Annotated in this window: 36 protein-coding genes (2 of these 36 cut by a window edge); 15 read left to right on the top strand and 21 right to left on the bottom strand. The window is 71.5% G+C overall.

The features are described 5' to 3' along the window. Positions 1-10,064, bottom strand: the 5' portion of a protein-coding gene (locus TSH58p_RS25270; RefSeq protein ID WP_162600088.1) for an Ig-like domain-containing protein. 28 nt of this gene lie to the left of the window's left edge; the window shows 10,064 of its 10,092 coding nt (coding positions 1-10,064); its start codon is at positions 10,062-10,064; its stop codon lies off the left edge, out of view. A gap of 505 nt (positions 10,065-10,569) precedes the next feature. Between TSH58p_RS25270 and TSH58p_RS25265 the strand changes: the two genes are divergently transcribed. After that, a complete protein-coding gene (locus TSH58p_RS25265; protein ID WP_109072388.1) occupies positions 10,570-11,883 on the top strand; it encodes a tetratricopeptide repeat protein in 1,314 nt (437 codons plus the stop codon). Between the two features lie 12 nt (positions 11,884-11,895). Here TSH58p_RS25265 and TSH58p_RS25260 read toward each other — a convergent pair whose 3' ends face one another. Genes TSH58p_RS25260 through TSH58p_RS25250 form a run of 3 tightly spaced genes read right to left on the bottom strand, consistent with a single transcriptional unit; the run spans position 11,896 to position 17,155 of the window. After that, entirely contained in the window at positions 11,896-13,806 is a 1,911-nt protein-coding gene (locus TSH58p_RS25260) for a glycosyltransferase family 41 protein (protein ID WP_109072387.1), read from the bottom strand. Continuing rightward, positions 13,806-15,608, bottom strand: a complete 1,803-nt coding sequence (locus tag TSH58p_RS25255; RefSeq protein ID WP_109072386.1) for a tetratricopeptide repeat protein — start codon at positions 15,606-15,608, stop codon at positions 13,806-13,808. Before TSH58p_RS25255 ends, TSH58p_RS25260 begins: the two co-directional genes overlap by 1 nt. Next, positions 15,605-17,155, bottom strand: a complete 1,551-nt coding sequence (locus tag TSH58p_RS25250; protein ID WP_109072385.1) for a tetratricopeptide repeat protein — start codon at positions 17,153-17,155, stop codon at positions 15,605-15,607. Before TSH58p_RS25250 ends, TSH58p_RS25255 begins: the two co-directional genes overlap by 4 nt. Positions 17,156-17,291: 136 nt before the next feature. On the opposite strand from TSH58p_RS25250, the gene TSH58p_RS25245 reads away from it, so the two are divergent. Continuing rightward, positions 17,292-19,220, top strand: a complete 1,929-nt coding sequence (locus tag TSH58p_RS25245) for a tetratricopeptide repeat protein (protein WP_109072384.1) — start codon at positions 17,292-17,294, stop codon at positions 19,218-19,220. Here the strand turns inward: TSH58p_RS25245 and TSH58p_RS25240 are convergent. After that, positions 19,189-23,049, bottom strand: a complete 3,861-nt coding sequence (locus TSH58p_RS25240) for a tetratricopeptide repeat protein (protein WP_109469533.1) — start codon at positions 23,047-23,049, stop codon at positions 19,189-19,191. The genes TSH58p_RS25245 and TSH58p_RS25240 overlap by 32 nt on opposite strands. Before the next feature lie 159 nt (positions 23,050-23,208). Here TSH58p_RS25240 and TSH58p_RS25235 point away from each other — a divergent pair, with 159 nt between their 5' ends. The 3 genes from TSH58p_RS25235 to TSH58p_RS25225 are packed head-to-tail and all read left to right on the top strand — an operon-like array spanning position 23,209 to position 29,069. Further along, a complete protein-coding gene (locus TSH58p_RS25235; protein ID WP_247874343.1) occupies positions 23,209-24,405 on the top strand; it encodes a glycosyltransferase family 4 protein in 1,197 nt (398 codons plus the stop codon). Next, complete coding sequence (locus tag TSH58p_RS25230; RefSeq protein ID WP_109469531.1) at positions 24,402-27,218, top strand: glycosyltransferase; 2,817 nt, start codon at positions 24,402-24,404, stop codon at positions 27,216-27,218. Before TSH58p_RS25235 ends, TSH58p_RS25230 begins: the two co-directional genes overlap by 4 nt. A gap of 24 nt (positions 27,219-27,242) precedes the next feature. After that, positions 27,243-29,069, top strand: coding sequence for a tetratricopeptide repeat protein (locus tag TSH58p_RS25225; protein WP_109469530.1), 1,827 nt, complete (start codon positions 27,243-27,245; stop codon positions 29,067-29,069). Between the two features lie 30 nt (positions 29,070-29,099). On the opposite strand, the gene TSH58p_RS25220 is transcribed toward TSH58p_RS25225, so the two are convergent. From TSH58p_RS25220 to TSH58p_RS25190, 7 genes are all read right to left on the bottom strand, one after another. Then, the gene (locus tag TSH58p_RS25220) at positions 29,100-31,016 is read right to left on the bottom strand and encodes a tetratricopeptide repeat protein (RefSeq protein WP_109072762.1); all 1,917 of its coding nucleotides are present in this window, start codon (positions 31,014-31,016) and stop codon (positions 29,100-29,102) included. A gap of 143 nt (positions 31,017-31,159) precedes the next feature. Further along, the gene (locus TSH58p_RS25215) at positions 31,160-32,236 is read right to left on the bottom strand and encodes a PA0069 family radical SAM protein (protein ID WP_109072763.1); all 1,077 of its coding nucleotides are present in this window, start codon (positions 32,234-32,236) and stop codon (positions 31,160-31,162) included. 110 nt (positions 32,237-32,346) lie between these two features. Then, positions 32,347-34,038: a tetratricopeptide repeat protein gene (locus TSH58p_RS25210; RefSeq protein WP_247874314.1), complete on the bottom strand. Its 1,692-nt coding sequence runs from the start codon at positions 34,036-34,038 to the stop codon at positions 32,347-32,349. 188 nt (positions 34,039-34,226) lie between these two features. Then, complete coding sequence (locus TSH58p_RS25205; protein WP_109072764.1) at positions 34,227-35,240, bottom strand: phosphotransferase; 1,014 nt, start codon at positions 35,238-35,240, stop codon at positions 34,227-34,229. Next, positions 35,237-35,773: a molybdenum cofactor biosynthesis protein B gene (gene moaB / locus TSH58p_RS25200; protein WP_014197702.1), complete on the bottom strand. Its 537-nt coding sequence runs from the start codon at positions 35,771-35,773 to the stop codon at positions 35,237-35,239. Before moaB ends, TSH58p_RS25205 begins: the two co-directional genes overlap by 4 nt. 13 nt (positions 35,774-35,786) lie before the next feature. Next, the gene (locus TSH58p_RS25195) at positions 35,787-37,757 is read right to left on the bottom strand and encodes a lytic transglycosylase domain-containing protein (protein ID WP_109072765.1); all 1,971 of its coding nucleotides are present in this window, start codon (positions 37,755-37,757) and stop codon (positions 35,787-35,789) included. A 507-nt stretch (positions 37,758-38,264) separates the two neighbouring features. Then, positions 38,265-39,125 carry a uracil-DNA glycosylase family protein gene (locus tag TSH58p_RS25190; protein WP_109072766.1) on the bottom strand — a complete coding sequence of 287 codons (861 nt, stop codon included), beginning with the start codon at positions 39,123-39,125 and terminating at the stop codon, positions 38,265-38,267. Positions 39,126-39,270: 145 nt separating this feature from the next. Here TSH58p_RS25190 and TSH58p_RS25185 point away from each other — a divergent pair, with 145 nt between their 5' ends. Then, the gene (locus TSH58p_RS25185; RefSeq protein WP_109469615.1) at positions 39,271-40,920 is read left to right on the top strand and encodes an electron transfer flavoprotein-ubiquinone oxidoreductase; all 1,650 of its coding nucleotides are present in this window, start codon (positions 39,271-39,273) and stop codon (positions 40,918-40,920) included. 20 nt (positions 40,921-40,940) lie between these two features. On the opposite strand, the gene TSH58p_RS25180 is transcribed toward TSH58p_RS25185, so the two are convergent. Then, positions 40,941-43,172, bottom strand: a complete 2,232-nt coding sequence (locus TSH58p_RS25180; RefSeq protein WP_109071631.1) for a helicase-related protein — start codon at positions 43,170-43,172, stop codon at positions 40,941-40,943. Between the two features lie 113 nt (positions 43,173-43,285). Here TSH58p_RS25180 and TSH58p_RS34280 point away from each other — a divergent pair, with 113 nt between their 5' ends. Continuing rightward, positions 43,286-43,735, top strand: coding sequence for a hypothetical protein (locus TSH58p_RS34280; RefSeq protein WP_247874208.1), 450 nt, complete (start codon positions 43,286-43,288; stop codon positions 43,733-43,735). A 13-nt stretch (positions 43,736-43,748) separates the two neighbouring features. Here the strand turns inward: TSH58p_RS34280 and TSH58p_RS34500 are convergent, their stop codons facing one another. After that, a complete protein-coding gene (locus TSH58p_RS34500) occupies positions 43,749-43,877 on the bottom strand; it encodes a hypothetical protein (RefSeq protein WP_014197696.1) in 129 nt (42 codons plus the stop codon). 148 nt (positions 43,878-44,025) lie between these two features. Between TSH58p_RS34500 and TSH58p_RS25170 the strand changes: the two genes are divergently transcribed. After that, positions 44,026-44,526 carry a hypothetical protein gene (locus TSH58p_RS25170; RefSeq protein ID WP_109071632.1) on the top strand — a complete coding sequence of 167 codons (501 nt, stop codon included), beginning with the start codon at positions 44,026-44,028 and terminating at the stop codon, positions 44,524-44,526. Positions 44,527-44,545: 19 nt separating this feature from the next. Here TSH58p_RS25170 and TSH58p_RS25165 read toward each other — a convergent pair whose 3' ends face one another. From TSH58p_RS25165 to TSH58p_RS25150, 4 genes are all read right to left on the bottom strand, one after another. Beyond that, a complete protein-coding gene (locus tag TSH58p_RS25165) occupies positions 44,546-45,310 on the bottom strand; it encodes a Crp/Fnr family transcriptional regulator (protein ID WP_109071633.1) in 765 nt (254 codons plus the stop codon). Positions 45,311-45,547: 237 nt separating this feature from the next. After that, on the bottom strand, positions 45,548-45,859 hold the full coding sequence (locus TSH58p_RS25160; protein WP_247874209.1) for a Gas vesicle protein V: 312 nt from the start codon (positions 45,857-45,859) through the stop codon (positions 45,548-45,550). A gap of 144 nt (positions 45,860-46,003) precedes the next feature. Beyond that, positions 46,004-46,489, bottom strand: coding sequence for a hypothetical protein (locus tag TSH58p_RS33680; protein ID WP_199230205.1), 486 nt, complete (start codon positions 46,487-46,489; stop codon positions 46,004-46,006). Positions 46,490-46,588: 99 nt separating this feature from the next. Then, positions 46,589-46,798 carry a hypothetical protein gene (locus TSH58p_RS25150; RefSeq protein ID WP_109071635.1) on the bottom strand — a complete coding sequence of 70 codons (210 nt, stop codon included), beginning with the start codon at positions 46,796-46,798 and terminating at the stop codon, positions 46,589-46,591. A gap of 195 nt (positions 46,799-46,993) precedes the next feature. Between TSH58p_RS25150 and TSH58p_RS25145 the strand changes: the two genes are divergently transcribed. After that, complete coding sequence (locus TSH58p_RS25145) at positions 46,994-47,506, top strand: OsmC family protein (RefSeq protein WP_109071636.1); 513 nt, start codon at positions 46,994-46,996, stop codon at positions 47,504-47,506. A 48-nt stretch (positions 47,507-47,554) separates the two neighbouring features. Here the strand turns inward: TSH58p_RS25145 and TSH58p_RS25140 are convergent, their stop codons facing one another. Beyond that, positions 47,555-48,187, bottom strand: a complete 633-nt coding sequence (locus tag TSH58p_RS25140) for an MBL fold metallo-hydrolase (RefSeq protein WP_109071637.1) — start codon at positions 48,185-48,187, stop codon at positions 47,555-47,557. A 169-nt stretch (positions 48,188-48,356) separates the two neighbouring features. Here TSH58p_RS25140 and TSH58p_RS25135 point away from each other — a divergent pair, with 169 nt between their 5' ends. Then, on the top strand, positions 48,357-48,809 hold the full coding sequence (locus tag TSH58p_RS25135) for an Rrf2 family transcriptional regulator (RefSeq protein WP_014198135.1): 453 nt from the start codon (positions 48,357-48,359) through the stop codon (positions 48,807-48,809). 43 nt (positions 48,810-48,852) lie between these two features. On the opposite strand, the gene TSH58p_RS34600 is transcribed toward TSH58p_RS25135, so the two are convergent. Next, positions 48,853-50,001 carry a hypothetical protein gene (locus tag TSH58p_RS34600; protein ID WP_109071638.1) on the bottom strand — a complete coding sequence of 383 codons (1,149 nt, stop codon included), beginning with the start codon at positions 49,999-50,001 and terminating at the stop codon, positions 48,853-48,855. Positions 50,002-50,323: 322 nt separating this feature from the next. Between TSH58p_RS34600 and TSH58p_RS25125 the strand changes: the two genes are divergently transcribed. From TSH58p_RS25125 to TSH58p_RS25100, 5 genes are all read left to right on the top strand, one after another. Next, the gene (locus tag TSH58p_RS25125) at positions 50,324-51,376 is read left to right on the top strand and encodes a sulfate ABC transporter substrate-binding protein (protein ID WP_199230203.1); all 1,053 of its coding nucleotides are present in this window, start codon (positions 50,324-50,326) and stop codon (positions 51,374-51,376) included. 57 nt (positions 51,377-51,433) lie between these two features. Then, the gene (cysT, locus tag TSH58p_RS25120) at positions 51,434-52,267 is read left to right on the top strand and encodes a sulfate ABC transporter permease subunit CysT (protein WP_247874210.1); all 834 of its coding nucleotides are present in this window, start codon (positions 51,434-51,436) and stop codon (positions 52,265-52,267) included. Continuing rightward, positions 52,257-53,117 carry a sulfate ABC transporter permease subunit CysW gene (gene cysW, locus TSH58p_RS25115; RefSeq protein ID WP_109071640.1) on the top strand — a complete coding sequence of 287 codons (861 nt, stop codon included), beginning with the start codon at positions 52,257-52,259 and terminating at the stop codon, positions 53,115-53,117. The genes cysT and cysW overlap by 11 nt, the downstream gene beginning before the upstream one ends. Positions 53,118-53,130: 13 nt before the next feature. Next, on the top strand, positions 53,131-54,171 hold the full coding sequence (locus TSH58p_RS25110; protein ID WP_109071641.1) for a sulfate/molybdate ABC transporter ATP-binding protein: 1,041 nt from the start codon (positions 53,131-53,133) through the stop codon (positions 54,169-54,171). A gap of 208 nt (positions 54,172-54,379) precedes the next feature. Further along, entirely contained in the window at positions 54,380-56,110 is a 1,731-nt protein-coding gene (locus TSH58p_RS25100) for a hypothetical protein (RefSeq protein ID WP_247874211.1), read from the top strand. A gap of 9 nt (positions 56,111-56,119) precedes the next feature. Here the strand turns inward: TSH58p_RS25100 and TSH58p_RS25095 are convergent, their stop codons facing one another. Further along, on the bottom strand, positions 56,120-57,671 hold the 3' portion of the coding sequence (locus TSH58p_RS25095) for a monovalent cation:proton antiporter-2 (CPA2) family protein (RefSeq protein ID WP_109071643.1). Its footprint extends 149 nt past the window's final position; 1,552 of the gene's 1,701 nt are visible here — the last part of the coding sequence; its start codon lies off the right edge, out of view; its stop codon occupies positions 56,120-56,122.

The following is a 57,671-nucleotide window of genomic DNA, read 5'->3' as shown; positions in this document are numbered from 1 at the left end:
GTCTGGCCGAGGATGGTGATGCGGTTGCCCGCCCCGATGTCGAGGGTGGTGTTGCCGCCCTCCACCCGCGCCGAGCGGATCACCGCGCCGAGGTCGATGCTGGCGTCGTAGAAGGCCAGACGGTCGACCCCGACCTGGAAGTCCATCACCACCGATCCGCCCGAGGCCCGCCCGAAGGCGAAGACGTCCGCCCCGGCGCCGCCCCACAGCGTGTCCGCCCCGCCGTCGGCGAACAGCACGTCGTTGCCCGCCCCGCCGTTCAGCAGGTCGTTGCCCGCCCCGCCGAACAGCGTGTCGTTGCCGTCCTCGCCGAACAGCGTGTCGTCGCCGTCGCCGCCGCTGGCCAGGTCGTCGCCCGCGCCCAGACCGATCAGGTCGCGGCCCGCCCCGCCCAGCGCCACGTCGTTGCCCGACCCGCCGCTGATCGTGTCGTCGCCGTCGTCGCCGATCAGGAAGTCGTTGCCCTCCCCGCCGAACAGCAGGTCGTTGCCCGACCCGCCGGCCAGCGTGTCGTCGCCCTCCTCGCCGGTCAGCGTGTCGTCGCCCTCCTCGCCGAACAGGATGTCCGCGCCCGTCCCGCCGAACAGCGCGTCGTTGCCGACGCCGCCGCCGAGCAGGTCGTTGCCCGACCCGCCGAACAGCCAGTCGTCGCCCTCGCCGCCCATCACCAGGTCGTCGCCCTCGTCGCCGTACAGCGTGTCGTTGCCGCCGGCGCTGGCGATCGTGTCGTTGCCGCCGCCGCCGTGCAGGATGTCGTCGCCGGCCCCCAGATACATGTACTGCTCGTGGTCGTCGCCGTAGACGATCTGCTCGCCGTCGCCGCCGACCAGCGTGGCGTTGCCGACCACCGCCGCGAACTCGACGTTGTCGAGCTGGATGGTCACCGGTCCGGCCAACGCCGTGGTGTTCAGCACCACCGCGGTCGGCGCCGTGCTGGCGACGCCGGTGCCGCCCAGCGTGTTGCCGGTCACCTTGGTCTGCACCGCCTGCCCGGCGGCCACCCCCGGCGCGCTGAAGTCGATGGTGCGCACCAGCAGCTGGGCCTGGGTGGACAGCACCGACAGGAAGCCCGAGCCGCCGCCGGTCAGGTTGCCGCGCGAGGCCGTGCCCTCGTCGGTGCGCGCCTCGATGGCGGCGATCAGCCCGGTCACCCCGGTCAGCGCCTGGGAGGCGGTCTGCCGCTCGGCGTTGCCCGTGGTGGTCACCGCCACGCCGGTGGAGACGCTGACCGTCAGCGTGGTCAGCGTGGAGACCTGCCCGGTCTGGGCATCGACCACCTGCTCGCGCACCACCGGCACGTCGGCCAGATCGGCGTTGGCGGTGCTGCTGTCCTCGACGCGGGTGCTGTTGCTGGCCGCGATGGTCACCGTGGTGGTGCGGCTGCCGTCGCTGCCGGTGGTGACCGAACCGCTGACGGTGGCGCCGTCCACCGTGGCCACCGGCGGCGGGGCGACGGGGGCGGGCTTCTCCACCGTGGCGGTGAGCTTCTGCGTCGTCGCGGTGAAGGGGACCGACGCGTTGCCCGCCGGGTCGGTCAGGCCGAGGGTGAGGGTGAGGGTGCCGTCGCCCAGGCCGGAGAGGTCCAGCCCGGTCACCTGGGTGGTCGGTCCGCTCATCACGCCGCTGCCCGTCACCTGGCCGCCGCCGGCCGAGGTGATCGTCCAGGTGAAGCTGGTCCCGGCCTCGCCGCCGCTGATGGTGAAGGCGGCGCTGGTCTGCTCGATGGCGTCGATGCTGTCGTCCTCGAACAGCACGGTGGCGGTGGGAGCGGTGGTGTCGATGGTCAGCGTCTGGGTGCCGGAGGCCGAGACGTTGCCGGCGGCGTCGGTGGCGGTGGCCAGGACGGGGTTGGCGCCGTTGGCGTTCAGGCTGAGCGTGCCGCTGACGGCGGTCGCGGTGGCGAGGTTGAGGCTCCAGGCGCCGCCGTTGGTGGCGGTGGTGGTGTAGGTGGCGCCGCCCACCGTGACGGTGACGGTGCTGCCGGCCTCGGCCGTGCCGGTGAGGGTCGGTGTCGCGCTGTTGCTCAGGGCAGTGGCGACGGTCGGAGCGTTGGGGTTGGTGGTGTCGATGGTCAGCGTCTGCGTGCCGGGGCCCGAGACGTTGCCGGCGGCGTCCGTGGCGGTGGCCGACACCGGGTTGGCACCGTTGGCGTTCAGGCTGAGCGAGCCGGTGCTCGGCGTCGCCGTGGCGAGATCGATGCTCCACGTCCCACCGTTCGTGGCGGTGGTGGTGTAGGTCGCCCCGCCCACGGTAACGGTGACGGTGCTGCCCGCTTCCGCCGTGCCGGCCAGGATTGGCGTCGTGCTGTTGCTCAGCGCCGTGGTGACGGTCGGAGCGTCGGGCAGCGTGGTGTCGATGGTCAGCGACTGCGTGCCGGCCGAGGACGTGTTGCCGGCCGCGTCGGTCGCCGTCGCCGACACCGGGTTGGCGCCGTTGGTGTTCAGGCTGAGCGACCCGGTGGTCGGGGTCGCGGTGGCGAGGTCGATGGACCAAGCCCCGCCGGTGGCGGTGGTGGTGTAAATGGCGCCGCCGATGGTGACGGTGACGGTGCTGCCGGCTTCCGCCGTGCCGGCAACAGTCGGGGTGGTGCTGTTGGTCAGCGCCGCGCTGGTCACCGCCGGCGCGTTGGGCGCCGTGGTGTCGATGGTCAGCGACTGCGTGCCCGGCGCGGACGTGTTGCCGGCCGCATCCGTGGCGGTGGCCGACACCGGGTTGGCGCCGTTGGCGTTGAGGCTGAGCGAGCCGCTGGTCGGCGTCGCCGTGGCGAGGTCGATCGACCAAGCCCCGCCAGTGGCGGTGGTGGTGTAGGTGGCGCCGCCGATGGTAACCGTCACCGTGCTGCCGGCTTCCGCCGTGCCGGCAACAGTCGGGGTGGTGCTGTTGGTCAGCGCCGCGCTGGTCACCACCGGGGCGTTCGGGAGCGTGGTGTCGATGGTCAGCGACTGCGTCCCTGGAGCCGACACGTTGCCGGCGGCATCCGTCGCAGTGGCCGAGATCGGATTGGCGCCGTTGGCGTTGAGGCTCAGCGATCCGCTGGTCGGCGTCGCCGTGGCGAGGTCGATCGACCAGTTCCCGCCGGTGGCGGTGGTGGTGTAGGTGGCGCCGCCCACCGTGACGGTGACGGTGCTGCCGGCCTCCGCCGTGCCGGCCAGGGTCGGTGTCGTGCTGTTGGTCAGCGCGGCGCTGGTCACCACCGGGGCGTTGGGCAGGGTGGTGTCGATGGTCAGCGACTGGGTGCCGGCCGAGGATGTGTTGCCGGCCGCATCGGTGGCGGTGGCCGAGATCGGATTGGCGCCGTTGGCGTTGAGGCTGAGCGAGCCGGTGCTCGGCGTCGCGGTGGCGAGGTCGATGGACCAAGCACCGCCGGTGGCGGTGGTGGTGTAGGTGGCGCCGCCGATGGTGACGGTGACGGTGCTGCCCGCTTCCGCCGTGCCGCCGATGGTCGGCGTCTCGCTGTTGGTCAGCGCCGCGCTGGTCACCGCCGGAGCGTTCGGGGCGGTGGTGTCGATGGTCAGCGACTGCGTGCCGGGAGCCGAGACGTTGCCGGCCGCGTCCGTGGCGGTGGCCGACACGGTGTTGGTGCCGTTCGGGTTCAGGCTCAGCGAACCACTCACCGGAGTGGCGGTGGACAGGTCCAGACTCCACGTCCCACCGGTGGCGGTGGTGGTGTAGGTGGCGCCGCCGACCGTGACGGTGACCGTGCTGCCGGCCTCAGCCGCGCCGCTCAAAGTCGGCGTTGTGCTGTTGGTCAGCGTCGCCGAGGTTACCGTCGGGGCGTTGGGCAGGGTGGTGTCGATGGTCAGGGACTGCGTGCCGGCCGAGGATGTGTTGCCGGCCGCGTCGGTTGCCGTCGCCGACACCGGGTTGGCACCGTTGGCGTTCAGGCTCAGCGAGCCGCTGGTCGGCGTCGCCGTGGCGAGGTCGATCGACCAGTTGCCGCCGGTGGCGGTGGTGGTGTAGGTGGCGCCGCCCACCGTGACGATAACGGTGCTGCCAGCTTCCGCCGTGCCGGCCAGGGTTGGCGTCGTGCTGTTGCTCAGTGCCGTGGTGACGGTCGGAGCGTTGGGCGCCGTCGTATCGATGGTCAGGGACTGCGTGCCGGCCGAGGATGTGTTGCCGGCCGCATCCGTGGCGGTGGCCGAGATCGGATTGGCGCCGTTGGCGTTGAGGCTGAGCGAGCCGGTGCTCGGCGTCGCGGTGGCGAGGTCGATGGACCAAGCACCGCCGGTGGCGGTGGTGGTGTAGGTGGCACCGCCGACCGTAACGGTGACGGTGCTGCCGGCTTCCGCCGTGCCGGCAACAGTCGGCGTCGCGCTGTTGGTCAGCGCCGCGCTTGTCACTGCCGGAGCGTTGGGCGCCGTCGTGTCGATGGTCAGCGACTGGGTGCCGGCCGAGGATGTGTTGCCGGCCGCGTCGGTTGCCGTCGCCGACACCGGGTTGGCGCCGTTGGCATTCAGGCTGAGCGACCCGGCGGTCGGCGTCGCGGTGGCGAGGTCGATCGACCAGTTTCCGCCGGTGGCAGTGGTGGTGTAGGTGGCGCCGCCCACCGTGACGGTGACCGTGCTGCCTGCTTCCGCCGTACCGGTCAGGGTTGGCGTCGTGCTGTTGCTCAGCGCCGTGGTGACGGTCGGAGCGTTGGGCGCCGTGGTGTCGATCACCAACGACTGCGCGCCGACGGTGGAGGTGTTGCCCGCCGCGTCGGTTGCCGTCGCCGACACCGGGTTGGCACCGTTGGCGTTCAGGCTCAGCGAGCCGCTGGTCGGCGTCGCCGTGGCGAGGTCGATCGACCAGTTTCCGCCGGTGGCGGTGGTGGTGTAGGTCGCCCCGCCCACCGTGACGGTGACCGTGCTGCCAGCCTCCGCCGTGCCGGCCAGGGTCGGGGTGGTGCTGTTGCTCAGCGCCGTGGTCACGGTCGGAGCGTTGGGCGCCGTCGTGTCGATGGTCAACGACTGGGTGCCGGCCGAGGACGTGTTGCCCGCCGCGTCGGTCGCCGTCGCCGAGACCGGGTTGGCGCCGTTGGCGTTCAGGCTGAGCGAGCCGCTGGTCGGCGTCGCCGTGGCGAGGTCGATCGACCAGGTTCCGCCCGTCGCCGTCGTCGTGTAGGTGGCGCCGCCCACCGTGACGGTGACCGTGCTGCCAGCCTCCGCCGTGCCGCCGATGGTCGGCGTCGCGCTGTTGGTCAGGGCGGCCGAGGTCACCGCCGGAGCGGTCGGAGCGGTGGTGTCGATGGTCAGCGACTGGGTGCCGGCCGAGGACGTGTTGCCCGCCGCGTCGGTCGCCGTCGCCGAGACCGGGTTGGCCCCGTTGGCGTTCAAGCTGAGCGAGCCGGTGGTCGGCGTCGCCGTGGCAAGGTCGATCGACCAGTTTCCGCCGGTCGCGGTGGTGGTGTAAGTGGCGCCGCCCACCGTGACCGTCACCATGCTGCCGGCTTCCGCCGTGCCGCCGATGGTCGGCGTCGCGCTGTTGGTCAGCGTCGCCGAGGTCACCGCCGGGGCGGTCGGGGCGGTGGTGTCGATGGTCAGCGTCTGCGTGCCGGGGGTCGACGTGTTGTTGGACGCGTCCTTGGCGGTCACCGAGACGGCGTTCGTGCCGTTGGCGTTCAGGCTGAGCGAACCGGTGGTCGGCGTCGCCGTGGCGAGGTCGATCGACCAGTTTCCGCCCGTCGCCGTCGTGGTGTAGGTCGCCCCGCCCACCGTGACGGTGACCGTGCTGCCGGCCTCGGCCGTGCCGGCCAGGGTCGGGGTCGCGCTGTTGGTCAGCGCCGCGCTGGTGATGACCGGAACCGCCGGCGGCGTCACGTCGGCCACGCTCACCACCGTGCTGACGCCGGAGATGGCCGCGCTGCCGGTGTCGCCGCCGCTGTCGGTCAGGCTGGCGATGGCCACCGTGCGGTCGCCCAGCGTCGCCGTCCCGCTGCTGTTCTTGTAGGTGACGCCGCCCAGAAGCGCGCTCATCTGCGCGTCGCTGCGCTCCAGGCCGGTGACGGTCACCGTGGCGACGCCGCCGACCACCGACACGGTGACGCTGGCGTTGCCGCCCGCGGCGCCCAGCCCGGTCAGGGTGGCGGTGGCGCCGTTGGTCAGGGCGACGTCGGTGCCGCCGATGGTCAGGACCTCGCTGGCGTCGACCACGCCGCTGACGGTGAACACCGCGCCGCGGAAGCTCTGCCCGGCCTCCACCGTGGAGGCCGCCACGCCGCTGAACAGGCTGGTGGTGGCGCTGTCCACCCCGACGCCGAAGGTCTTGCTGCCGCCGGTCGCGCTCAGGGTCGGCACGGCGTCGACGGTGATCGTCGCGGTGGCGCTGCCCGCGCTGTAGGCGTCGGCGGTGGTGGTGTCGGCGGTGCTGCCCGCGGTGCCGCTGGTCCGGTCCCACGCCTTGAAGGTCAGGCCGCCGGTGTCGGTGTTGGTGAAGCCCGACCCGCTCGGCACGAAGCGCACGCGGTCCGACCCGGCGAGCAGCAGCGCCGCGCCGTTGGACGAGCCCGTGGGAATGTCGGTCCAGGCGCCGTTGCCGACCTTGTACTGCCAGGTGCCGTTGGTGTTGGTCACGCCGGTGACGGCGATGCCCAGCGGGAGGACGGTGACCAGCGGGAAGGGGCTGTCGTACTCGGCGTCGGTGGCGGTGCCGGCGGAGGCCAGCAGGGCGGTGACGGTGGTCCCGGTGTTGGCGGCGTCGGCGACGCCCTGGTCGATGGCGGCCAGGCTGCGGACGTCGCCGGACAGGACCGGGCTGTCGTTGGCGCCGGAGAAGTTGAGGGTGAGCTGCTGCTCGACGGTGCGGTTGCCGTCGGAGACGGTGAAGGTGCTGGTGCCCTGCATCGGCCCGGCGGGGACGCCGTTGAGGAAGGCGGCGTCGAACACGTAGGCGTAGTGGCCGGTCTGGCTGTTGACGTAGGAGGTGCCGCCCGGCCCGGTGGACCAGGTGTCGTAGGTGACGCCGTTGCTCAGCGTGACGCTGCCGTGCTGGACCGGGGAGGCCTGCGAGCCGGCGATGGAGAAGGTCAGCGTGTCGCCTTCCAGGTCGGTCGCGGAGAGCTGGCCCTCGATCAGCGGAAAGGTGTCGTTGGCGGCGGTGTCGACGAGGGTCGGCGGGGTGGTCGGGACGGCCAGGACCGGCGCGGCGTTGGTGTCGATGCGGTCGTTGTTCTGGCTGATCGGGGTGGTGTAGGGGGTGTTGGCGTTGCTGGCGCTGTCGACCAGGACGATGTTGACCGGGATGTCCTGGTTGGCCGCAAGGTCGCCGGTGCGCTGGCCGTCGGCGGTGACGGTGAAGGTGGCGGTGTAGGTGGTCGCGCTGACCTTGGTCAGGTTGCCGAGCGCGAAGCCGTTGACCGTGCTGCCGGTGCCCAGCGTGTAGGTGTCGCTGTCCGACGCCACGGTGATCGTCACCGTCACCGTGTCGCCGACCTTGGCCGGCTGGTTGGGGATGGTGACGTTGGTGATCGACGGCGGCGTCGTGTCGGGGGTGCTGTTGGTGACGGCTTGGCCGGTGACGGTGGCCGGAGCGTTGCTGGCGGTGTCGGTCAGGTTGCCGGTGCCGGGGTTGTAGTCGAGCGTCACCGTCTCGCCCTGGGCGACCGCCGAGGCCAGGGTGAAGGTCAGCGTGGTGGTGCCCGAACCGCTGGCGTAGGTCGCCGTGCGGCTCTGGCCGCCAACCGTGACGGTCAGGCCGGCGGCGCTGGTCGCCGACATGGCTTCGGCGAAGGTCACCGTCAGCGTCGTCCCGTTCACCGCCGCCGAGGCGATGGTCGGCCGGTTGGCGTCGATGCGGTCGGCGCTCTGGCTGATCGCCGTGGTGTAGGCGGTGTTGGAGTTGCCGGCGGTGTCGGTCAGCACGATGTTGACCGGCACGTCCGAGCCCGCCGCGACGTCGGTGCCGCCGCTGGTCACCGTGAAGGTGGCGGTGTAGGTGGTCGCGTCGATCTTGGTCAGGTTGCCGAGCGCGAAGCCGCCGACGGTGCTGCCATTGCCCAGCGTGTAGGTGTCGCTGTCCGACGCCACGGTGATCGTCACCGTCACCACGTCGCCGATCTTCATCACCGTGTCCGGGATCGACACCGTCGTGATCGACGGCGGCGTCGTGTCGGGCGCTGCGGTGTTGTTCGTCACCGACTGGTTGGTGACGGTGGCTGGAGCGTTGCTGGCGGTGTCGGTCAGGTTGCCGGTGCCGGGGTTGTAGTCGAGCGTCACCGTCTCGCCGTGGGCGACCGCCGAGGCGAGCGTGAAGGTCAGCGTGGTGGTGCCCGAACCGCTGGCGTAGGTCGCCGTGCGGCTCTGGCCGCCAACCGTGACGGTCAGGCCGGCGGCGCTGGTCGCCGACATGGCTTCGGCGAAGGTCACCGTCAGCGTCGTCCCGTTCACCGCCGCCGAGGCGATGGTCGGCCGGTTGGCGTCGATGCGGTCGGCGCTCTGGCTGATCGCCGTGGTGTAGGCGGTGTTGGAGTTGCCGGCGGTGTCGGTCAGGATGAGGTTGACCGGGATGTCCGAGCCCGCCGCGACGTCGGTGCCGCCGCTGGTCACCGTGAAGGTGGCGGTGTAGGTGGTCGCGTCGATCTTGGTCAGGTTGCCGAGCGCGAAGCCGCCGACGGTGCTGCCGTTGCCCAGCGTGTAGGTGTCGCTGTCCGACGCCACGGTGATCGTCACCGTCACCACGTCGCCGATCTTCATCGCCGTGTCCGGGATCGACACCGTCGTGATCGACGGCGGCGTCGTGTCGGGCGCTGCCGGCGGCAGGGAGACGTAGGTGTCCACGCCGCTCAGCGTCAGCGTCTGATAGGGTGTGTAGATGGTCTCGACGCCGGACACGAAGATGGTGCCGGCGGTGTCGGTGACGGTCACCACATCGTTGCCGGTGCCGCCGATCACCGTTTCCAGCGCCTGCACCTGGACCGTGTTTCCACCGGCCCCGAGGTAGACGACGTCGGTGCCCGCATTGCCGACGATGGATTCGACGGCGGACACCGTCATGGTGGCGCCCCGGCTGGTGCTCATGGTCACCACGTCCGTGCCGGAACCGCCGATCAGGGTTTCCAGCGCCTCCACCTGGATGGTGTTTCCGCCGGTGCCGAGGAGGACGACGTCGTTGCCCGCCTTGCCGATGACGGATTCGATCGCCGAAACCGCGAGTGTCATGCCGTTGTTGTTCAACGCGACGACCACGTCGTCGCCGGAACTGCCGATCATCGTCTCGATCAGCGACACCAGCATCGTGCTGCCGACGGTGTTCCAGGCGATCGGCCCATCACCGACGATGGCCGTTCCGTCCCGGAGCGTGATGTTGACGACGTCGTTGCCGCCGCCGCCGATCAGGGTGGTGAGGCTTGCCACCGTGATGGTGTTGCCGACGTCGAGGAGGATTGCCGTGTTTCTGCTGCCGGTTCCGCCGACGATCGTTTCGATCGACGACATGGAAACGGTGCCGCCGCCGGTCTGGAAGCTGATCGTGCCGGTCTTGTAGCCCATCGTCACGACATCGTTGCCGCTGCCGCCGATGAGGGTCTCGAGGAAGGACACGCCGATCGTGTTGCCGCCGCTGGCCAGAAAGACCGTGTCGCCGGAACCGCTCCCGTTTCCGAGGACGATCTCGACGCCTTGCAGCAACATCGTGTTGCTGCCGCCGCCGATGGTGGCGACAAGGTCCAAGCCATCGGTCCCGATCAGCGTCTCCATCAGGGTCACCGCCATGGTGCTGCCGATGGAGCCGGCGGCATTCATTCTGATGACGTCTTGGCCGGCGCTGCCGATCATCGATCTCAGATACCCCACCGACATCGTGTTGCCGGTGGTGCCGGCAAGCGTGATGAGGTTGGTGCCGGTGGACGCGCCGATGATCGTCTCGATCGATTCCACCACCATGGTGGTGCCGGTGGAGGTCAACTGAACCCGGTCGTTGCCGGAACCTCCGATGAGGCGACTGAGGTTGGACACGCTCAAGGTCTGGCCCAGGGTGTTGAGCCTCACGCCCTGGGTGCTGCCGTTGCCCCTGATCCCCGACCAGACCTCCGTCGAGGTGAACACGTAGTCCGAGCCGCCCGAGAGCGTCAGTGTTCCACCAGCAGCCATCTCATCCCTCTTTGCATCGGCGTTCTTTTGGCTCCGCGGCCATGGCGGCAGGAGCGTCATGGCTCTCATAGGGTTGGCCACCACCTCGCAATAGTGGGTAAGTGAAGTTAAAAATTTCTATACGTTACCTGCCATCCCTCGAATCGCTGGAGCCAACCACCGCACTGCCGCAGAAAATCGAAGTGCCGCATGGGTCATACAGTTTCGGCTTTGCGAGATTGAGTTGCGCCGATGGTGGCGGGTTGTTTTTTCGGCGCCTCGCTTTGTCTCGCGGCGGTTGCTAAATACCGCGAATTGCCGCAATTTACTTCAGGATGACGGCTTCGTAAAAACTGCCGCCGGCTACAAAAAGTAGCGCAAGTCATCAAGAAATCGCATCCATGCGCGTGGATGCGCGGCTGCGGCATCCCCCTCAGGGGCGAGTGGTTGACAGGCGTGCGATCAAACGAGTCTATGGTCGCGGCGTGGTCCTGCGATTCGGCCACGGCGAGCCGGGGGGACGAGGATGGATCACGCACAGGCCACGACCAAGGTGGAAGCCGTCCTCGCGGCCAATCCCCGCGACGATGCCGCCTGGAGCATGCTCGGCCATCTTCTGCGCCGCGCGGGAAAGCTGGACGGCGCCATCGCCTGCCACCGGCGGGGACTGGAATTCGCTCCGGAGAACGCCAGCATCTGGAGCAATCTGGGAAACGCCCTGGTGGAGGCCGGCCGTTTCGACGAGGCGCTGGCCGCGCACGCGGAAGCGCTCCGGCTCGAACCGGACACTCCGGCCTTCCTCTTCAACAACGCGGTGGCCTTGCGCAAGGCGGGGCGCTTCAAGGAGACGCTCGCGATGATCGGGCGGGCGACGGCGGGCGGAGGCGCCACCCCCGAACTGCGCTGGGAGCGGGCCCTCGCGCGGCTCCAGATCGGCGACTACGTCCACGGCTTCACGGATTACGAGGCCCGGCGCGGGCTTGCCTCCTACCATGGCCGGCCGCCATCGGAACGGACCTGGAACGGCGGCCCGCTGGACGGGCGCACCCTGTTCCTGTTCACCGAGCAGGGATTCGGCGACGCCATCCTGGCCGCGCGCTACATGCCGCTGGTCAGGGAGCGGGGCGGCCGGGTGCTGTACGAATGCCATCCGGAGCTGCGCCGGGTGCTGTCGGGACTGGGCGCCGATGACGTCCTGCAACCGGGGAGCCCGCCGCCGGCCTTCGACGTCGAGGCGTCGCAGATGAGCCTGCCGGGTCTGTTCGGCACGACGCTGGCCTCGATCCCGCCACCGGTGAGCCTGACCGTTCCGGATTCGTCCCGCGAGAGGGCGGCCCACCGGCTCGGTGCGCGGGAGCCGGGCACGCTGCGCGTCGGGATCGTCTGGTCGGGACGGGTGACCTTCGCCGACAACGGCCGGCGCGCCACCAGCCTCGCCCGCTTCCTGCGCTTCGCCGAAGTGCCGGGCGTGCGGCTCTACAGCCTCCAGAAGGGACCGCCCGAAGCGGAACTCGCGGACAGCGGCGTCGCCGGTTGCCTGGTGACGCCGCTCGGCCCCGACCTGGACGATTTCGCCGACACGGCGGCGATGCTGGAACAGCTCGACCTCGTCATCATGACCGACAGTTCGGTGGCGCACCTCGCCGGGTCCCTCGGCAAGCCGGTCTGGAACCTCGTGCAGCATGTTCCCTACTGGATCTACGGCTTTTCCGGCGACCGCACGCCCTGGTACCCGACGATGCGGCTGTTCCGCCAGGAGGCCGACCAGGATTGGGAGCCGGTGTTCGCCCGGGCGGCGGACGCCCTGCGCGAGGAGGTCCGCCGCCGCACCGGCCGATAGGCCCCCCGGCGCTCAGCGGTCCGCCGCCGTTTCCTCCCGATCGCCCGCGAGCCACGAGCGCCACATGCCGCGATAGGCCGCCTCGACCGCCGCGGCGAAGCCGCGATGGTCGTTGAGCGCCGAACGCTCCATCCGTTCCGTCATGCCGCGGCGCAGCGCGGCCAGGCGCCCCGTGTCGCCGGCCATGGCGACGGCCGTTTCGACGTAGCCCGCCTCGTCGGTCGCGATGAGGTCGGCCAGCCCGCATTGGGTCAGCAGGCTGGCGCCCACCCGCGCGACGTGTTGGCGGCCGGCGAGCGTGATCACCGGCACCCCCATCCACAGCGCCTCGCAGGTGGTGGTCGTGCCGTTGTAGGGGAACGGGTCGAGGCCGATGTCGATGCGGTCGTAGGCCCGCAGATGGGCGTCGATCGCGTCCATCGGGGCGAGGAGATCGACACGGCCGGGGGCCACGCCGGCGGCGGCGAACCGCTGGAGATAGCGCGCCCGCGTCGGCGCGTCCGCGAAGGCACGGCTCTTGAGGATCAGGCGGGCGGACGGCACGCGTGCCAGGATGGCCGACCAGACCCCCACCACCTCCGGCGTCACCTTGGCGGCGTTGTTGAAGGACCCGAAGGTCACGAAGCCGTTGACCAGGGCCGGCGGCTCCTCCCGTGGCTCGGCGACGCGCAACGGCTGGAAGGCGAGAAACCCCCTGGGCAGGCGGATCAGCCGCTCGGCGTGCCACGCGTCGGTGAGGTCCGGCGGGTCGGCGATCGCGTCGGTCAGGCGGTGATCGATCGCCGGCATGCCGGTGGTGTCGGGATAGCCCAGCCAGGCGACCTGGATCGGGGCCGGCTTGCGGGCGAACAGCAGGGGCCGGCTGGAGGCCGTGTGGCCGGCCAGATCGACCAGGATGTCGATGCGGTCGCGCTCGACCAGCGCCGCGGCGGCGGCATCGTCCAGCGCGGCCAGCGACCGCCAGCCGTCGCACAGACTCCTCATGCGTTCGGTGACCGCGTCCTGCTGGTCCGAGGTGGCGTAGCCGAACAGCTCGACCGCGCCGCGGTCGTGCTCGCGCAGGAGGGGCTCGATGAAATGGGCGCAGGCGTGGGCGCGGAAGTCGGGCGAGACATAGCCCACCCGCAGCCGCCGGTTGGGGTCGCGGTCATTGAGGAATTGCCGGCCCTGCGGCATCAGCGGCCGGGCGTGCCGCTCGTTCCAGTGCGCGTGGGCGCGGGCGACGATCTCGGGCGGCACCCAGGGCGTGTAATGCAGGGCGAGCAGCAGGTTGGAGTGCAGCAGGGCCAGATCGGGGTGGCGCTCCATCCCGCCTTGGAAGACCGCGATGGCCTCGGTGATCCGCCCCTGCTCCTTCAGCGTCTCGCCAAGGTTGACGACGGGTTGCGGCAGGTCGGGCTGCGCCTGCATCGCCGCCCGGTAGCAGTCCACGGCGCGGCTCGATTCCCCGAGGTCGCGGTGCGCGTCGCCCATGTTGCTGTGGGCCCCGCCCATGCCGGGCTTCAGCCGCAGCGCCCGGCGGTAGGCGGCGATCGCCCGGTGGGGCTCCCGCGCGGTCTTCAGGAGGTTGCCGGCGTTGAACCAGGCGTCGGCGTAGTCCGGGCACAGGGACAGCGCCACGCGCACCGCCGCCAGCGCCTCCGCCGGCCGGCCCAGGTCGGCCAGGGCGCAGGAAAGATTGCTGCGGATCGGCGCGTCGTCCGGCAGCGCCGCGACGGCCCGGCGGTAGCAGGCGACGGCGTCCTCCCACCGCCCCGCGCCGCGCAGCAGGATGGCCAGATTGTTGTTGGCGTGGGCGTGCCCGGGATCGTCGCGCAGGATCGCCCGGTAGCCGGCCTCGGCGGCGTCGAGCCGGCCCGCCCGATGATGGTCCAGGGCGAGGGCGAAGCTCCGCACCGCCGCCGTGTCGGCCGTGTCGCCCATCACCGCAGGCCCGCCTCGTCGAGGATGGCGAGCAGCCGGTCCGCCGCGCGGGTCCAGGTGAAGCCTTGCACCAGATGGTCGCGGGCCGACGGGTGGCCGGTGTCGCCGCCGCGGATGATGGCGGTCAGGATGTCCGCCGCGGCGTCCTCGTCCGGGTCCCACCAGTCGAGCCCGTGGAACGGCGGGTAGGCCTGCTCGCTGTAGGGCAGGCGGGCGGGGCGGACGGTGGCCGGGATCAGCCGGGCCACCCGGTCGTCGAGATAATCCACATAGGCCGAGTGGCGCGGCGCGATCAGGCTCAACCCCATGGCCCCGGCCTTGGAGAGGGGCAGGTCCCAGCCCTCGCCGTGCGACATGCTCCAGTAATGGGTCGCCGCCCGCAGCAGCCCCGTCATGTCGGCGTCCGACAGGAGCTGGTTGACCAGCACCACCGGCGCCGCGTCGGCCATCCGCTTCCCGACGGCGGCCTCCGTCCGCCGGACCAGATCGGCGAGTTCCGCGCCGAAGGCCGGGTTGTTCCCCTTGCCCAGCTTCAGGATCAGCACCGCGTCGTCGGTGCGCGCCGTGCTGCGCAGCCAGACCCGCAGCAGGCCGTCGATGTTCTTGCGGGGAATGAAGTCCGAGACGTTGATGAAGCGGTGCCGGTAGCTGGAGACCAGCCGGCCGCGCGGATCGACCAGGGTCGGTGCGGGGGCGCTGCCGTCGGTGTCCTCCGGATCGACGCCCAGCGGGCAGACCCGCAGGCGATCCTCCGGATAGCCCTGCGCCGCCCAGGCGACGCGGGACGATTCCGTGGGCACGATGACGAGGTCGCTGTGCTCGCACTGGCGCCGCCAGGCCGGGGGTATGCGGGTTCCCTCGAACATCGAGAAGGTCACCGTGGCCAGACCGGGCACCCGCTCGACCGCCAGGGGGATGAGGAAGTTCACCAGGGCCTTGGCGGGGACCGGCGGGTCGAGATCCTCCTTCCGCCAGGATTCGGGACCGCCGATTCCGATCGCCTGGAGGGGCACGGACCGCTGGCGCAGCGTCCGGATGAAGCGCTGGCAGAAATAGCCGTAGCCCGTGGCGCTCGCCAGGGCGCCGCGGACGACCAACCCCCTTTGCGGTCCCGGTTCCGATCCGGAGAGCGCCGCGGCCGCGGCGGTCCGGTAGCGCCCGCAGCGCGCCAGGCCGTTGACCGCCTCGGGGACGGTCGGGTCGATCCGGAGCGCCCGGCGGAACACCCCGGCGGCCTCGTCCAGCCGGCCGAGACGCAGCAGCGCCTCGCCGAGCTGGACGTGGGCGAGGACGCCCTCGGGGGCGATCGCGATCGCCCGGCGCAGGCTGCGGACCGCGGCCGCGAGGTCGCCGACGAGCACCCCGATCAGGCCGAGATTGTACCATTGCACGCTTGGGCCGGGGGCGAGCCGTGCGGCGCGGAGCAGGAACCGGACGGCGCCGTCCAGGTCTCCCATTTCCTGAAACACCATGCCCAACCGGCTGAAGACGGGCGCGGACTCCGGCTGCACCGCCGCCAGCGCGCGCAGGGCGCGCGTGGCGGCCGGCCACTCCCGGCGGTGTTGCAGGACGATGCCGAAGTTGGTCAGCGCGGCGGCATGCCCCGGAGCGCTGCGGACGGCGTCGCGCAGGGCCTCCCTGGCCGCGCCGTCCTGACCGGCCGAGAACAGCGCGGCGCCGAGCAGGTTGAGCGCGTCGGGCTGCCCCGGCTCCGCCGCCAGCACGGCCCGGCAGGCGTCGATGGCCTCGGTCAGCCGCCCGGCGCCGTACAGCCGGGACGCCGCGTCGATCCCGCCCGTCATGACATCCCCGCGGCGCGCCGGGCGACCGTGGCGGCGATCCGGGTGGCGATCTCGGCGGCGATCTCGGCGGCGATCCGGGCCATCACCCCGTCCCAGTCGTTGCGGCGCGCCATGCGGAACAGCCGGGTCTGCGGGTACCAGGGCGTGCGGTCGGGATGGCGCATCCAGCGCCAGTCCCCCAGCCAGGGCAGGGCCAGGAACACCGGACGCCCCATGGCGCCGGCGATGTGGCCGACCACGGAATCGCAGGCGACGATCAGGTCCATGCCCTCGATGATCGCGGCGGTGTCGACAAACCCCTCATCCTCGTCTTTTCCGTCCCTGTCCGGCAGCGAAACGATCCCCAGCCGGTCGTCGGGCCGCTCCCACCGGCCGGGTCCGTCCGCCTTCTGCAGGCTGTAGAGCCGCACCCCGGAAAGGTGCGACAAGCGCGCGAAGCGTTCCAGCGGAATCGAGCGGTCGGCCCCCGCGGCGCGCCACTGGATGCCCACACGGAACGCGTCCCGCGGCCCCGCCTCGGCGATCCGCCGCCGCCAGAAGGCCGTGCGGTCCGGATCGGCCCGCAGATACGGAACGCCGCCGGGAATCGTCGCCGCCGTCGTCCGGCAGCGATGGGGCAGGCTCATCAGGGGCACGAGGCAGTCGGCCTCGGGAAGCGGCTCGCCGCGCGCCACCAGCCGGTCGATGCCCGGAACCCCGGCGAGAAGGCGCTTCAGCGGGGGCTGGCATTCGAAGACCGTGCGGGCGCCCATGGCCTTGAGCACGGCCATGTAGCGGATGAACTGCACGGTGTCGCCGAGCCCCTGCTCGAAATGGACCAGGATGGTCTTTCCGTCCAGCGGGCCGCCATCCCACAGCGGCGTGCCGGGCTGGTCGCGGTTCCATTGCCAGACGGCCTGCCGGCTGCGCCATTCATACTCGGGCGCGCCCTCTTCGAAGTTCCCGGCGGTGAGCAGGCTGACGCCGAGATTCTTGTGGTGTTCGGCCGATCCCGGCTCAAGCCGGACGGCCCGCCGGTAGCTCACGGCCGCCTCATCCGGCCGTCCTCGCGACAGGATCGCCGCGCCCAGGTTGTTGTTGACCGTCGCCGAGCCCGGTTCCAGGAGCACGGCCAGCCGGTAGGCGGCTTCGGCCCGTTCGGGCTCGTCCGCGGCCATCAGCGCGTTGCCGAGGGTGAACGCCGCGTCCGGGTGACCGGGCCGCAACGCGACGAGCCGGAGAAGCGGCGCCACCGCCTCGCCGGTCCGGCGGCGCTCGATCAGCAGCGCTGCCCACTGGAACAGCGTGTCGGCGTCGTCCGGCCGCAGGTGGAAGGCGGCCCGCAGCGCCACCGCCGCGCCGTCCAGGCGCCCCAGACCGCGCAGGACCAGCCCCAGGACGAACCAGACCACCGGATGCTCCGGCCGGATCGCCGCCGCCGTTCGGAAGGAGCGCGCCGCCTCGTCCAGCGATTCGGCTTCGACGTGACGCATACCCGAGCCGAAGCACTGAACGAACACGTCACCGGACCCGTCGAAGCCGGACCCGTCGAACGTCCCCTCGCTCACCCACCCTCTCCATCCAGTTGGTCGATCCGGCAAATGGGTTTGGAAATGCCGCGCCCGATGGTAACCCTTTTTCCGACGATTTCACGCTCCGCACGCCTCCAGGACGGTCCGGGGGCGGCGGCACCGAGGGGGAGCCATGAGCACGGCCCGGCACTTTGCGTCCCCCGCCGAAGCGCTGGGCTACGCCCTGACGCTCTACCAGAACGGCCGGCACGCCGAGTGCGGCGCGGTGTGCCGCGCCATCCTGGCCGTCCGGCCCGACCACCATGACGCCTCGTTCCTTCTCGGCGTCGCCGCCTTTGCGCTGGGCCGGGCCGAGGAGTCGCAGCGCCGCTTCGCCGTCACCATCGCCCTGAAGCCGGATCTGGCCGACGCCTGCCTCAATCTGGCGCTTCTGCTGCGGCGCCGGAGCCGTCCCGCCGAGGCGGCGGCGCTTCAGGCGCGGGCGCTCCGGCTGGCCCCCGGACAGACCGACGCCGGGCCGGTCGTCGCTCTGGGAGCGATGCTGCGCGAGTCGGGCCGGCCCGCGGCGGCGCGCGCCGTTCTTCGCCGGGCGGTCGCGCTGGCGCCGGACGACGCCGAGGCGTGGCGCGAGTCCGGCCACGCGCTGCGCGACGCGGGCGAAGCGGGCTCGGCGGGGGCCTACGGTCGGGCGTACCGGCTCGACCCCGGCCGTACCGAATCCCTCGGCGACCGGCTGTTCGCCGCTGTGTCGCAGTGCGACTGGGACGGTTACGACGATCTCTGCCGGGAGACGCTGGCGGTCATCGACAGCGGCCGGGGGATCGCCCTGCCGCTGCTCACCCTGATGATCGACACCGGCCCGGCGCAGCAGGACCGCGCCGCCCGCCACTTCCACCGTGCGGTGGTGCAACCGTTGGCGCTTCCGCAAGCCGCCGTTCCAACGGCGCCTCCCCTTGGCCCCGGCGGGCGGCTCACCGTCGCCTACCTCTCCGCCGATTTCCACGAGCACGCCACCGCCTATCTGGCGGCCGAGCTGTTCGAGCTGCACGACCGCGACCGCGTCCGCGTCGTCGCCGGTTCCTACGGTCCCGACGACGGCAGCCCGATGCGCCGCCGGCTGGAGGCCGCCTTCGACGCCTTCCACGACATCCGCGGATGCGATGCGGAGGCGGTGCGGGCGCTGCTCGCGGCCGAGGGCGTCCATATCCTGGTGGATCTGAAGGGCTACACGCGGCACGTCCGGTTCGACCTTCTGGCGCGCCGGCTGGCGCCGGTCCAGGTCGCCTATCTCGGCTATCCGGGGACGCTGGGCGGCGACAGCATGGACTACGTCATCGGCGACCGCTTCGTCACGCCGCCGGAGCATCAGCCCCATTACCGGGAGCGGCTGGTGATCCTGCCGGACTCCTATCAGGTCAACGACCGGCGCCGGCCGCTGGACGCGCCGGTGCCGGACCGCGCCGCCTGCGGCCTGCCGCCGGACGGTTTCGTCTTCTGCGCGTTCAACGCGCCGTTCAAGATCACCCCGTCGCTGTTCGGGCTGTGGATGCGCGTGCTGGCGCGGGTGCCGGGGAGCGTGCTGTGGCTGCAGCATCCCGGCCTGGACGGCGCGGACAACCTGCGGCGCGAGGCGGCACGGCGCGGGGTCGATCCCGACCGTCTGGTCTTCGCGCCCCACCGGCCGCAGGCCGGGCACCTCGCCCGCTACCGTCTGGCCGACCTGTTCCTCGACAGCTTTCCCTACACCGGCCACACCACCGTTTCGGACGCCCTGTGGATGGGCCTGCCGGTGGTGACGCGGATGGGCGACACCTTCGCGTCGCGCGTCGCCGCCGGTCTGCTGAACGCCGTCGGCCTGCCCGAGACGGTCACCGCCAGCTTCGACGCCTACGAGGCGCTGGCGGTCCGGCTGGCCGGCGATCCGGCGACGCTCGCCGCCTACCGCCGCCGCCTCGCCGCCGGGCGGGCGACGGCCCCGCTGTTCGACAGCCCCCGCTTCACCCGCCATCTGGAGAGCGCCTACCGGACGATGTGGGACCGCCACGCCGCCGGCCTGCCGCCCGAGTCCTTCACGGTGCCGCCCCTGTCGCCACTCCTGTAGCCACACCTGCAGTCACGGCCCGCTCCAGCGCCGTCCGCACGTCGGCGACGACGGACGCCCAGTCGCCCGGCCGGTCCTGGCGGAACAGGCGCATGGTCGGGTACCAGGGGGTGGTGTCGCCGCGCTCCAGCCAGCGCCAGTCGGCGATGTCCGGCAGCAGCGTCCAGACCGGGCGGCCGAGCGCCCCGGCCAGATGGGCCGGCGCCGTGCAGGAGCTGATGACGAGGTCGAGGTTCTGCATGATCGCCGCGGTGTCGGCGAAGTCGGCGATCTCCGCGCCGAGGTCGGTGAAGGACGGCGGCAGCGGCCCGCAGGTTTCCAGCTCCCGCCGTCCCGCTCCCTTCTGCAAGCCGAAGACCGCGACGCCCGGAACGTCGAGCAGCGGCCGCAGGGCGTCCAGCCCCGGCGAGCGCCGGCGGTCGTCCTTGAAGTCGGGGTTGCCGGCCCACACCAGCCCCACTCTCAGCCCCGTCCGCGGCCCCGTCCGCAGCCTGGGCGGCGGCCCCAGGCGCGTCGCCCAGCGTGTCACCAGTTCCGGCTCGGCGCGCAGGTAGGGGACGTCGGCCGGAACGGTCGCCAGCGTGGTGCCGAGGCGGTGCGGCAGGCTGAGCAGCGCGGCGTGGGCGTCGTGCGGCGGCGTTGCGCCGGATCGGCTGACCACTCCGTCCACGCCGGGGAGCGTGGCGAACAGGCGGACGAGACGGTCGTTGCATTCGACGATCACGCGGGCGCCCTGGCGGCGCAGCAGGGGCGCGTAGCGGACGAACTGGATGCCGTCGCCGAGCCCCTGCTCGTCGTGCAGCAGGATCGTCATGCCCTCCGGGTTGCCGCCGTCCCAGACCGGGGTCGGCAGGCCGCGCGGCGTGACCTGTCGGTCGGCCAGACGGGTGCGCCACTCGTACTCCCGGAACCCCGCCTCCAGCTCGCCGCGCAGCAGCAGGCAGGTGCCCAGCAGGGTGTGCGCCTCGGCGTGGTCCGGATCGCGGTCGAGGACGCGGCGGCACTGGGCCTCCGCCTCCCCGATGCGCCGCAGCTTGCTGAGCACGAGGCCGAGATTCAGCCGGGCCGCCGTGAAGTCCGGGTCGACCGCCACCGCCCGGCGCAGGATGCGGGCCGCCTCCGCGTCCCCCCCGGCCCCCAGGGAGAGCGCGAGCCCCAGGTTGCTGAGCACGCCGGGCTCGGCGGGGGCCAGCGCCAGCGCGGAGCGGCCGGCGCCGACCGCCGCGTCCTGTCGGCCGAGATTCTTCAGCGCGATGCCCAGGTTGGCGCGGGCGCGATGGTCGTCGGGGGCGAGGCGGACCAGCTCCCGCAGCACGCCCTCCGCCTCGCCGTGGCGTTGGCCGATCAGCAGCGCGTGGGCGAGGTGGAAGCGGTGGAAGGTGCCCGACGGGTCGAGGGCGGCGCAGCGGCGCAGCGGCCCGACCGCCGCCGCCGGCGCGTTGCGGCCGAGCCGCTCCATCGCCAGGGCATGGAAGGCGTCGATGGACGCGGGGTCGAGGACCGCCGCAAGACGATGCTCCGATCCGGGCTCCGGCGTCGGTTCCTCTGGGGCCGGGGCCGGGGCCGGGACCGGCGGCTGGGCGTCCGGCGAGATCCAGCCGAGCGCGCGGAAATGGTCGATCCGCTCGTGGATGAGCCGGGGAAAGCCGGCGTCGATGGGGACGGGCGCCAGGGACGTCCACATGCCGGGAACGGCGCCGCCGTCGAAGCGCCCGGTGGCGTAGAAGCGGTCCAGCCGCTCCCGGTTCGCCGCCGGGTCCTGTTCAAACGCCGCGATCATCTCGCGGTGTGCGAAGGCCTGCAGCTTGGCGCGGAACCGTTCGATCCCGCCCATCCAGGTGAAGTGCCAGCCGGCGTCCGGCACGACCCGCCCGTGCCCCAGCTTGGTCAGGTAGCGGGCGCGGTTGGCGCCGATCCGGCGGATCAGCTCCCACGGGGCGGCGGCCACCGACACCCAGGGGTCGGGCGATTTGAGGTCGAGGAAATAGAGGAAGATGTCGAGGTGGGGCGCGAACAGCGCGCGTCCGTCGTCCGCTTCCCGGCGCAGCCGCTCCATCACCCAGGGGCGGAGGATCTCGTCGGCGTCCGAAACGACGATCATGTCCGTCGGGTCGCAGCCGTCGAGCCCGCGGAGGATCGCGTCGCGCTGGTGGGCCTCGCGCTGCCACGCGAAGCCGCCCGGGTCGTCGTCGACGACGACGTGGATGATCTTGTCGGCATAGGCCGCGAAGCGCGCGCGGTTCTCCGCGTAATGGAGGGGCTTGGGTTCGCCGGCGTGGGTGAAGGTCGCCTCGACCAGGACGAAGCGGTCGACCACCGCGTCCAACTCGGCCAGCCGCACCTCCAGGAGGTCCAGCTCGTTGTAGAACTGGAAGCAGTCGTAGATCCGCCGCCCGCCGGCCGGCGGGGCCGCGGGCGGCGGCGCGTCCGTCAGCGTCGTGACATAGGCGAACCAGGCGTCGAACCCGCGCAGCGCCGTCCAGACGGCCGACCGGTTCTTCTCCGTGTTGTGGTCGAGCCGCAGGGACCGCTCGACGAGCGCGATCAGCGCCCGCGCCTCCGCCCGCCAGGCCTGTTCCCCTGCGGCCGGGGGGCGGGCGTTCAGATGCTTGCCCAGCGCGCCGAGCAGGCGCTGCTGCGCCTCGGCCAGATCGGCGGTGACGGCCGCCGCCGCCGGCGTCGTGCCCGGCGTGGCCCCGCTCCCCTGGTCGCTGCGCAGCTCGCCGAGCCACGCCAGCCAGTCCCCGGCCCGGCCCGCCCAGCCCATCGCGGCGGTGACGTGGTCCACCTGTTCGCGAAGCCGGCGGCCGGTCGCCGGGCGATCGTCGCGCCACGCGAGCAGAGCCGTCCGGGCGGCGTCGGCGAAGCGGACGGCGTGTTCCGCCGGGTCCTCCGGGACGGGGATCAGCCGGGCGAAGCCGGCCGTGGTCTCCGGCAGCGCCCCCAGCGCGCTGGACACGACGAGGCAGCCGGCGGCCAGCGCCTCCATGACGGCGATGCAGGAGGTCTCGGCGAAGCGGTTCGGGTAGGCGAGGGCGGTCGCGCCGCGCAACGCCTCGGCCAGGGCATCCTGGGAGACCGCCCCCACATACTCCACGCCCTCGGTCTCGCGGCAGCGCCGGTAGAGGGCGCGGTAAGGGTCCTGGTCGGCCGGGACCTGATAGCCCTCCAGGCTGGAGAACACCCGCAGGGTGGTTCCGGGGATCGCCGCCCGGAGACGGGGGACGCTGTCGAGCAGCGCGTCGAGGCCGCGGAAGGGCGTGCTGGTGTAGGCCAGGACCGGCGGCCAGGGCTTCGCCGCGACGATGTCGGCCCCCGCCGGAAACAGGCTGGAGAACGCCGGGGCGATGCCGTTGCGCAGGATGCGGCAGCGTCCGGGGTCGAGGCCGAACGCCGTGCGGTAGCCGTCCATCTGCCAGCGGCTGACGAAGGCGTAACCGTCCCAGCAGGCGCGCGCCTGCGGGTCCGCGACGCATTGCGCGGCGGGCTGGTCGACGGCGTGCTGCATCCACAGGATCAGCTTGCGGCCGCCGTCCAGGGCCGCGCGCAGCCGGGTCAGCGCCTCCGTCGGGCAGCCGTTGAGCAGCACCACGACGTCGAAGGCGCGCATGCCCTCCCAGGACACCGCGCTGGCCGGCAGGCAGCGCACCCCGCGCACCACGCCGGGGGTCCGGGTGCCGTTGACCAGCGTGACCTCCTGCCCGGTGGCGGCCAGCGCCTCCGCGAGGTAGCACAGGGCCGACTGCGAGCCGCCGAGCGGGCGAAGGCGCGGCGTGTCCGGCGTGTAGTCCCCACCCGCCGGGTCGAGAAAGGCGATCTTGACGGTCATGCTGGCTCGGGCTGGCTCACGCTGTGTATCGGCGTCCGCGTTCTGCTATCCTATCATCCAAGGCCAAGGCAACGAAGGCCAAGGCTAAGAAGGCCATGGCAACGAAGGGATGTGCGGCGCGTGACGGAGTTGGCAGCGGAGGGCGTCGGGAAGCCGTGCGTGGAACAGAACCTGGCGCTCAACCTGGCGCTGAACCTGGCGTTGACGTGGCAGCTTTCGGAAATTCACGGCTGGGGTCTGGTCGGCGTTCACACGGCGTTGCATCTGATCGACCGGGGGCGGCCGCCGCTTCTGCTGGAAAAGCCGCTTCTGTCGACCATGCGGCCCGATAACCGGGAAAAGCTGGAAGGCCTGATGGACGGCCACCGGCAGATCACCGCCATCGCCGTCCGGTCGGGCAACCGGATGCTCGGCCTCAACGACTGCATCGTCCTGCACGCGCTCGGCAACGGCTTCGTCGCCGGTCCGCTGTCCGCCCAATTCCGCGGCAGCCGCAACGTCGGGGTCATCGCCTTCGAGGACACCCTGTTCGACGAGGACACGCTGCGCCGCGCGCGGAGCTACGACCGGATCGTGGTGCATTCCGAATACAACAGGGCGCTGCTGGCCGAGCAGGGCTTCACCGGCGTCGGCTGCGCCTTCCAGGGCGTGGACCCGGACGAGCTGGCGCCCGTCCCGCCGGCCCGGCGCTTCGGCGACCGCTTCGTCGTCTTCTCGGGCGGGAAGATCGAGTTCCGCAAGGGGCAGGACATCGTGCTCGCCGCCTTCCGCCGGTTCCATGAGCGCCATCCCGACGCGCTTCTGGTCACCGCGTGGCACAATCCCTGGCCGCACACCTCCGCCGACATCGCGGAGTCCCCGCTCGTGCCCGCCGCCCCCGCCGTGGGCGACAACGGCAAGCTGCGCATCGTGGAATGGGCGATGGATTGCGGCCTGCCGCCGGAGGGCTTCGTCGACATGGGCTTCCTCGGGCGCGGCCAGATCCCGGCGATCCTGGCGGAATGCCACGCCGCCATCTTTCCCAACCGCTGCGAAGGGGCGACCAACCTCGTCGCCATGGAGGCGATGGCCTGCGGCGTGCCGGTCATCCTGTCGGCCAACACCGGCCACCTCGACCTGATCCGCGACGGCGCCTGCCTGCCGCTGAGCCGTCAGGACCCGGTGGCCGATCCGGCTGGCCGGCGCCGCGGCTGGGGGGAATCCTCCGTCGAGGAGATCGTCGCCCATCTCGAAGCCCTCTACACCGACCGCGCCGCCGCCCGCGCCCGTGCCGACAAGGCGCGGGCCTTCCTGCGCGGCGAGCGGACCTGGCGCGCCTTCGCCGAAACCTTCGTGACGGCGGTGGCCGAGGGATGACGTGGGACGCGAAGGCCTCCGACGGGGCCCCGTCACACCGGCGGGCGCTCGCGGTCGATCCGGGCGATGCGATCGCGTGGCAGCACGCGGCGCATGAAGCCCGCAAGGCGGGGGACGGCCTGCGGGCGGTCGGACTGTTCGTCCGGGCGGCCCGCCTGCACGGCGACCATGAGGCGCTCGGCCGCCAGATCGGGGAGCTTCTGGGCCTCGCCTCCAGCCAGGCCCTGGCGCGCCTGCAGGAGGGGGCGGCCGACGAGGCGGCGGCGTTGCTGGAGCGGCTGGCGCGCATCGTGCCGCCGCAGGGGGGCTTCGCCCGCGCCCTTGGCATCGTCCGGCTGGTCCAGGGCCGCGACGCGGAGGCCGAACGGCTGCACGCGGCCGCAGGCTCCGGGAATTGCGGGTTGGACGTGGCTTTGCAAGGGATCGCGCGCCACAAGGCCGACACCGATTTTCTCGGCACCGTGGTGATCCCCGCGCACCGCATGGAGGACACCATCGAGCGGGCGCTCGACAGCGTCGCGGCGGCGGCCCGCGTCTACCGCGAGACGGTGCGGGACCCGCGGGCGCAGGTCCATGTCTGCGTCGTCGACGACGCCTCCCCCGACGGGACGGCGTCGCGGGTCCTGCGCTGGGCGCGGGACCATCCGGAGCAGAGCGTCGCGCTGATCGCGAACAACCGCAACCAGGGGGCCGGCCGGTCGCGCAACATCGGCGCCGCCGCGGGGCTCGGCCGTTACATCTGGTTCCTCGACGCCGACGATTACTTCTTCGAGCGGCATTTCCTGCTGACGGCGACGGCGCTGGACCACACCCCCGATGCCGGTTTCATACGCACCGGCATGCACTTCGACAGCATCGATCATGAGATCACCCCCGCGTGGCGCGAGGCGTCGGAGCTGAGCTATCCCTGCAATCTATGCGTGCGGCGCGTCTGCCACGACATGATCGGCGGCTTTCCGGAGGAAGCGCCGTTCCACCCCGCCGTGGCCGACGACGTGGCCTACGGCCGGGCGCTCCACGCCATGTTCGGCGGAATCCGGATCGCGGAGAAGACGGTCCACTACACGATGCGGGCGGACAACGCCTTGGCGCGGCAGCGCGAGACGATGACCGGCACCGCCAAGCCGGCGGAGCAGGTGTCGTCCGACCCCCGTTACGTGGCGATCGAGATCCTCACCCAGCGCCGCCTCCATGCGCTGAAAGCCAAGCGATCCGCGCTTCTGCACGACGGCGGCTGGATCGGACCACCGTTCCTCACGGCGCAGGGAACGGTCGAGGGTCCGGCTGTGGCTTCCGCGATGTCCCTTTCCGAAGGACCGGACACCCCGCGCGCCGTCGACCTCGTCGCGGTGGGAAAGGACGCCATCCAGGCCGGGCAACTCGACCGCGCCGTCGCCGCGCTGACCCGTGCCGCCGCCGAGGACCCCGGCCGCACCGAAGCCTGGTTCGAGTTGGGATTGCTCGCGCACCGGCTTCGGCGCGACCGGCTTGCGCTGACGGCTTTCCGGGCGGTGGCGTGCCTTCATCCCGGCGCGGCCGCCGCATGGTGCAATTTCGGCTCGATGCTGATCGACACCGACGCCCATGCCCAGGCGGTCCCCCGGTTGCGCCGCGCCCTGATGCTCCAGCCGGACCACACCAACGCCCTGTGCCTGCTGGGCCACGCGAATCGCCGGCTCGGGCAGGACGGGCAGGGGCGGCGGGAACTGGGCCGGGCGCTCCGGCTGGACCCGCTGCGGCCCGACGTCAACGCGGATTGCGCGGACGCCGCCCTGGCCGCCGGCGATGCGGCGGGTGCTGCGGCGCACGCCCGCCGGGCGCTGCGCCTCAGCCCGGAGCTGTACGGCGGCCATGCGGCGCTGGCCGGAGCCCTGGAAGCGCTCGGCCACCCCGACGAGGCGCTGGTGGCCTGGGAACGGGCGATCCGCGGCAACCCCGGTTTCGGCGAGGCCTTCACGCGCCGCGCGCTGTCGCTGCTGACGCGCCGGTGGGGGCCGCCGCCGGCTCCCGCCCCGGCCGGGCCGCCGGGCCGCCGCCTCGCCTCGACCGCCCTCGGACACAAAGGGCGGTTCGGCAACCAGCTTCTCCAGTACGGCGCCCTGCGCCTCTACACCGCCCGGCACGGTCTCACGCTGGAGGTTCCTCCCTGGCTCGGCCGCCACCTGTACGACCACGACGACCCTCTGCCCGGTCCGGCGCTGCCGCGCGTGGCTGAGGCGGAGGGGGAAGCCGCCCTGACCGCCTTCTTCCGCGGAGAGCCCGCCACCGAGTTGGCGGACCGCGACGTGTCCGGCTATTTCTGCGGCGACACCACGCCCCTGGCGCCGTTCAGGGAGGAGTTCCGCGCGCTGTTCACGCCGGGCCGTCACCTCCAACCCCACGCGGACGCGCTGCTCGGCCGCCTGCGCGACGGCGGCCGCACCGTCGTGGCGCTGCACCTGCGGCGCGGGGATTTCGGCTGGGGGCGGTTCTGGATCGCCCCGGTGTCCTGGTATCTGCGCTGGCTGGAGACGGTCTGGCCGACGCTCGACCGTCCGCTCCTGTTCATCGCGACCGACGATCCCACTCAACTGCGGGCGTTCGCCGCCTACCGCCCCGTCACCGGCCGCGATCTCGCCGAGCCGATCGCGGGCGCGGAGTTCTTCACCGATTTCCATGTCCTCTGCCACGCCGACCGGGTCGCCATTTCCAACAGCTCCTTCTCCTTCGTCGCGACCATGCTGAACCGCAACGCCGGCGATTTCCTTCGGCCGGAGCCGGCGCGCCGGGCCCTTGTCCCCTACGATCCCTGGGCATCCCCGGTTCTGCTCTGATCGACGATTCGAAAGCACGCACGCATGGCCTTCCCCAGCAAAGCCACCCTGGATCGACCCGACCCCGCGGCGCTCGTCGCGGCGGGCCTCGCCCATCACGGGGCCGGCCGGCTGGCCGAGGCGGAAAGCGCGTACCGGCGCGTCCTCGCCAACCACCCCCGTCACCCGGACGCCCTGCATCTCCTGGGCGCGCTGGCTCTCCAGGGCGGCCGGCCGGCGGAGGCCGTGGACTGGATGACCCAGGCCATCCGCTCCGCCCCGGACAACGTGGCCTGCTTCTCCAACCTCGCCAGCGCGCTGCGGCGGCTCGGCCGGCGCGACGAGGCCGTGGCCTGCTGCCGGCGCGCCCTGGCGCTGGACGCCGGCTCCGCCGACGCGCTCAACAACTTCGCGAACGTGCTGACGGACCAGGGCCGGCACGGCGATGCCGCGACCGCGCTGCGCCGGCTGCTGCGCCTCAAGCCGCTGCTGACCGAGCAGCGGCTGCTGCTTGCGCAGGCGCTCATCCTGGACGGCCGCGCCGAGGAGGCGATCGAGGAGCTGATGGTGCTCCTCGGCATGGCGCCGTCGTCGGTCGCCGCCTACGCCAACCTGGGCATGGCCCACCGCCGTCTCGGCCGGATCGAGGAGGCGATCCGCTACTACCGCTGCGCGCTGGGTTTCGCGCCGGGCGATCCCGGTGTCCTCAACAACCTGGGCGTCACGCTTCAGGATATCGGTCGGCTCGACGAGGCGGTGGCCTGCTTCCGGCGGTCCATCGCGATGCAGCCGGGTGCGGCGCACACCCACCTCAACCTCGGGCTGGCGGCCCGCGACCTGATGCGGGTCGACGAGATGATCGCCCTGACGCGGGCCGCCGTCCGGCTCGACCCGTCCCTGGCGGAGGCCCACACCGCTCTGGGCTTCGGGCTGCTGCTCAAGGGCGGGTTGGAGGAGGGGTTCGCCGAGTATGAATGGCGCTCGCGCATGGCCGACTTCCCGTCGCCCCGGCGCAGCTTCTCCTCCCCCGTCTGGGACGGCTCCGACCTCACCGGCCGGACCCTGCTGGTCCATGACGAGCAGGGGGTGGGCGACACCATCATGTTCGCCCGCTTCGCCCCGCAGCTTCAGGCGCGGGGCGTGCGCGTCTTCATCGAATGCAACGGTCAGGCCGTCCGCCTGCTCTCCGCCATGCCGGGCATCGAGGGCGTGGTCGGCCGCTTCGACACGCCGCCGCCGCACGACGCGCATGTCGCCCTGGCCAGCCTGCCGCACCGCCTCGGCACCATGCTCTACACCATCCCCGCCGACACACCCTATCTGCGCGCCGAGCCGGAACTGGTGACACGCTGGGCGACGCGCCTGGGGCCGCCGCCCAGGCTGCGGACGGGGCCGCGGACGGGGCTGAGGGTGGGGCTGGTGTGGGCCGGCAACCCCGAATTCAAGGCCGACAGCATCCGTTCGCCCCGCCTGAAGGCGTTTCTTCCGCTGCTGGACGTTCCGGGCGTCACGGTCTTCGGCCTGCAGAAGGGGGCGGGACGGCAGGACCTGGAAACCTGCGGGCCGCTGCCGCCGTCCTTCACCGACCTCGGCGCGGAGATCACCGACTTCGCCGACACCGCGGCGATCATGCAGAACCTCGACCTCGTCATCAGCTCCTGCACGGCGCCGGCCCATCTGGCCGGGGCGCTCGGCCGTCCGGTCTGGACGGTGCTGCCCTTCTCGCCCGACTGGCGCTGGCTGGACCAGGGGCTGTGCACGCCGTGGTACCCGACCATGCGCCTGTTCCGCCAGGACCGGCGGGGCGAGTGGGCGCCCGTCGTCGGCCGTGTCCGCGCCGCTCTCCAGGCCCTCGCCCGGTCCCGCCGCTGACCCGTGGCGGAAGCCGTCCGGGTGCAGGCGTCAGGGCGTCCAGGGCTCGAAGGGCCGGATGCGGCGGGCGGCGACGTCCGGCTCGACGAACAGGCGGGCACGGCTGTTGAGGCGGGCGGCCAGGACGCTGAAGCCGCTGGCGGCGCTGGTGCCGACCACGTCGGCGTTCATCAGCACGTGAAAATCCTGAAGGAAGTCGAGCCCCGCCCACTCCTCCACGACGTCGGCCCGCGTCAGGGGATGGAACTCCGCGAAGGCGTGGCGGACCGCCGCGACGTCGTCGCTGGCCACATAGAGCACCGGCCGGTCGAAACGCGGCCACCAGTCGCGCAGCCAGTCGACGTACCAGGCGGTCTCGGTGATCGGGTAGTTGGCCGTCACGAAGTCGCCCCGCCGGATGTGGAGCGCGACCACCGTGTTCCCCGCCGCCCGCAACCGTTCAATCGCCGGGTCGAGATGCGGCGCCCAGACCCGGCGCGGCGTCAGCCAGGACTGGACCCGCCGCCGGTACTCCTGCTTGTGCTCGAACAGGAACAGGGGCGAGAGGATGTCGCGATCGGCGATCGGCGCCCGCTCCGTGGCGCCGGTCACCAGCTCGTTGAGGGTGCGGCGGGCGAACAGCAGCGGTGGCAGCGGGCCGCTCGGCGGCGGGTCGTTCAGCTCGAAGAAGGCGCCGCCCACCCAGTCGGGCGTCTCCAGCAGGAAGCCGTGTTTCTCGGCGTAGAGCCGGACCAGGATGTATTCCAGGACGGTGTGGGCGAAGCGGCCGCAGGTGGCCAGCGACGACGAGGTCACGCGCGGGGGCCGGTGCCCGCCGTCCGCCTCCATGGCGGCGGGGCGGATGAGCTGGAGCCCCTGATCGGCCAGGGTCGCGCGCAGGGCGGCGAGCGACTTCACGGTGAAGAACCAGCCGTTGTCCCCGCGCACCGCCGCCAGCCGGTCGCGGGCGGCCCGTGGCGCGCCGTCCCGCAGATCGAACGCGGCCAGCGCCGTCAGGCATTCGCCGCGATAGGTCACGCCGCCGAGCGGCGTCGAGGCCAGCCGGGTGAAGAACGCCCGCCCCTCGGCCAGCCCGCCGCGCCGCAGGAAGACGTTGGTCAGCAACTCGATGCTGAGGGGTACGTTGACGCCGGGGACCGGCAGGCTTTCGATCAGTTCGGCCTCCGCCTCCGCCGGGCGTCCCAGCTCGCTCAGCGCCGTCGCCACCCGCACATGGGCGAGCCCGAGCCCGAGCCGCGCCGACCGCCGGTAGGCGCTCAGCGCCCGTTGCGGATCGCCGTGGGCGTACAGGGCGTTGCCGGCGTTGTACCAGTATTCCGGGCTGGCCGGGCCGAGCGCCAGCGCGCGCCGCAGGCTGGCCTGGGCCGCGGCGTCATCGCCGCGTTCGAGCAGGGTGTTGCCGAGGTTCATGTGGGCGGGCGCCAGATCGGCCTTGACCGCGATGGCGCGGTGCAGGCTGTCCACCGCCTCGTCGATCCGGCCGGCGCGGCGGAGGACCACCCCCAGATCGTGATGAAGCTCGGCCAGGCCGGGATCGAGGCGGGCGGCATGGCGAAGCGCTTGGACGGCTTGCGGCGTCCCGGCATCGCCCTGGGCCTGGAAGGCGTCGCCGAGATTGCGCCAGGCCTGCGGATGGCCCGGATCGAAGAGGGTCAGCCGCCGCCAGTCGGCGGTGGCCTCCGCGGAACGGCCGGCCTTGTAGAGGATGGTGGCCCGGTTGACGCGCGCCTCGATCCAGCCGGGATTGAGCCGAAGCGCCCGCCCGATCAGGATCAGGCATGGGGCCGGCCGGCCGGACTGCCACTCGGCCATGCCGAGCAGATACAGGGCGTTGGGGTTCGCCGGGTCGGTTTCCAGAACCCGGCGATAGAGAGCGGCCGCCTTGGGAAGACGGCCGGCGCGATGCTCGGCGAACGCGACGGCCAGGACTTCACCGATCGTGGCCATTACCCCCGTCTCCCTCGACCTTAAAACCGCGACCCGGATGTCCGACGCCCGTCCGGGCGTGTTCAGGCGGCGGAGGGTAGCCCAGCGACGGCCGCCCGATCAACGCCGAGCGGGCCGGATCGTGTCCGCGCGGGACGGAACGATCAAAACATCGTCAGTTGATCGCCGCGGGCCGGAGGGGGCTTGAAGTCGGCGCAGTTGAGGGCGGCGTCGCGGGCGTTGAGGCCGAGGCGCCGGCAGGCCAGCTTGAACCGCTTCGCCAGCAGCTCCGCCACCGGGCCGGAGCCCTTCATGCGGCTGCCGAATTGAGACTGGTAGAGTTCCCCCTCGCGGCACTGGCGGATCAGGCTGAGCACGCGCTCGGCGCGGTTGGGCGCGTGCTCGCGCAGCCATTCCTCGAACAGTCCGGCGATCTCCAGCGGCAGGCGCAGGAGGATGTAGTTGGCCTGGGTCGCCCCGGCCTCCGCCGCCGCGGTCAGGATGGCTTCCAGCTCATGGTCGTTGAGCCCCGGGATCATCGGGCTGGCCAGCACGGCCACCGGCACGCCGGCCGCCGTCAGGTCGCGCATGGCGGCGAGGCGCCGCTGCGGCGTGCTGGCCCGCGGCTCCATCCGGCGGGCGAGGTCGCGGTCGAGCGTGGTGACCGACAGCGCGACGTTGACCAGCCCCTTCGCCGCCATCGGCGCCAGGATGTCGAGGTCGCGCAGGACCAGCGCCGACTTGGTGATGATCATCACCGGCTGGTTGAAGTCGCGACAGACCTCCAGCACGGCGCGGGTGATACGCTGCTCCCGCTCGATGGGCTGGTAGGGATCGGTGTTGGCGCCCAGCGCCAGCGGCTGGCAACGGTAGGACTTGGCGCGAAGCTCCGCCGCCAGAAGCTCCGCCGCCCGGGCCTTGCGGAAGATCTTCGTCTCGAAATCCAGCCCCGGCGACAGGCCGAGATAGGCGTGGGTCGGCCGGGCGAAGCAGTAGATGCAGGCGTGCTCGCACCCCCGGTAGGGGTTCACCGACCGCTCGAAGATCACGTCGGGCGACGTGTTCTTCGACAGGATCGAGCGGGCGGTGTCGTCGAAGACCTGGGTCGGGACGGTTTCCGTCACCGCTTCGTTGCCGTCCCAGCCGTCGTCGGCCAGCACCCGCGTCTCCCGCTCGTAGCGGGAGGTCAGGTTGCTGATCGCCCCCCGTCCTTTCAGGGCTTGCCGCGGAATCTCGTCCATGGGGACAGGATAGCCGCGGAAAAGCGGAACGTAAAGGGAACGATTGCGCGCCGGCCGGGGGGGCGGCCTGTGTGGCGGTCGGACCGGATCTGACCGGATCTGACCGGACCTTACTGGACCTTCGGGGCCGCGGCCTCGGCGGCCTTGGGGTCCACCAGTCCCTTGTCCAGCTTGGCCCGGATGTCCTCCTTCTGCGGCTCCTCCTCCGCGGTGCGGAGCGCGCGGGTCCATTGGAAGCGGGCCTCGTTGCGGCGCCCGACGCGCCAATAGGCGTCGCCCAGATGGTCGTTGATGGTGGCGTCGGTCGGCTTCAGTTCCACCGCGCGCTCCAGCTTCTCCACCGCCCCTTCGAAATCGCCGGTGCGGTAGAGCGCCCAGCCCAGGCTGTCCACGATGTAGCCGTCCTTGGGGCGCAGGGCGACGGCCTTCTCGATCATCTTCTTGGCCTCCTCCAGGTTCAGCCCGCGGTCGACGTAGCTGTAGCCCAGATAGTTCAGCAGGAAGGCCTCGTCCGGCTTCAGCGCCAGCGCCGCCCGCAGGTCGCGCTCGGCGTCCGGCCAGCGGTCGATCTTGTCGTAGGACATGGCGCGGGCGTAGAGCACCGCCCAATGACGCTCCTCCGGCGTGCCGATGCGCTCCAGCGCCTTGCTGTAGCTGTCGGCGGCCTCGCCGTAGCGCTTGGCGACGCGGTACAGGTCGCCCAGCCGGATCAGCGCGTCCGTCCGCTCGGGCCGCTCGGCGGACAGGGCGGAGAAGGCGGCGATGGCCTCGTCCGTGCGCTCCAGCCGGGCGAGGCTCTCGGCGGCGCGCAGCCGGGCGGTCCAGCCCAGGACCGGGTCCTTCTCCAGCGCCTGGAACTCGACCAGCGCGTCGGCGTGGTGGTCGCGGTTCTCCATGATGTCGCCGATCATCAGCCGCGCCAGGGACAGGTCGGGGCGCAGATGAAGGGCGATCCGCCCGAACAGCAGGGCGGTCTCCTCCGCCCCCTCGTGATGGATGGCGCTGCCCAGGTCGAACAGGGCCTCCGCCAGCCCCTGCTTGGCGTCGGACACCACCGGGGCGGCGGGCTTGCCCTCGTCCAGCGCCTTCAGCGCCGGTTCGACCATCAGGCTGTCGGGGTTGCCGGCGCGGAAGGACTCGTAGAGCTTGCGCGCCTCGTCCTTGCGGCCGGTGCGCTCGTAGAAGCTGCCGACGATCTGGATGACGCGCAGCGGCGCCTCCTTGTCCAGCACGCGGGCGAAGCGCTCCGCGGCGGCGTCCTTGCGCCCGCCCAGCTCCAGCACCAGACCGGCGTGCAGGTCGTGCAGGGCGGCGAAGCCGCTGGCCGTGGACAGCGGCTCCAGCGCCTTGAGCGCGGCGTCGGTCCTGCCTTCCGCGGCGGCCAGCCAGGCGTCGATCAGCGGGCCGATGTATTTCGCCATGCCCTCCTTGGGCATGCGCGCGGCCATGGCCTTGGCCTCCTTCAGCTTGCCGCGGGCCAGATTGTCCGAGGCCAGCAGGGCGATGGCCATCTGCGGGTCGTTGTCCTGCTCCAGCAGCCGCTTGGCGAGGTCGATGGCGGCGTCGAACTGCCCCTCGCCCAGCTTCAGCAGGTAGGTGCGGCGCAGCAGCGTCAGGTCGCCGGGGTCGGCGGACAGGGCGTGCGCCATGAACAGGGCGGCGGCGGCCCAATCGTCCTGGCGCTGGGCGAAGCGCCCGGCCAGATAGCTGCCGGTCGCCGAGGTCAGCGACGGGCGTTCCGTCGCCGCAGGGGCCGCGGCGGCATGGCCGGCCGGCAGCAGGCCCGCCGTGGAAAGGAGCAAGGCACCGAGCGCCGTCCGACCAAATCGGGTCCGCCCAAATCGGAATGTCATCATGCCGCGTCCACCTGCACGCCTACGGAGTCCGGATCAGGAAAGCCTGAAACTCGATTCCTCAGTCTAACACCAACCGCTGGCAAGGGTTAACCGCGCTGCGGCCCGAACCATCGCATGTCTCGGGCGCCTTTCGGCTAACGCCATTCCGCGGCGACCCGCCCGATGACCTCCGGACGGAGAACGTCGATCGCATGGGCGTCCATGTGGGCGGCCAGCGAGTCCGGCATGTCCGGCGACAGGGCGGCGCCCTCCACCCGCCAGCGGGCCATCCAGGACAAGGTGCGCAGCCAGGTCAGCCGGCGCAAGGGCCGGCGCCACGGGCGCACCGCCTCGGCCAGCGCGGGCGGCACCGCCGCCTCCCAGGCGGCGTGGAACGCCGCGACCTCGTTTGGGGCGAGGACCGCCGCGACCTCCCGCTCCCACTTGGTGGAGGTGTAGAGGCTGGCGTGGGCGAGGTCGATGGCCGGGTGGCCGTACTGGGCCTTTTCCAGATCGGTGAACCACGCCTTGCCGGCGGCGTCGATCAGGAAGTTGCCGGGGTGGACGTCGCTGCCGACCAGCGTGATGGGGATCGGCGCCGCGCAGCGGACCGCGCGGGCGGCCTCCAGCTCCGTCCCGAGAAGGGCCAGGGCGTCCGGCGCCAGCCCGGCGCGCTCGAACCACACCGCCTGCCGCTCCACCTGGGCCAGGGTCGCCGCCACCGGGTCGGCGGGGGCGGGCAGGGGGGCACGTTCGTCGTCCGGCGGCAGGGGCAGGGCGTGCAGGGCGGCGAGCGCCCGCGCGATGGCCGGCATGTCGCCCGGCAGGCGCGGCGGGCGCCCGACGATCTCCGTCACCACCAGCGCGCCCATCGGCAGCTCCGCCCCCGGCGGCAGGACGGCGGCCAGCTCCGGCGTGTGGCCGCTCGGCGCGGCGCGGCGGAAGGCGGTGGCCTGCTGCTCCAGATTGGCGAAGGGGTCGAGCCCGAGCTGGCTCCAGCGCGGGACGCGGGCGACCAGACCCTGTCCCGCCAGCCGCACATGGTCGTGCGCCACGCCCCGGCGCGGCATCGGCTCCAGCGCGCCCGGCGGCAGACCGGCGAAGGCCGGCAACCGCGTCAGGGCGGCGTGAAGACCGGCGGTGCCAGTCGCATTTGAGAAGACGGTCACACCTGATGCTCGCGCAGGCGCGGCATCAGTTCGACGAGGTTGCAGGGACGGTGCCGGTTGTCGAGCTGGAAGACCAGGATGTCGTCCCAGGCGTCGCGGCAGGCGCTGGGCGAGCCCGGCAGGGCGAAGATGTAGGTGCCGTTGGCGACCCCGCCGGTCGCCCGGCTCTGGATCGTCGAGGTGCCGACCTTGGCGTAGCTGAGCTGGCGGAACAGCTCCCCGAAGCCGGGGATCGCCTTGTCGAACAGGGCCTCCACCGCCTCCGGCGTCACGTCGCGGCCGGTCACGCCGGTGCCGCCGGTGGTCAGCACCACGTCGATCTCCGGATCGGCGATCCAGGCCTGGACCTGGGCGCGGATGGCGGCGACGTCGTCCTTCACGATGGCGCGGGCGCCCAGCCGGTGGCCGGCGCCGGCCAGCCGCTCCGCCAGCGCGTCGCCCGAGCGGTCGTCGGCGGGCGTGCGCGTGTCCGACACGGTCATGACGGCGATGTTGACGGGCAGGAACGGGCGGGATTCGTCGATCTTCGGCATGGCGGGGCTTCGGTCAGGGGGCTTCGCCGTGTTGCGCGACCTGGGTGGACCGGGCCGCCGGGAAGACATCCACCGGCATATAGACCGGCCAGCCGCCCGCCGCAACGGCGTCCAGCGATTCGATTTCCTGACCCAGCCGCAGCCGGTAGATCCAGAAGTTGGCGACCACCTTTTCGACGTAGTTGCGCGTCTCGGCGTAGGGCAGGCTCTCGATGAAGAGCAGCGGGTCGTTGCCGATGTCCGACAGCTCCCGGCGCCAGCGCGCCAGCGTGCCGGGGCCGGCGTTGTAGGCGGCGGCGAGCAGGAACAGGTTGTTGCCGATGTCCTGGCTGTTCAGCAGCTCCGCCATGTAGCGCTGCCCAAGCTCCATGTTGGTGGAGGGATCGAACAGGCCGGCGCGGGCGGCGTCGGCCTCGCCGATGTCGGCGTTGCGCTCCTGCACATGCTGGGCGGTGGCGGGCATGATCTGCATCAGGCCCGTGGCCCCGGCGGAGCTGACCAGCTTCGGGTCGAAGCGCGATTCCTGCCGCATCACCGCGAAGACCAGCGCCCGGTCCACGGCGAAGCCGTCGCGTGGCTTCCAGTGCGGCACCGGGTAGAGGGCGGCCGTGTAGGGCGCGCCGTCCGGACCGGCCACCGCGTTGCCGACCTGGAGCGCCAGACCCGGCAGCCCGGCGCGGTCGGCCAGCGCCACCAGCGCCTGCTCGGCCAGCGCGTCGCCGCGCGGATGGATGCGGCGCAGCTCCAGCTCCGCCGCCTCGCGCTGGCCGGCCTGGATCAGGGCGATGGCGCGGGTGCCGCCGGGCAGGGCGGACAGCGCCTTCAGATGCTCCCCGGTCAGCTCCGGCGTGCGCCAGTTCAGATCGCCCGAGCCGCCCAGCTTGCGGTGGGCGAGAAGGCCGTAGAAGGTGTGGGGGTAGCGCGCCGCGGCGGCCAGATGGATGCGCGCCTGCTCCTCGCGGCCGCGGCGGGCGTGGGCGCGGGCCGCCCAGAAGCCGGCGGCGGAGGCCAGCCAGGGCGATTGCGGGCCGGCCTCGGCGAGGTTGGTGAAGTGGCGGGCGGCGCGGTCGTACTGCTTCAGCCGCCACGCGGCGAGGCCGGCGATCCAATGCGCCTCGATCACCGCCGGGCCGGAGCGGGCGGCGCTGGCCGAGGCGAGCGACAGCGCCTGCGTCACGTCGCCGGAATAATAGAGCGAGGCGGCGATGCGCGCCCGCGCCTGGTCGTACTGCACCGGGTCGAGGCTGCGTCCGAAATCGTCCTGGTTGAGCAGGGCGAGCGCCGCCCCCGGCTTGCCGGCGCGCAGCAGGTCGGTCACGCGGGACGGGGCGGCGTGGCTGGTGCGGCTGGCGGTGCGGCTGCGCGGGGCGACGGTGATCTTGCCCTTGTCCTCGCCCTTGTCCTCGGCCGCCTCGGCGCTCTTGTCCGGATCGGACTGGTCCTCGTCGGAGATGCTCTCCGGCAGCGGTTCGGGGCGCAGGCCGCCCAGCCGCTCCAGCGATCCGGTCAGCCGCTCCCCGTCGCCGCCGCGCGGCGGCTTCAGGGCGCGCTGCTGGCCGGCGGGGGCGCGGCGCTGGGCCAGCGCGTGGATGCGTTCCGCGCCCGGCAGGTCGCCGTAGCGCTGGAGCCACCCGGCCAGCTCGTCGTAGCTCGCCTTGCGGTCGGGGTGCAGATAGCGCTGGCGCAGCACGTGCCCCATCAGGCGGCGGTCGTGCAGCAGGCGGATTTCCCAGTCGGCCCCTTCCCACTCCCCCCGTTCCTGAAGGGCGAAGATGCGCCGGTAATGGCGGGCGTCCTCTTCCGTCAGCTGGACGGCGCGGGCATCGGCGTCCGTCGCCAGAAGCAGGTTCTGCTCGGCGCGATCGAATCCCGGCGGGACGACGGGTCGTCCATCCGGCGCGTGGATCACAAGGCCGGCCTGGGCTGGGCGATAGCCGCCCGTCGGGTCGGGTGCCGCGCACAGCGCCAGCGCCACCCCCGCCATTCCCAGGACCTTCCGCCGCAGCGAGACGGTGTTTGCTGCGCTGCACAATATCCGGAACATGGTATTCGAATAACCGCAGTGGACGGGAATCGCAAGAAGATGATTCCCCAACAGCGGTCGAGGCCGTCTGTTCGCAAGGGTTTTCAGCAACTTAGTGGGGGCGGAAAAATGGCCCTAGCCCGGTGGGAAGACCCGTTTGGCGCAAGGTCATGGGTCTTTCTGTGCCGTTTGGCGCAACGGCATAGCGGCGACTTGGTAAACCAATCCGATCTTTCGAAGTACTTGAGTAATGTTTGGAATGTCTATGGATATCGAATGTTCGAATGACCGTGTAAGAATAAACGCAATAAGCGGAACATTTTAGGAAATGGGCGACGTTAACCATCGCTATGGCGGGTTTGCGCGAGCGCCGCGCAGGGGGAGGGGGATTTTGCGAAGCGCCGTTTGTCCCCTCCCCTGCGTCAGCGGGGGAGGGTCAGGGTGGGGCAAAACGATTCTTGCGGTGATTCAGCCCGGAAAGCGCTGGCGCAGGGTCAGCAGGTCGCGCCACGCCTCGCGCTTGGCGATTGGGTTGCGCAGCAGATAGGCCGGGTGGAGCATCGGGAGGACCGGCACCGGGCCGGGCAGGCCGGGGGAAGCGTAGTCGAACCAGCGGCCGCGCAGGCGGGTGATGCCCTCGGCCCGGTTGAGCAGCGTCTTGGCCGAGGTGCCGCCCAGCGGCACCAGCACCTTCGGTCCGATCAGCTCGACGTGCCGCTCCAGGAAGGGCAGGCAGGCGGCGATTTCCGCCTGGGTGGGCGACCGGTTGCCGGGCGGGCGCCAGGGCAGGATGTTGCTGATGTAGACCGTGCCGCGGTCGAGTCCCACCTGGGCCAGCATGCGGTCGAGCAGCTTGCCGCTGACCCCGACGAAGGGCTTGCCCTGCCGGTCCTCGTCCTCGCCCGGCGCCTCGCCGATCAGCATGATGTCCGCGGCGGGGTTGCCGTCGGCGAAGACCGTGTTCATCGCCGTCGCCTTCAGCGGGCAACCGTCGAAGGCGCGCAGCGCGGCCTCAAGCTCCTCCAGGCTGCGCGCTTCGGCGGCGCGGGCGCGGGCGCTCGCCCCGGCCTCGCTGGCGCCCAGCGGCAGGTCCGCCGTGACCGGCGCACCGAACATCGACGCGCCGGAGGGACCACCGAACGCCGACCGCGACGCCGGGGCGGGGCGCGCCGCGGCGGGCGGCAGCGCCGACGCGCCGGCCGGCGCACGCGCCACCGCCGGCCGGGCGGCCAGCGTCGCCCAGTCCAAGGGCTCGTCCCCGATCGCTTCGTCGCACCCGATGTCGACGTGCCAGCGCAGGGCGGCGAGGATGTCGGATTGGTCAATCATCGTTTGACCTTACCACGGCTCCTGTGGTCTTACATGGGCTTAGATATCCTTTTTGGCGGGTGCGAAAGGCATACGCCGTTCCGAAAGCCGCCGGACCCTGCGGAAATGGCCCCGGCGCTTCAATCAAGCGGGAGGCATGGGGACCATGGATCGCGATCCGCGCGAGGTGATGGAGTACGACGTCCTTGTCGTCGGAGCCGGCCCGTCGGGCCTGAGCGCGGCCATCCGCCTGAAACAGCTCGCCAACGAGGCCGGGCAGGACCTGTCGGTCTGCGTCGTCGAGAAGGGCTCGGAGGTCGGCGCCCACCTGCTCTCCGGCGCGGTGTTCGAGCCGCACGCGCTCGACGAGCTGATCCCCGACTGGAAGGAAAAGGGCGCGCCGCTCACCACCCCGGCCCGCGAGGACCGCTTCCTCTTCCTCACCGAGACCAAGGCGCTGAAGTCGCCCTTCGCCCCGCCGCAGATGCACAATCACGGCAACTACATCATCAGCCTCGGCAACCTCGCCCGCTGGATGGCCGGGCAGGCCGAGGAGCTGGGCGTGGAGATCTACCCCGGCTTCGCCGCGGCGGAGGTGCTCTACGACGACACGGGTGCTGTCAAGGGTGTCGCCACCGGCGACATGGGCATCGGCAAGGACGGCGAGAAGACCGCCAACTACACGCCGGGCATGGAGCTGCACGCCAGGCAGACCATCTTCGCCGAGGGCTGCCGCGGCTCGCTGACCAAGACCCTGTTCGAACGCTTCGACCTGCGCCGCGACGCCGATCCCCAGACCTACGGCATCGGCATCAAGGAGCTGTGGGAGGTGGCGCCGGAGAAATCCCAGCCCGGCCTGATCGTCCACACCATCGGCTGGCCGATGGACCCCAAGACCTACGGCGGCTCCTGGCTCTACCACATGGAGGGCAACCTCGTGTCGGTCGGCTTCGTGGTCGGGCTCGACTACGAGAATCCGCACCTGTCGCCCTTCGAGGAGTTCCAGCGCTACAAGACCCACCCGGCGATCCGGCCGACCTTCGAGGGCGGGCGGCGCATCGCCTACGGCGCGCGGGCGCTGTCGGAGGGCGGCTTCCAGTCGATCCCCAGGCTGACCTTCCCCGGCGGGCTGATCGTCGGCGACGCGGCGGGCTTCCTCAACGTGCCGAAGATCAAGGGCAACCACACCGCGATGAAGTCGGGCATGCTGGCGGCCGAGGCGGTGTTCGAGCTGCTCTCCGCCGAGGCTCCGGCCCGCGAGGCGACGGCCTATCCGGAGAAGCTGAAGGCCTCCTGGGTGTGGTCGGAGCTGCACGCGGTGCGCAACATCCGCCCCGGCTTCCAGAAGGGTCTGTGGGCGGGTCTGGCCAACGCGGCCTACGAGACGGCGACCAAGGGCAAGTCGCCGTGGACGCTGCACCACCGCCACGGCGACCACGAGACGCTGAAGCGGGCGTCGGAGATGCCGAAGATCGCCTATCCCAAGCCGGACGGGGTGGTGTCGTTCGACCGTCTGTCGTCGGTGTATCTGTCGAACACCAACCACGAGGAGGACCAGCCGGCGCACCTGACGCTGAAGGACGCGTCGGTGCCGATCGCGGTCAATCTGGCGCTCTACGACGCGCCGGAGACGCGCTACTGCCCGGCGGGCGTGTACGAGATCGTGCGGGCGGAGAACGGCAGCGACCCGCGCCTGCAGATCAACGCGCAGAACTGCGTGCACTGCAAGACCTGCGACATCAAGGACCCCACCCAGAACATCAACTGGGTCGTCCCGGAAGGCGGCGGCGGCCCGAACTATCCCGGCGGGATGTAAGGGCCGCCCCGGCCGCCGCTCTACCGTCGCGGGCCGAAGCGCTTGCGCGGGGCGCCGCGGAAACCGGCCTTGGGCGGTGGCTCGCGCCGCTGTCCGGCGGACCGCGCCCCGCGCGTGGCGAGCAGATCGGCCAGACGCCGGCTGATCTCGCCGCGGCGGCTGCGCACCGCCTCCCGCTCCGGGAACAGGGACGGAAACTTGCGCGCCGCCCAGTAATAGAGGTCGCAGGCCCGCGACAGCCCCTCCAGCGCCGCCCCGTCCAGACCGTCCAACCGCGCCGGGACGAATCGCCCGAGCGGGGACGGCTCCCCGGCCTCCACCGCGCCGAGGATGGCGGCGAGGATGCGGGCCTCCGCCTCGTCCTCCAGGTCGGCGGGGATCAGCAGCAGGTCCAGCTTGGCCGGCAGCGCCAGCCGCCGCTCGTCCAGCATCACCGCCAGCCGCCGCATCCCGGACAGATCGCCCACCCGGTAGGGCGACCCCGCCGTGCGGGCGTCGGCGACGCAGTCGAGCAGCAGGACCGTCTCCTCCGTCCCGATGTGATCGGCCAGACGGGACAGCATGGCGCGGGTCGGCCGCACGGTCAGCGGCGCGTCGGCGCGCAGCCGCCCGTCCGCCTTCTCCAGCAGAGTGCGCAGCGCCTGCGGCGTGCCCCGCCCGACCACGCCGAACTCCCCCGACTCGAACTTGCCGAACCGCCCGGCGCGGCCGGCGATCTGCTTCACCTCCGTCGCGCTCAGCGGGCGGACGCTGGTCCCGTCGAACTTCTCCAGCGCGGTGAACAGCACCCGCCGGCAGGGCAGGTTCAGCCCCATGCCGATGGCGTCGGTCGCCACCACCACGTCGGCCTCGCCGGACAGGAAGCGCGCCGCCTCCCGCCGCCGCACCTCCGGGGCCAGCGCGCCGTAGACCGCGGCGACCGACAGTCCCTTGGCGCGCAGCGTGTCGCGCACGGAATGAATCTCGCGCCGGGAAAAGGCGATCAGCGCGTCGCCGGGCTCCACCTCCTCCCAGTTCAGGCGGCGGTCGATCAGGGTCAGCGGGACCTTGCGCTCCAGCTCGATCACCTCCAGCCGCTCGCCGAGATGGGCCGCCACCCGCTCGACCAGCGGGCGGGCCTCCGGGGCGCCCAGGATGTAGACGGTCTCCGCCGGGGCGCCCATCAGCGCCGCCGTCCAGGCCCAGCCGCGGTCGGGGTCGGCGAGCATCTGGATCTCGTCGATCACCGCCACCTCCACCGGGCGGTCGGGGTCCATCACCTCGATGGTCGAGGCGGTGTGCCGGGCGCCGGGCGTCGCGATCGCCTCCTCGCCGGTCAGCAGGGAGGCCGGCGTGCCCTCGGCGTTCAGCCGCTCCATCACCTCCAGAGCCAGCAGGCGCAGCGGCGCCAGATAGATGCCGTCATAGGCGCCCTTCAGCGCCTCGATGGCGTGGTGGGTCTTGCCGGAGTTGGTCGGGCCGACCACCAGGACCAGCCGCCGCCCCAGCCCACGGGCCACCGGGAACAGCTTCTCGAAACGGGCGAGGTCGAAATGCCGGTCGACATAGGCGCGGCCGCGCGCCTCCGCCCGCTCGCGGCGCCAGACGGCGAACTCGCGGTCCCAGCGCTCCAGCAGCTCGTCCACCCCGTGGCGGTTGCGGGCGGCGCGGGACAGCCGGTCGGCCAGCGAGGCGAAGGTCCAGGCATCGTCCGCCCCCTCCGCCTCCCCGGCGTAGCGGTGCAGCCGGGCGGCGGTGCGCGACAGCGCGTCCTCCAGCGCGGCGGCCAGCGCCGGGTCGCCCTCCAGCCGCAGGGCCAGATCGTCGTCCGTCAGGTCGGCCAGCTCCATCGCGTCGAGCACGCGCGACACCTGGAGCCGGACCGGGGCGGGCAGGCCGGGCCAGGGCAGGTCGTCGCTGCGCACCGCCCGGACCCGCGTGCGGTCGTCGGCCGGGTGCAGGCTGGTCGACCAGCCCTCCAGCGCGCGGCGCCCCTGGGCGAGCAGGGCGTTGCGCCGCCGCGCGCGGTCGAGCGTGCCCTGGATCTCCAGCAGCACCGCGTCGCGCCGCTCCGCCGGGACCAGCAGGTCGCGCTTGCCCTTGGGCAGCGGCAGGCCGAGCGGCACCAGCCCCAGCCCCTCGCCATGGGCCACCCGCGCCACGCCCGCGGCGGCGGCGGTCACCACGTCGGGGTGGGCGCTGGCCAGCTCGTGCACCAGATGCGGGTCGGCGGACTCGCCTGCGGTGAATGTGTCGGGAGAGGTCATGTCCATAGGGCGCGGTCTCTGGAAAACTTTTCACAAATTCGCACTGGCGGTCCGCGGCCATCCATGTCATGAGCCACGTCCCGCAGGGGCAGTCCCGGCCCCGAGGCAGGCATCAAGCCATGACCAGACCGCTCCGCGCAAAGATTCTCCGACCCGACCTCGATCCGGCCAACCGCAAGGGCTCCAGCGGGGAGAACCGCTGCCGCTGCTGCGGGCGGCCCGGCGGCGCCGTCGTGCGCTGCCTGCCGGACGGGCGCTGGTACGACGCGACCGACCAGACCTGGCGCGACGGGCGCGGGCGGCGGGCGGCCTGGCCCGACGTGGTGGAGTATGCGGAGACCCGCGATGTGCAGGTCGTCGTCCGTCCGGTCCGCCCCTCCGGCAACCCGGAGGCCCGCCCGAAGAACCTCTGCCGCCGCTGCCACATGCAGGAGGAGGCGTTGCGCAACGCCATCCGCTCCCGCATCCGGGCGCGGATGCGCCGCGCGCTGGGCGACCTGTTCCTCGGCGACTATTCGGCGCCCGGCATCCTGGAGCGCGCGATGGCGCTCTACCGCCGCAAGCCCTGACCCTGACGGTCCGCTACACGGGCTCCTGCGGCTCGCCGGGCATCGGCGGGGCCTCCACCGGCTCGTCCGGCGGGGCGTCGGGCGGCAGTGGCATGGGGATCGGCACGTCGGGTTCCTGCCGGGGCGGCGGGTAGGGGCTCATGTCCGGTCTCCGGTGATGGGGGTGCCCTGTGGAAACACCGCCCCACCGCAATCGCTCCATCGGCCGCGCCGCGGGCGCGACGCATGACCAAAATCAAAGCGGCGCCCCGGATCATCGCGGACAATGCCCGCGAAAGGATCGCCCGCCCATGCCCAGAAGCTTCATCCTCGCGCCGCTCGCCAAGACCCAGGCCGATCAGGCCCTGCCCGTCGTCCAGACCCTGCATCGTGACATGACCCTGGACGAGTGGCGGCAGGTGGCCGCCCTCTTCCTTCAGGATGGCGGCGACGGCGGGGTGATGGCCTGCGAGATGAGCGACGGGCACATCCGCGGCCTGTTCTGCTACCGCGTCAGCGCCGAAGGGGCGATCCGCGTGCTGACCGTGCCGATCTTCATCGCGGTGGGGCTGTTCGACGCGGCGGTGACCTCGGCGGCGCAGGCCGACGGCATCGACCTGATGGCGCGCAAGCTGGGCTGCTCGTCGGTGGTGGTGGACGAGCGCGGCTGCGTCGTCGCGGCGACCGCGCCGAAGCTCGACGCCGCGGGCCTCTTCACCCGGCTGGGCTATCGCCGGGTCGGGCAGGCCTTCGTGAAGGACGTGGCGGCGGGGTTCGGCGGCGACGGCTATCCGGTGGCGGGCCGGGCCTGAAACGGAATGGAGCGGGGGATCAGGCGGCGGCTTCGAGCACCGCCGGATTCTCGATGCGGATGCGGTCGTTGGTCAGGCGGGTGATCGCTCCGGCGCCCTCCAGCTTGCGCAGGACGCGCGACAGCGTTTCGGGGCGCAGGCCGAGATAGGCGCCGATGTCCACCTTCGGCATGGGAAGGAAGACGCTGGGCGTGCCGTCGGCCAGGGGCCGCGACCGCCGCGACAGGGCGAGAAGGAAGCTGGACACCCGCTCCACCGCCGTCTTGCAGCCGAGCAGCAGGATCTGGTCCTGCGCCGCCGACAGCTCGACCGAGGTCATGGCGAGCAGCCGCCCCTGAACCGCCGGGTGCCGCTCCATCAGGCGGCGCAGCGCCGTCCGCGACATCCGGCAGACGGTGGAGGCGGTGACCGTCTCCGCGGTGTAGGCGTAGCCCGTGCCCACGGCCAGCCCGATCACGTCGCCCGCGGTGGCGAATCCGGTGATCTGCTGCCGGCCGTCCGGCAGGGTCTTGTAGAGCTTCAGCATGCCCGACATGACGGTGAAGACGGCCACGGCCTCCTCCCCCTCCATGACCACCGGGGTCGCCGACAGAAGGTCCAGCGGCCGGGACGTCGTCGACAGGTCCGGCAGGTCCCCCGCGGTCAGGGCGCCGCACAGCCCCTTGCTCCGCGCCGAACAGCCGGCGCAGCGGCCGGTCACCGTCTCCGCCGCCCGCGTCGGCGGGGCGGGCATCGGCGGCGGGGCGACGGCGTCGGCGGCAATGGTGGCGACGGAGAAGGTCATGACATGCACCCCTGGTCTGTCTCGCTTCGGCGCCAGGAAGGGCGCGCTCGATTCGGACGTCCGGTCCAGACCAAAGCATCAGACTAAGGTCTTGGAACCGATCCAAAGGTATGAGTTATGACCAGGACCCGCCCTGATCTGGATCAACCGGACCCTGGTTCGACCCGGCCGCGGGCAACCAGACAGAGCAACGGCCCGGAGGATGGTCCGGGCCGTGGGGGTGATGTCGTTTGCGCCTCAGAAGGTCCGTCCGGGCCGCCCGCGCGGCGGGAAGCGGCTGGAGGTGGCGCGCATGGTGCCGTCCGCCATCGGCATGGCGCCGGACTCCGCGTCCTCCTCGCCGCCACGGGGGCGGCGGGACTCGCGGTCCGTGACCCGTGCCGCCTCGGCGTGGGTGACCGAGGCTTCCAGCTCCCGGATGCGCGCCTGCAGGCTGCCGACGACCGCGGCGCCCGCCTGCCGGGACTTGAACTGGTCGAGATCCTGCTTCAGGCGGAGCAGCTGGCTTTTCTGCTCCTGGAGGCTCGGCCCGTCCCGGCGCTTCGTCACGCGATAAACTTTTTCGTCGAATCGGTTCACTGCGTTTCTCCTGTCTGCTCTTAAGCAGATTGGGTCGGCGCGCCGCTGCACCATCGTTCGAATGGGATAGGCCCTGCATTTCCACCACTGGTGGCAGCGGCGGCCTTCCGCTGGTCAGGGCATCCGTTCGTTGACGCTCCGCTCGGCGGCGACCGCGGCGGCCAGCGCGTCGCGGTAGCGGCGCAACCGCGCGTAGGCCGGCCAGGCCATGCCGACCAGCGGGTCGCACCAGTGGACCAGCACCATCAGCCCCATTCCGGCGAATCCGCCGATCAGGGTGCCGTAGAGCAGGCCGGGCAGGGCGCCCAGAATCCAGGGATCGGACAGCCGCCCGGCGTCGTAGGCCTGCAGGCCCGCCATGCCGACCGTTGCCGCCAGGGCGAGCAGGGCTCCGACGCGGCCCGGCGCGTACCAGATCCGCAAATCCTCCCGGGTCAGCCCATAATCCTCGGGCACCGGGCGCGCCGTGGCCTCCGCGGCGCCGTCCGGGCGCGCGTCGCCATGCCGGGGCGGGCCGGACGCCTCGACCGGAGGTCCGCCCCCTTCGATCACCCGCCAGCGCCGCCGCAGGTCGCCGCCATCGTCTTCAAGCCGTTCCATCGCGCGATATTGCGCGGGCGGAGGGGTTTGGGCAACGGCGCTCTCGCCGGTTGCCCAAGTCTGGCCAAGTCTGGCCCAAGTCCGGTCACGTCCGGCCGCTCAGCCGGTGCGCCTCTCCGCCGCGCCGCCGCCGCCGGCCGGCCGGAGACCGCCATCGGACAGCATGGCTTCGCAGTCCGCCTCCTGGGCGTATTTCACGATGCTGCCGTCGGCCAGCCGCAGATCGTAGGACGGATGCCCTCCCAAGGTCCGGGCGATCACCATGGCGTCCTGCCCATGATGCCGGACCTTCGTGCCCAGTCGCAGCATGGTTCCAACCCCCGCATCCCGTGTTTCGTTAACGAAACCTTACGCCCAAGCGCCGCCGCTGGACGAGCAACAAAAAGGGGCATGGGGATGGGGCGGCGGGTCTTGCTTTGGGCATTGCCGGGATGGTGTTTGCGGTCCATCATCCGCGGGTCGCACAAATCAAGAAGCCGAACCGTACAGAGGAAACGCACGGGTATGGATGCACAGGATCTGCGCGCGCTCCAGGCGCCGCTGAAGGACAAGTACAAGGAGGCCCCGGACTCGGCGGTGGTCACGCTGAAGGCCCGCGGGGCGCTGGACGATTCCGGCATCGCCTGCAAGGTCGAGACGGGCCGCGCGCTGGTCGAGGCCGGCCTGCATCCGGCGACCGGCGGGCCGGGCACACAGGCCTGCTCCGGCGACATGCTGCTGGAGGCCCTGGTGGCCTGCGCGGGGGTGACGCTGAAGGCGGTCGCCACGGCGCTGGAATTCAAGCTGCGCGGCGGCACCGTGTCGGCGGAGGGCGACCTGGATTTCCGCGGCACTCTGGGCGTGGCGAAGGACGCGCCGGTCGGCTTCCGCGCCATCCGCCTGCGCTTCGACCTGGACACCGACGAGCCGGCGGAGCGCATCGCCACCCTGACCAAGCTGACCGAGCGCTACTGCGTCGTCTACCAGACGCTGGCCAACCCGCCGCCGATGGCGCTGTCGATCGAGACGGGGGCCTGATGGAAGAAGGGCCGGTCCGATGGTGTCGGATCGGCCATTCCCCAGCCGTCAGTCGTTGAGGAAGGGGTTGTAGAGGCGCTCCTCCCCGATGGTCGAGGTCGGGCCGTGGCCGGGGATGAAGGTCACGTCGTCGCCCAGCGGGAACAGCTTGCTGCGGATCGATTCGATCAGGTCGCCGTGGTTGCCCTTGGGGAAGTCGGTGCGGCCGATGGAGCCCTGGAACAGCACGTCGCCGACGATGGCGATCCGGCTGGGCTTGTGCACGAAGACGACATGGCCCGGCGTGTGGCCCGGGCAGTGGTGGACGTCCAGCGTCAGGTTGCCGACCGTCACCGTGTCGCCTTCCTCCAGCCAGCGGTCCGGCGTGAAGGAACGGACCGGCGGGAAGCCGAACATCTGGCTCTGCATCGGCATGCCGTCGATCCAGAACTGGTCCTCGCGGTGCGGCCCTTCGATGGGCAGCTTCAACTCGTCGGCGAGGTCGGCGACGGCGCCGGCATGGTCGATGTGGCCATGGGTGACCAGGATCTTCTCAAGCGTCACGCCCTTCGACTGGGCGGCGCGCAGGATGCGCGGAAGATCGCCGCCGGGGTCGACGGCGGCGCCCCTCATCGTCTCCGGACACCAGAGCACCGTGCAGTTCTGCTGGAACGGAGTGACGGGAACGATGATGGTCTGCATGCCGCGTCCTTCGCCGGTCAGTGATCAATGGTCAGGGATCAATTCGTGTCCGACCTTACGCGCCACCGTTTTCCAGGGCAAGAACCGGTACCAATTCCTGGGCAACACGGCTATATGGAGTGCACTTTATCTTTATCCCATTCCGCCGCGGGGGGCGGTGCCGGACCGAATGCTGTCGCAAAAAGCCAAATACGCCCTGCGTGCGCTGATCATGCTGGCCGAGCGGACGGATGACGAACTCGTCCTGATCGCCGAAATCGCCGAGCGGGAGAACATCCCGCGCAAGTTCCTGGAAGCCATTCTGGTGGAACTGCGCAAGCATGGCCTGCTGTTCGCCAAGCGCGGCAAGAGCGGCGGCTACCGGCTGGCACGTCCGGCGGAGGAGATTTCCTTCGGCGAGGTGATCCGGCTGATCGACGGGCATCTGGCGCCGATTCCCTGCGCCAGCAAGAATTCCTTCCGTCCCTGCGAGGACTGCATCGACCCGCCGACCTGTTCGGTGCGCTGGCTGATGGTCCAGGTGCGCGACGCCACCGCGCAGGTGCTCGACAACCAGACCCTGTCCGACGCCCTGCGCCACCGTCAGGCGACCGGCGGCCTGCCCGTCAACTTCGACATCTGATGGGCGACATCTGATGGGCGACATCTGATCCGTTCCAGCCGCATCAGGGCACAAGGTCCACGGCGATAAACACGCGGTCCAGCGCGCGGTTCGTCGCCTCGCGCAGGATCCCTGCTTCCAGAAGCTCGTCCACCAGCAGCTGGGCGCCGCGGAAGGTGCTGCCCAGCCGCTTCTGCGCCCGCCGTACGGTCAGCGCCGGCTCCTCGAAGAGGAGGTCCAGCAGGTCCGGGAGGCGGGAGTTGCGGCGCTTGGCCCCCACCCGCTGTTGCCAGCCCTCCGCCGTGCGGTCCAGGGACAGGGCCCGCTCCCGCTCCCGCCGCGCCGTCTCCGCCACCGTGTCGGCCAGCCACAGCCGCCACCCCTCCTCCCGCCCGCGGGCGGCGAGGCCGGCGGTCGTGCGGTCGGCGTGCAGGGACACCGACATCGGCAGCCAGACGGTCGGCACCCGGCAGCAGCGCGCCACCGCCAGCGCCCCCATCAGCCGGGCCGAGGGCACCGCCCAGCCGGGAATCCGCAGGTCGGGCGCCGGGCGCAGCAGTTCGGCCAGCATGCCCACGCCGCCGAGCAGGGCCGGCGAATCCCCGGCGTGGTCCAGCCGCTTGAGCAGGGTCGCGGCCTCCGCCTCGCGCTCGGCCGAGAAGGCCAGCCGTCCGGGATCGCGGCCCGACACCTCCGCCTGAAGGCAGCGCCACAGCGCTTCCGACCACCCCAAGGTCCAGGCCGGGGGCGCGTCGTCCGCGATGGGGGCGGCGTCGCCGTCCTCCTCGTCCGACGGGAAGGGGAAGCGGCTGTCCGCCCCGGCTTCCAACTCCGCCACCGCGCGCCAGGCGTCGGCGGCGGCCCCGCCGGACGGCAGCGCTGCGCGGGTGTTTTCCGCGCGGCGGGCGGGGGCGGCGATGACGCCCTGCGTGAACAGGGCGCCCTGCCACAGCGCGCGGACCGATTGCGCCGCCCCACGCCCGGCGGTGGGCACGAGGTCGGTGCCGATGGTCGCCACCAGGAAGTCCGCGGAATCCACCGCCACCCCGTCGAGCCGCGCCGCCGCGCAGGACTCCCGACGCGCCGCGTCGGCCCACAGCCGCCGGCGGCGCGTCGGGTCCTGCGCCACCTCCGCCAGCCGGCCGAGCGCGCGTTCGGCCTCCAGTAGGGCGGTCAGGAGGGCGGAGGAGGGGGGCTGGACTGTTTCGGACATGGCGGTTCGGGACAGGAGGCGGAGAGGGCGCGCATGATAGCGATCCGGCGCATCGCATCCAGCCCGATCCGCGGGACGGCGATTTCACAGTGCTTTGTGGAATGTACGCGGCGTCTCGCGGGAAATGACAAAAAACAGCCTTGCGGCCTTCCCGGAATCATGCAAACTCTAGGAGGCAAATGGATATTGCATATACATTATAAAGAATGTGAATACGGCCCAGTCGATCCGGTGCAATGGCCGGTTTTGTGAACAGCGGTGCGGTGCTTGGCCCGGAGGGCCGGCATCCGTCCCCCAATGAACCATACCGAGGGAGTGTGCCATGTCGTTTCGTGATCGGCTCTCCGCGCTCCGCGCGAACCGGTTTCCCGTTGGCCGGCTGTCCGCGTTGGCCGCGGGTGTCGCCCTCGCCATGCTGACCATCGCGCCGGCCAAGGCGCAGACCACTCTGCTGAACGTCTCCTACGACCCCACGCGTGAGTTTTATGTGGAGTTCAACAAGGCGTTCGCCAAGAAGTGGCAGGAGGAAAACGGCCAGACGGTGTCCGTCAAGCAGTCGCACGGCGGGTCGGGCAAGCAGGCGCGTTCGGTCATCGACGGGCTGGACGCCGACGTGGTGACGCTGGCGCTGGCCTACGACATCGACGCCATCGCCGACTCCGGCGCCCTGCCGAAGACCTGGCAGACGCGCCTGCCGAACAACAGCTCCCCCTACACCTCGACCATCGTCTTCCTGGTCCGCAAGGGCAACCCGAAGCAGATCAAGGATTGGGACGACCTTCTGAAGCCGGGCGTTCAGGTCATCACCCCGAATCCGAAGACCTCGGGCGGGGCGCGCTGGAACTATCTCGCCGCCTGGGCCTATTCGCTGGAGAAGAACGGCAACGACGAGGCCAAGGCCAAGCAGTTCGTCGCCGACCTGTTCAAGAACGTGCCGGTGCTGGACAGCGGCGCCCGCGGTTCCACCGTCACCTTCACGCAGCGGCAGCTCGGCGACGTGCTGCTGGCCTGGGAGAACGAGGCCTTCCTGTCGCTCCAGGAGTTCGGCGCCGACAAGTTCGACATCGTCGTGCCGTCGCTGTCGATCCTGGCGGAGCCGCCGGTCACGGTCGTCGATTCGGTGGTGGACCGCAAGGGCACCCGGAAGGCGGCGGAAGCCTACCTGAACTTCCTCTATACCCCCGAGGCGCAGGAGATCGCGGCGAAGAACTTCTACCGCCCGCGCCTGCCGGAGGTCGCTGCACGGTATGCGGATCGCTTCCCGAATGTTAAGCTCGTGACCATCGACGGTTCCTTCGGGGGCTGGCGCACGGCGCAGGAGAAGCACTTCGCGGATGGCGGCGTCTTCGACCAGATCTATCAGAAGGGCCGCTGACCCGTGGTCGCGGCAACCACGAGCGACGCCGTGCTCCCCAATGCGGGGGGCACGGTGTTGAGCGTTCTTCGGAAACCCAGCGTCCTGCCCGGCTTCGGGCTGACCCTGGGATTCACGCTGACCTATCTGTCCCTGATCGTCCTGCTGCCGCTGGCCGCGCTGGCGCTGAAGGCGGCGGGGCTGGGCTGGTCCGGCTTCTGGGACGCGGTGCTGACGCCGCGCGTCCTGGCCGCCTTCAAGGTCAGTTTCGGGCTGTCGCTGGCCGCCGCCGCGATCAACGCCGTCTTCGGCTTCATCGTCGCCTGGGTGCTGGTGCGCTACCGCTTTCCCGGCGACCGGATCGTCGATGCGCTGGTGGACCTGCCCTTCGCCCTGCCCACCGCGGTGGCCGGCATCGCGCTCAGCGCGCTCTACGCGCCCAACGGCTGGATCGGCTCCCTGCTGATGGAGTGGTTCGGGCTGAGGGTGGCCTTCACGCCGCTGGGCATCGCCATCGCCCTGACCTTCATCGGCCTGCCCTTCGTGGTCCGCACCGTGCAGCCGATCCTCCAGGACCTGCCGCCGGAGGAGGAGGAGGCCGCCGCCGCGCTGGGCGCCACCCGCTGGCAGGCCTTCCGGCGGGTGGTGTTCCCGGCGCTGCTGCCGGCGCTGCTGACCGGCTTCGCGCTGGCCTTCGCCCGCGGGGTGGGGGAGTATGGATCGGTGATCTTCATCGCCGGTAACATCCCCGGCCTGTCGGAGATCCTTCCGCTGCTGATCGTCATCAAGCTGGAGCAGTACGACTATGCCGGCGCCGCCGCGGTCGGCGTGCTGATGCTGATGGCGTCCTTCGTGCTTCTGCTGGCCCTGAACCTGCTGCAAGCCTGGATGAGGTCGCGCCATGCTCGTTAAGAAAGCCGTCGGCTTCACGCCGGCGCTGGCCGACAGCCGGTGGGTGAAGGGGCTTCTGATCGCCACGGCGCTGGCCTTCCTGCTGCTGTTCCTGGTCCTGCCGCTGGTCGCGGTCTTCGTGGAGGCGCTGCGCCGCGGCACGGACGCCTACTGGGCGGCCCTGATGGAGCCGGACGCGGTGGCGGCGATCAAGCTGACGCTGATCGTCGCGGCCATCGCCGTGCCGATGAACCTCCTCTTCGGCGTGGCGGCGTCCTGGTGCATCGCCAAGTTCGACTTCCGCGGCAAGGACGTGCTGATCACGCTGATCGACCTGCCTTTCTCGGTGTCGCCGGTGATCTCCGGCCTGATCTACGTGCTGCTGTTCGGGCTGCACGGGCTGATGGGGCCGTTCCTGAAATCGCAGGGCATCCAGATCATCTTCGCGGTGCCGGGGCTGGTGCTCGCCACCGTCTTCGTCACCTTCCCCTTCGTCGCCCGCGAGCTGATCCCGCTGATGCAGGAGCAGGGCAACGAGGAGGAGGAGGCGGCGCTGGTGCTGGGCGCGTCCGGCTGGCAGACCTTCTGGCGCGTCACCCTTCCGAACATCAAATGGGGCCTGCTGTACGGCGTCCTGCTGTGCAACGCCCGCGCGATGGGCGAGTTCGGCGCGGTGTCGGTGGTGTCCGGCCACATCCGGGGCGAGACCAACACGATGCCCCTGCATGTCGAGATCCTCTACAACGAATACAACTTGGTCGCTGCCTTCGCGGTGGCCTCGGTGCTGGCCATGCTCGCCCTCGTCACGCTGGTCGTGAAGTCGGTGCTGGAATGGCGCTTCGGGGCTGAGCTGGCGGCCACCCGGCATTGAGGCGACGCACGTCATGGCGATCCAGGTTTCCGGCATCACCAAGCAATTCGGCAGTTTCCGCGCGCTCGATTCGGTGGACCTCGAAGTCCGCTCGGGCGAGCTTCTGGCCCTGCTCGGTCCCTCGGGGTCGGGCAAGACGACCCTGCTGCGCATCATGGCGGGGCTGGAGTTCGCCGATTCCGGCAGCCTCCTGCTCAACGGGGAGGAGGCTTTGAGCCTCACCCCGCGGGAGCGGCAGGTCGGCTTCGTCTTCCAGCATTACGCGCTGTTCCGCCACATGACCGTCTTCGAGAACGTGGCCTTCGGGATGAAGGTGCGGCCGCGCGGCCAGCGCCCGACCTCCACCGAGATCAAGCGGCGGGTCATGGAGCTGCTGGACCTGGTCCAGCTCGCCCATTTCGCCGACCGCTATCCGGCGCAGCTCTCCGGCGGGCAGCGGCAGCGCGTGGCGCTGGCCCGCGCGCTCGCCATCGAGCCGAAGGTGCTGCTGCTCGACGAACCGTTCGGCGCGCTCGACGCCAAGGTGCGCAAGGAGCTGCGGCGCTGGCTGCGCAAGCTGCACGAGGACATCCACATCACCTCCGTCTTCGTCACCCATGACCAGGAGGAGGCGCTGGAACTGGCCGACCGCGTGGTGGTGATGAGCCAGGGCCGGATCGAGCAGGTGGGCAGCCCGGCGGACGTCTACGACCGTCCGGCCTCCGCCTTCGTCTACGAGTTCCTGGGGCAAGTGAACCGCTTCGACTGCATTGTGGCGGATGGGGTGGCGCGGACGGCCAACGGGGCGCTGTCCATCCCCGCCGATGGCACGGTCCGCGGCCCGGCCATCGCCTATGTGCGCCCGCACGACCTCGGCCTCAGCCCCAGCGCCGGCGGGCCGGGCCGGGTGTCGGGCATCCATGTGGTGGGGCCGGACGCGCGGATCGAGATCGACCTCGCCGGCCTGCCGCTGGAGGCCGAGATGGACCGCGAACGGCTGACCGCCCTGGGCCTGCGCCTTGGTGACCAGTGCACCGTCCACATCGACCGCGCCCGGGTCTTCCCGCAGCCGTGACGCTACGCCGGCGGTGCCCGGCCTACCCGCGAAAAGGGGCGGGCAGGGCGCCCGGCCTCATGCCAATGGAGCCGCGGCGGGCCATGGAGCCTGCCCCGTCCGGGCCATGGACTAAGTCCAACGCCGATCCGTAACGCCATTGCCTTCTGGCGATGCGGACGGCGGATGTGTTGAGCCTTCCGCATTGCACCAAATGCAGGAGGCGCCGGTGGACCATTCAGGACTGTCGCGGGCATCCGGCCCCGGCCCCGCCGCCTTGCGGACGGACGCCGGGGCCGGAGCCTGGTCGCCGCCGCTGCTGCTCGTGCTGCCGGTGATCCTGGCGCTGCTTCTGCTGCCGCTCATCCTCGTGGAAATGCCGCCGCTGCTCGACTACCCGAACCATCTGGCGCGGGTGGACGTTCTGCTGCATTTCCGGACCGATCCCTTTCTGGCCGACCATTACACCGCCTCCCTGACGCCGGTCCCGAACCTGCTGATGGAGGCGGTCATGCTGCCGCTGGCCAGCGTGCTGCCGCTGTACGTCGCCGGGCGGGTCTACATGGCGCTGGCCGGGCTGCTGACCCTGTTCGGGGCGATGCTGCTGAACCGCACGCTGTTCGGGCGGTGGAGCCTGTGGCCGCTGTGCGGCGCGCTGTTCATCTACAACGCCACGCTGATCGGCGGCTTCATGAGCTTCTCGCTCGGCCTCGGCTTCCTGCTGGTCGGGCTGTCGCTGTGGATCGCGCTGGCGGGGCGGCGCTGGCAGGTGCCGGTGGGGATGGGCTGCGCCCTGTTCCTCTACTTCGCCCACGCCATCGTGCTCGGCTCCTTCCTGCTCTGCCTGTTCGCGGTGGAGGCGGTGAAGTATGTGGGGCGGGGGCGCAAGCCGCTGACGCTTGCCAATCTCGGGCGCGACGCCCTGCGCTTCGCCGCGCTGCTGGTCCTTCCCGCGGCGCTGTTCGCCGGCACGGTGGGGACGCATCTCCTGCAGTCCGACGCGGCGGCGGTGGGCGCCCGCGACAGCACGCCGGTCCTGCTGCTGAAGGAGTTCTACTGGCGGCTGAAGAAGCTGACCGAGCTGAAGCAGTGGCGCTACCGGCTGCACGACATGCTGGCCCCGGTCCTGAACTACAACACGCTGCTGGACGTGGCGACCCTGCTGCTGATCCTCGGCGGCATGGTGGCGGCGCGTCTGGCCGGCTGGCTGCGCGCTGCGCCGGCGATGCTGCTGGCGGCGGGGCTGTTCGCGCTGGCCTTCTTCGTCGTGCCGGACCCCTTCTTCGGCACCTATTTCGTGTCGATCCGCTTCTGGATCCTTGCGGCCTTCCTGCTGGTGGCCGGCACCGACATCCGCTTTCCCAGCGCCCGCGCCGCGGCGGTCTTCGCCGCCGGGCTGCTCGCCCTGCTGACGGTGCGGACCGGCGTGCTGACGCTCAACTGGCTGGCCTATGAGGACGATGTGGCCGACCTGCGCCGCGCCATGGAGCGGATCGAGCCGGGACGCTCCGTCCTGATCGCCTGGGCGGGGCGGGAGGCCGGCTGCTGCAACACGCGGGAGTTCCTGCTCACCCAGCCGCCCTGGCGGCACGCGCTGGTCGCCTTGCCCAGCCTGATCCATCTGCCGTCGCTGATCACCGTGGAGCGGCGTGCGTTCGTCCCGACCCTGTTCAGCCATCCGGGCAAGCAGCCGCTGACCGTGACCCAGCCCGACCGCGACCGTTGCATGGCGATCTACGAGGGGGTTCCGGTGGACGTGCGCCTGCTCTCCCGCCCCGAAGAGGCGACGCTGCGCGACCATGTCGAGCCCTGCCCGCACTACGTCGGCTGGCGGGACAAGTACGATTACGTGCTGGTGATGTTCTCCAACGTCTTCCACGCGGCGGGGCTGAAACCGCCGCCGGGCGCGGCGGAGGTCTACCGCGGCGCCGTCTTCGACCTGTGGCGGGTCGAGCGCTGACGGGGTCGGTCAGTCGTTCTGGCCGGCCGGCTCGCTGAGCGCGTCGTAGCCGCGGTCGCGGACGCTCTTCAGGCTCTGGTCGATGGTCTCGGCGTCGACACCGGCGTTGCGCAGCACGAGGCTGGCCAGTTGCAGGCTGGCCTCCAGCGTCTCGGGCACCACGGCGCTGGCTCCGGCCTTCTTCAGCCGCGCGCCGCGGTCAAGATCGTGGGCGCGGGCGGCGATGGCCAGGCGCGGGGCGGCGCGGCGGATGGCCTCCACGGCGCGCTCCGCCATGTCCGGGCGGTTGACGGTGATGACGGCGGCCCGCGCCCGCTCGATTCCGGCGGCGCGGAGAACGCCGATCTGGCTGGAATCGCCGTAATAGACCGGCAGCCCCTCGGCCCGCGCCGCCGCCACCCGCTGCGGGTCGAGGTCGAGCGCGACGTAAGGGATGTCGTGGGTGCGCAGCAGCCGCGCGACGGCGCGCCCGACCCGGCCGTAGCCGGCGATCAGCACATGGCCGGTGATGTCGCTGGTCTCCACGCCGAAGGCCTCGGCGCCGTAGCGGGCCTCGACCCTCTGGGCCAGCCGCTGGGCGATGGCGCCGACCAGCGGCGTGACCGCCATGCTGAGCGCCACGCAGGAGGACAGCAGCAGCCCGGTCTCGCCCTCCAGCACCGTCAGCCGCGTCGCCTTGCCGATCAGCACGAAGGCGAACTCGCCGCCCTGCGACAGCAGCAGCCCGATGCGCAGCGAGGTCGCCAGACCGAGTCCCGACAGGCGGCAGAGCAGGAACAGCAGGATGCTCTTCCCGACCAGGAGCGCCGCGGTCACCATCAGGATGTCGTCGGCGCGCCGGAGCATGGCGGGCAGGTCCAGCGTCATGCCCACCGTCATGAAGAACAGGCCGAGCAGCAGGCCGCGGAACGGCTCGATGTCGGCCTCCACCTGATGGCGGTAGGCGGTGTCGGCCATCAGCATGCCGGCCAGGAAGGCGCCCAGCGCCATCGACATGCCGGCCTCCGCCGTCAGCCAGGCGACCGCCAGGACGACCAGCAGGTTGGTCGCCGTGAACACTTCCGGACTCTTGGCCGAGGCCACGAAGTGATAGACCGGCCGCACCACGAAACGGCCCAGCAGCATGATGGCGCCGATCGCCGCGACGGCCTTGACCCCGGCCAGGGCGAGCGCCCAGGGGATGCTGGTGTCGCCGCCGGCCAGCAGCGGCAGCAGGGTCAGCAGCGGCACGACGGCGAGATCCTGGAAGATCAGCACGGCGACCGACACGCGCCCGAACCGCGCCACCGTCTCCCCGCGCTCGACCAGCAGCTTCAGCACCGTGGCGGTGGAGGAGAAGGCCAGCATGCCGCCGATCACCAGCGCCGCCGCCATGCCCTCGCCCAGCGCGTAGGCGACGGCGGCGATGGCGGCGCTGGTCAGGACGACCTGCATCAGCCCCAGGCCGAAGATGTAGCGCCGCATCGCCCGCAGGCGCGACAGCGGCAGTTCCAGCCCGATGGCGAAGAGGAGGAAGACCACCCCGAATTCGGACAGGACCTGGGGAAGCTCCATGTCCACC

This window comes from Azospirillum sp. TSH58, from assembly GCF_003119115.1.
GTDB lineage: Bacteria > Pseudomonadota > Alphaproteobacteria > Azospirillales > Azospirillaceae > Azospirillum.
This window is presented reverse-complemented; position numbering and strand designations above follow the sequence as displayed.

Coding starts and splice junctions, on each gene's coding strand:
- TSH58p_RS25265 (WP_109072388.1), top strand. CDS start 10,570: ATGGATCACGCACAGGCCACGACCAAGGTGGAAGCCGTCCTCGCGGCC.
- TSH58p_RS25260 (WP_109072387.1), bottom strand. CDS start 13,806: ATGGGCGACACGGCCGACACGGCGGCGGTGCGGAGCTTCGCCCTCGCC.
- TSH58p_RS25255 (WP_109072386.1), bottom strand. CDS start 15,608: ATGACGGGCGGGATCGACGCGGCGTCCCGGCTGTACGGCGCCGGGCGG.
- TSH58p_RS25245 (WP_109072384.1), top strand. CDS start 17,292: ATGAGCACGGCCCGGCACTTTGCGTCCCCCGCCGAAGCGCTGGGCTAC.
- TSH58p_RS25240 (WP_109469533.1), bottom strand. CDS start 23,049: ATGACCGTCAAGATCGCCTTTCTCGACCCGGCGGGTGGGGACTACACG.
- TSH58p_RS25230 (WP_109469531.1), top strand. CDS start 24,402: ATGACGTGGGACGCGAAGGCCTCCGACGGGGCCCCGTCACACCGGCGG.
- TSH58p_RS25225 (WP_109469530.1), top strand. CDS start 27,243: ATGGCCTTCCCCAGCAAAGCCACCCTGGATCGACCCGACCCCGCGGCG.
- TSH58p_RS25220 (WP_109072762.1), bottom strand. CDS start 31,016: ATGGCCACGATCGGTGAAGTCCTGGCCGTCGCGTTCGCCGAGCATCGC.
- TSH58p_RS25215 (WP_109072763.1), bottom strand. CDS start 32,236: ATGGACGAGATTCCGCGGCAAGCCCTGAAAGGACGGGGGGCGATCAGC.
- moaB (WP_014197702.1), bottom strand. CDS start 35,773: ATGCCGAAGATCGACGAATCCCGCCCGTTCCTGCCCGTCAACATCGCC.
- TSH58p_RS25195 (WP_109072765.1), bottom strand. CDS start 37,757: ATGGCGGGGGTGGCGCTGGCGCTGTGCGCGGCACCCGACCCGACGGGC.
- TSH58p_RS25190 (WP_109072766.1), bottom strand. CDS start 39,125: ATGATTGACCAATCCGACATCCTCGCCGCCCTGCGCTGGCACGTCGAC.
- TSH58p_RS25185 (WP_109469615.1), top strand. CDS start 39,271: ATGGATCGCGATCCGCGCGAGGTGATGGAGTACGACGTCCTTGTCGTC.
- TSH58p_RS25180 (WP_109071631.1), bottom strand. CDS start 43,172: ATGGACATGACCTCTCCCGACACATTCACCGCAGGCGAGTCCGCCGAC.
- TSH58p_RS34280 (WP_247874208.1), top strand. CDS start 43,286: ATGACCAGACCGCTCCGCGCAAAGATTCTCCGACCCGACCTCGATCCG.
- TSH58p_RS34500 (WP_014197696.1), bottom strand. CDS start 43,877: ATGAGCCCCTACCCGCCGCCCCGGCAGGAACCCGACGTGCCGATCCCC.
- TSH58p_RS25170 (WP_109071632.1), top strand. CDS start 44,026: ATGCCCAGAAGCTTCATCCTCGCGCCGCTCGCCAAGACCCAGGCCGAT.
- TSH58p_RS25165 (WP_109071633.1), bottom strand. CDS start 45,310: ATGACCTTCTCCGTCGCCACCATTGCCGCCGACGCCGTCGCCCCGCCG.
- TSH58p_RS33680 (WP_199230205.1), bottom strand. CDS start 46,489: ATGGAACGGCTTGAAGACGATGGCGGCGACCTGCGGCGGCGCTGGCGG.
- TSH58p_RS25150 (WP_109071635.1), bottom strand. CDS start 46,798: ATGCTGCGACTGGGCACGAAGGTCCGGCATCATGGGCAGGACGCCATG.
- TSH58p_RS25145 (WP_109071636.1), top strand. CDS start 46,994: ATGGATGCACAGGATCTGCGCGCGCTCCAGGCGCCGCTGAAGGACAAG.
- TSH58p_RS25140 (WP_109071637.1), bottom strand. CDS start 48,187: ATGCAGACCATCATCGTTCCCGTCACTCCGTTCCAGCAGAACTGCACG.
- TSH58p_RS25135 (WP_014198135.1), top strand. CDS start 48,357: ATGCTGTCGCAAAAAGCCAAATACGCCCTGCGTGCGCTGATCATGCTG.
- TSH58p_RS34600 (WP_109071638.1), bottom strand. CDS start 50,001: ATGTCCGAAACAGTCCAGCCCCCCTCCTCCGCCCTCCTGACCGCCCTA.
- TSH58p_RS25125 (WP_199230203.1), top strand. CDS start 50,324: ATGTCGTTTCGTGATCGGCTCTCCGCGCTCCGCGCGAACCGGTTTCCC.
- cysW (WP_109071640.1), top strand. CDS start 52,257: ATGCTCGTTAAGAAAGCCGTCGGCTTCACGCCGGCGCTGGCCGACAGC.
- TSH58p_RS25110 (WP_109071641.1), top strand. CDS start 53,131: ATGGCGATCCAGGTTTCCGGCATCACCAAGCAATTCGGCAGTTTCCGC.